The 57,467-nt window shown below is 58.2% G+C and carries 52 protein-coding genes and 1 tRNA gene (1 of these 53 cut by a window edge); 34 read left to right on the forward strand and 19 right to left on the reverse strand.

Annotated features, from left to right (window positions below; translation table 11 throughout):
• Positions 1-356: 356 nt before the first annotated feature.
• The 5 genes from HDF12_RS03215 to HDF12_RS03235 all read left to right on the forward strand — a co-directional run bounded on the left by HDF12_RS03215 (position 357) and on the right by HDF12_RS03235 (position 12,384).
• The gene (locus HDF12_RS03215; protein WP_179581184.1) at positions 357-1,604 is read left to right on the forward strand and encodes an efflux RND transporter periplasmic adaptor subunit; all 1,248 of its coding nucleotides are present in this window, start codon (positions 357-359) and stop codon (positions 1,602-1,604) included.
• On the forward strand, positions 1,601-4,927 hold the full coding sequence (locus HDF12_RS03220) for an efflux RND transporter permease subunit (RefSeq protein ID WP_179581185.1): 3,327 nt from the start codon (positions 1,601-1,603) through the stop codon (positions 4,925-4,927). Before HDF12_RS03215 ends, HDF12_RS03220 begins: the two co-directional genes overlap by 4 nt.
• Positions 4,924-8,055 carry an efflux RND transporter permease subunit gene (locus tag HDF12_RS03225; RefSeq protein WP_179581186.1) on the forward strand — a complete coding sequence of 1,044 codons (3,132 nt, stop codon included), beginning with the start codon at positions 4,924-4,926 and terminating at the stop codon, positions 8,053-8,055. The genes HDF12_RS03220 and HDF12_RS03225 overlap by 4 nt, the downstream gene beginning before the upstream one ends.
• A gap of 18 nt (positions 8,056-8,073) precedes the next feature.
• Entirely contained in the window at positions 8,074-9,588 is a 1,515-nt protein-coding gene (locus HDF12_RS03230) for an efflux transporter outer membrane subunit (RefSeq protein ID WP_179581187.1), read from the forward strand.
• A gap of 165 nt (positions 9,589-9,753) precedes the next feature.
• The gene (locus HDF12_RS03235) at positions 9,754-12,384 is read left to right on the forward strand and encodes a glycoside hydrolase family 2 protein (RefSeq protein ID WP_257025326.1); all 2,631 of its coding nucleotides are present in this window, start codon (positions 9,754-9,756) and stop codon (positions 12,382-12,384) included.
• Positions 12,385-12,415: 31 nt separating this feature from the next.
• On the opposite strand, the gene HDF12_RS03240 is transcribed toward HDF12_RS03235, so the two are convergent.
• Positions 12,416-12,492: transfer RNA gene (locus HDF12_RS03240), tRNA-Val, on the reverse strand.
• Positions 12,493-12,572: 80 nt separating this feature from the next.
• Here HDF12_RS03240 and HDF12_RS03245 point away from each other — a divergent pair.
• From HDF12_RS03245 to hscB, 6 genes are all read left to right on the forward strand, one after another.
• Positions 12,573-13,148, forward strand: coding sequence for a CDP-alcohol phosphatidyltransferase family protein (locus HDF12_RS03245; protein ID WP_179581189.1), 576 nt, complete (start codon positions 12,573-12,575; stop codon positions 13,146-13,148).
• A gap of 378 nt (positions 13,149-13,526) precedes the next feature.
• On the forward strand, positions 13,527-13,994 hold the full coding sequence (locus HDF12_RS03250; protein ID WP_179581190.1) for an RrF2 family transcriptional regulator: 468 nt from the start codon (positions 13,527-13,529) through the stop codon (positions 13,992-13,994).
• Between the two features lie 71 nt (positions 13,995-14,065).
• Positions 14,066-15,346 (forward strand): IscS subfamily cysteine desulfurase, encoded by a 1,281-nt coding sequence (locus HDF12_RS03255; protein WP_306457992.1) that lies wholly within the window; start codon positions 14,066-14,068, stop codon positions 15,344-15,346.
• A gap of 62 nt (positions 15,347-15,408) precedes the next feature.
• A complete protein-coding gene (gene iscU / locus HDF12_RS03260; RefSeq protein WP_179581191.1) occupies positions 15,409-15,825 on the forward strand; it encodes a Fe-S cluster assembly scaffold IscU in 417 nt (138 codons plus the stop codon).
• A 102-nt stretch (positions 15,826-15,927) separates the two neighbouring features.
• Entirely contained in the window at positions 15,928-16,428 is a 501-nt protein-coding gene (locus HDF12_RS03265; protein WP_179581192.1) for a HesB/IscA family protein, read from the forward strand.
• Positions 16,429-17,040 carry a Fe-S protein assembly co-chaperone HscB gene (gene hscB / locus HDF12_RS03270; RefSeq protein WP_179581193.1) on the forward strand — a complete coding sequence of 204 codons (612 nt, stop codon included), beginning with the start codon at positions 16,429-16,431 and terminating at the stop codon, positions 17,038-17,040. It begins immediately after the preceding gene.
• 24 nt (positions 17,041-17,064) lie between these two features.
• Here hscB and HDF12_RS03275 read toward each other — a convergent pair whose 3' ends face one another.
• Positions 17,065-17,238 (reverse strand): hypothetical protein, encoded by a 174-nt coding sequence (locus tag HDF12_RS03275; RefSeq protein ID WP_179581194.1) that lies wholly within the window; start codon positions 17,236-17,238, stop codon positions 17,065-17,067.
• Between the two features lie 755 nt (positions 17,239-17,993).
• On the opposite strand from HDF12_RS03275, the gene HDF12_RS03280 reads away from it, so the two are divergent.
• The gene (locus tag HDF12_RS03280) at positions 17,994-18,605 is read left to right on the forward strand and encodes a cysteine hydrolase family protein (protein WP_179581195.1); all 612 of its coding nucleotides are present in this window, start codon (positions 17,994-17,996) and stop codon (positions 18,603-18,605) included.
• A 633-nt stretch (positions 18,606-19,238) separates the two neighbouring features.
• Here HDF12_RS03280 and HDF12_RS03285 read toward each other — a convergent pair.
• Positions 19,239-20,111: a protein-L-isoaspartate O-methyltransferase family protein gene (locus HDF12_RS03285; RefSeq protein ID WP_179581196.1), complete on the reverse strand. Its 873-nt coding sequence runs from the start codon at positions 20,109-20,111 to the stop codon at positions 19,239-19,241.
• A gap of 212 nt (positions 20,112-20,323) precedes the next feature.
• Between HDF12_RS03285 and HDF12_RS03290 the strand changes: the two genes are divergently transcribed.
• Positions 20,324-20,491: a hypothetical protein gene (locus tag HDF12_RS03290; RefSeq protein ID WP_179581197.1), complete on the forward strand. Its 168-nt coding sequence runs from the start codon at positions 20,324-20,326 to the stop codon at positions 20,489-20,491.
• 11 nt (positions 20,492-20,502) lie between these two features.
• Here HDF12_RS03290 and HDF12_RS03295 read toward each other — a convergent pair whose 3' ends face one another.
• The 3 genes from HDF12_RS03295 to HDF12_RS03305 all read right to left on the reverse strand — a co-directional run bounded on the left by HDF12_RS03295 (position 20,503) and on the right by HDF12_RS03305 (position 23,109).
• The gene (locus HDF12_RS03295; protein ID WP_179581198.1) at positions 20,503-21,036 is read right to left on the reverse strand and encodes a hypothetical protein; all 534 of its coding nucleotides are present in this window, start codon (positions 21,034-21,036) and stop codon (positions 20,503-20,505) included.
• A gap of 957 nt (positions 21,037-21,993) precedes the next feature.
• Entirely contained in the window at positions 21,994-22,491 is a 498-nt protein-coding gene (locus HDF12_RS03300; RefSeq protein ID WP_179581199.1) for a DinB family protein, read from the reverse strand.
• Between the two features lie 162 nt (positions 22,492-22,653).
• Positions 22,654-23,109: a VOC family protein gene (locus HDF12_RS03305; protein WP_179581200.1), complete on the reverse strand. Its 456-nt coding sequence runs from the start codon at positions 23,107-23,109 to the stop codon at positions 22,654-22,656.
• 133 nt (positions 23,110-23,242) lie between these two features.
• Between HDF12_RS03305 and HDF12_RS03310 the strand changes: the two genes are divergently transcribed.
• Positions 23,243-23,764, forward strand: coding sequence for a GNAT family N-acetyltransferase (locus tag HDF12_RS03310; protein WP_179581201.1), 522 nt, complete (start codon positions 23,243-23,245; stop codon positions 23,762-23,764).
• Positions 23,765-23,974: 210 nt separating this feature from the next.
• Here the strand turns inward: HDF12_RS03310 and HDF12_RS03315 are convergent, their stop codons facing one another.
• The gene (locus HDF12_RS03315; RefSeq protein WP_179581202.1) at positions 23,975-24,796 is read right to left on the reverse strand and encodes a helix-turn-helix domain-containing protein; all 822 of its coding nucleotides are present in this window, start codon (positions 24,794-24,796) and stop codon (positions 23,975-23,977) included.
• A 324-nt stretch (positions 24,797-25,120) separates the two neighbouring features.
• Between HDF12_RS03315 and hscA the strand changes: the two genes are divergently transcribed.
• Complete coding sequence (gene hscA, locus HDF12_RS03320) at positions 25,121-27,136, forward strand: Fe-S protein assembly chaperone HscA (protein ID WP_179581203.1); 2,016 nt, start codon at positions 25,121-25,123, stop codon at positions 27,134-27,136.
• 3 nt (positions 27,137-27,139) lie between these two features.
• Complete coding sequence (locus tag HDF12_RS03325; RefSeq protein ID WP_179581204.1) at positions 27,140-27,574, forward strand: 2Fe-2S iron-sulfur cluster-binding protein; 435 nt, start codon at positions 27,140-27,142, stop codon at positions 27,572-27,574.
• A 20-nt stretch (positions 27,575-27,594) separates the two neighbouring features.
• Here the strand turns inward: HDF12_RS03325 and HDF12_RS03330 are convergent, their stop codons facing one another.
• Both HDF12_RS03330 and HDF12_RS03335 read right to left on the reverse strand, forming a co-directional pair.
• Positions 27,595-28,014, reverse strand: a complete 420-nt coding sequence (locus HDF12_RS03330) for a nuclear transport factor 2 family protein (protein ID WP_179581205.1) — start codon at positions 28,012-28,014, stop codon at positions 27,595-27,597.
• Positions 28,015-28,055: 41 nt separating this feature from the next.
• Positions 28,056-29,192 (reverse strand): PGN_0703 family putative restriction endonuclease, encoded by a 1,137-nt coding sequence (locus HDF12_RS03335; protein ID WP_179581206.1) that lies wholly within the window; start codon positions 29,190-29,192, stop codon positions 28,056-28,058.
• A gap of 22 nt (positions 29,193-29,214) precedes the next feature.
• Here HDF12_RS03335 and iscX point away from each other — a divergent pair, with 22 nt between their 5' ends.
• Positions 29,215-29,430 (forward strand): Fe-S cluster assembly protein IscX, encoded by a 216-nt coding sequence (gene iscX, locus HDF12_RS03340; RefSeq protein ID WP_179581207.1) that lies wholly within the window; start codon positions 29,215-29,217, stop codon positions 29,428-29,430.
• A gap of 97 nt (positions 29,431-29,527) precedes the next feature.
• Here the strand turns inward: iscX and murJ are convergent, their stop codons facing one another.
• Complete coding sequence (gene murJ / locus HDF12_RS03345; protein WP_179581208.1) at positions 29,528-31,129, reverse strand: lipid II flippase MurJ; 1,602 nt, start codon at positions 31,127-31,129, stop codon at positions 29,528-29,530.
• A gap of 71 nt (positions 31,130-31,200) precedes the next feature.
• Between murJ and HDF12_RS03350 the strand changes: the two genes are divergently transcribed.
• Both HDF12_RS03350 and HDF12_RS03355 read left to right on the forward strand, forming a co-directional pair.
• A complete protein-coding gene (locus HDF12_RS03350; protein ID WP_179581209.1) occupies positions 31,201-32,121 on the forward strand; it encodes a LysR substrate-binding domain-containing protein in 921 nt (306 codons plus the stop codon).
• Between the two features lie 82 nt (positions 32,122-32,203).
• On the forward strand, positions 32,204-33,139 hold the full coding sequence (locus HDF12_RS03355) for a YeiH family protein (protein ID WP_179581210.1): 936 nt from the start codon (positions 32,204-32,206) through the stop codon (positions 33,137-33,139).
• Between the two features lie 130 nt (positions 33,140-33,269).
• Here the strand turns inward: HDF12_RS03355 and HDF12_RS03360 are convergent, their stop codons facing one another.
• The 3 genes from HDF12_RS03360 to HDF12_RS03370 all read right to left on the reverse strand — a co-directional run bounded on the left by HDF12_RS03360 (position 33,270) and on the right by HDF12_RS03370 (position 35,415).
• Positions 33,270-33,647, reverse strand: a complete 378-nt coding sequence (locus HDF12_RS03360; protein ID WP_179581211.1) for a hypothetical protein — start codon at positions 33,645-33,647, stop codon at positions 33,270-33,272.
• 2 nt (positions 33,648-33,649) lie between these two features.
• Positions 33,650-34,168, reverse strand: coding sequence for a MerR family transcriptional regulator (locus tag HDF12_RS03365; RefSeq protein WP_179581212.1), 519 nt, complete (start codon positions 34,166-34,168; stop codon positions 33,650-33,652).
• 116 nt (positions 34,169-34,284) lie between these two features.
• Positions 34,285-35,415: an NADH:flavin oxidoreductase/NADH oxidase gene (locus tag HDF12_RS03370; RefSeq protein WP_179581213.1), complete on the reverse strand. Its 1,131-nt coding sequence runs from the start codon at positions 35,413-35,415 to the stop codon at positions 34,285-34,287.
• A 288-nt stretch (positions 35,416-35,703) separates the two neighbouring features.
• Between HDF12_RS03370 and HDF12_RS03375 the strand changes: the two genes are divergently transcribed.
• The 7 genes from HDF12_RS03375 to HDF12_RS03405 all read left to right on the forward strand — a co-directional run bounded on the left by HDF12_RS03375 (position 35,704) and on the right by HDF12_RS03405 (position 43,743).
• The gene (locus HDF12_RS03375) at positions 35,704-36,327 is read left to right on the forward strand and encodes a hypothetical protein (protein ID WP_179581214.1); all 624 of its coding nucleotides are present in this window, start codon (positions 35,704-35,706) and stop codon (positions 36,325-36,327) included.
• Positions 36,328-36,406: 79 nt separating this feature from the next.
• Entirely contained in the window at positions 36,407-37,090 is a 684-nt protein-coding gene (locus tag HDF12_RS03380) for a zinc ribbon domain-containing protein (RefSeq protein WP_179581215.1), read from the forward strand.
• 1,120 nt (positions 37,091-38,210) lie between these two features.
• A complete protein-coding gene (locus HDF12_RS22765; protein WP_179581216.1) occupies positions 38,211-39,809 on the forward strand; it encodes an AsmA family protein in 1,599 nt (532 codons plus the stop codon).
• A gap of 134 nt (positions 39,810-39,943) precedes the next feature.
• On the forward strand, positions 39,944-40,519 hold the full coding sequence (gene pyrR / locus HDF12_RS03390) for a bifunctional pyr operon transcriptional regulator/uracil phosphoribosyltransferase PyrR (protein ID WP_257025327.1): 576 nt from the start codon (positions 39,944-39,946) through the stop codon (positions 40,517-40,519).
• Positions 40,520-40,725: 206 nt separating this feature from the next.
• The gene (locus HDF12_RS03395) at positions 40,726-41,742 is read left to right on the forward strand and encodes an aspartate carbamoyltransferase catalytic subunit (RefSeq protein ID WP_179581217.1); all 1,017 of its coding nucleotides are present in this window, start codon (positions 40,726-40,728) and stop codon (positions 41,740-41,742) included.
• Complete coding sequence (locus HDF12_RS03400) at positions 41,739-43,043, forward strand: dihydroorotase (RefSeq protein WP_179581218.1); 1,305 nt, start codon at positions 41,739-41,741, stop codon at positions 43,041-43,043. The genes HDF12_RS03395 and HDF12_RS03400 overlap by 4 nt, the downstream gene beginning before the upstream one ends.
• 7 nt (positions 43,044-43,050) lie before the next feature.
• A complete protein-coding gene (locus tag HDF12_RS03405; RefSeq protein WP_179581219.1) occupies positions 43,051-43,743 on the forward strand; it encodes a hypothetical protein in 693 nt (230 codons plus the stop codon).
• Between the two features lie 64 nt (positions 43,744-43,807).
• On the opposite strand, the gene HDF12_RS03410 is transcribed toward HDF12_RS03405, so the two are convergent.
• Entirely contained in the window at positions 43,808-44,149 is a 342-nt protein-coding gene (locus HDF12_RS03410) for a VOC family protein (RefSeq protein WP_179581220.1), read from the reverse strand.
• Between the two features lie 410 nt (positions 44,150-44,559).
• Here HDF12_RS03410 and HDF12_RS03415 point away from each other — a divergent pair, with 410 nt between their 5' ends.
• Positions 44,560-45,660 carry an alpha/beta hydrolase family protein gene (locus HDF12_RS03415; RefSeq protein WP_179581221.1) on the forward strand — a complete coding sequence of 367 codons (1,101 nt, stop codon included), beginning with the start codon at positions 44,560-44,562 and terminating at the stop codon, positions 45,658-45,660.
• Positions 45,661-46,045: 385 nt separating this feature from the next.
• The gene (locus tag HDF12_RS03420) at positions 46,046-47,044 is read left to right on the forward strand and encodes a hypothetical protein (protein WP_179581222.1); all 999 of its coding nucleotides are present in this window, start codon (positions 46,046-46,048) and stop codon (positions 47,042-47,044) included.
• A gap of 63 nt (positions 47,045-47,107) precedes the next feature.
• On the opposite strand, the gene HDF12_RS03425 is transcribed toward HDF12_RS03420, so the two are convergent.
• Complete coding sequence (locus HDF12_RS03425; RefSeq protein WP_179581223.1) at positions 47,108-48,328, reverse strand: glycine C-acetyltransferase; 1,221 nt, start codon at positions 48,326-48,328, stop codon at positions 47,108-47,110.
• A 131-nt stretch (positions 48,329-48,459) separates the two neighbouring features.
• On the opposite strand from HDF12_RS03425, the gene HDF12_RS03430 reads away from it, so the two are divergent.
• Positions 48,460-49,392: a hypothetical protein gene (locus HDF12_RS03430; RefSeq protein ID WP_179581224.1), complete on the forward strand. Its 933-nt coding sequence runs from the start codon at positions 48,460-48,462 to the stop codon at positions 49,390-49,392.
• A gap of 24 nt (positions 49,393-49,416) precedes the next feature.
• On the opposite strand, the gene miaA is transcribed toward HDF12_RS03430, so the two are convergent.
• Positions 49,417-50,418, reverse strand: a complete 1,002-nt coding sequence (gene miaA, locus HDF12_RS03435; RefSeq protein ID WP_179581225.1) for a tRNA (adenosine(37)-N6)-dimethylallyltransferase MiaA — start codon at positions 50,416-50,418, stop codon at positions 49,417-49,419.
• Positions 50,415-50,648: a hypothetical protein gene (locus HDF12_RS03440; RefSeq protein ID WP_179581226.1), complete on the reverse strand. Its 234-nt coding sequence runs from the start codon at positions 50,646-50,648 to the stop codon at positions 50,415-50,417. Before HDF12_RS03440 ends, miaA begins: the two co-directional genes overlap by 4 nt.
• A 91-nt stretch (positions 50,649-50,739) precedes the next feature.
• Here HDF12_RS03440 and HDF12_RS03445 point away from each other — a divergent pair, with 91 nt between their 5' ends.
• Complete coding sequence (locus tag HDF12_RS03445) at positions 50,740-51,201, forward strand: hypothetical protein (protein WP_246373657.1); 462 nt, start codon at positions 50,740-50,742, stop codon at positions 51,199-51,201.
• 71 nt (positions 51,202-51,272) lie between these two features.
• Here HDF12_RS03445 and HDF12_RS03450 read toward each other — a convergent pair whose 3' ends face one another.
• A complete protein-coding gene (locus HDF12_RS03450) occupies positions 51,273-52,304 on the reverse strand; it encodes a TonB C-terminal domain-containing protein (protein WP_179581227.1) in 1,032 nt (343 codons plus the stop codon).
• A gap of 217 nt (positions 52,305-52,521) precedes the next feature.
• Here HDF12_RS03450 and HDF12_RS03455 point away from each other — a divergent pair, with 217 nt between their 5' ends.
• Both HDF12_RS03455 and HDF12_RS03460 read left to right on the forward strand, forming a co-directional pair.
• On the forward strand, positions 52,522-53,025 hold the full coding sequence (locus HDF12_RS03455) for a MogA/MoaB family molybdenum cofactor biosynthesis protein (protein ID WP_353073904.1): 504 nt from the start codon (positions 52,522-52,524) through the stop codon (positions 53,023-53,025).
• A gap of 15 nt (positions 53,026-53,040) precedes the next feature.
• Positions 53,041-53,688: a VTT domain-containing protein gene (locus HDF12_RS03460; protein ID WP_179581229.1), complete on the forward strand. Its 648-nt coding sequence runs from the start codon at positions 53,041-53,043 to the stop codon at positions 53,686-53,688.
• 14 nt (positions 53,689-53,702) lie between these two features.
• Here HDF12_RS03460 and HDF12_RS03465 read toward each other — a convergent pair whose 3' ends face one another.
• Positions 53,703-54,800 carry a metal-dependent hydrolase gene (locus HDF12_RS03465; RefSeq protein ID WP_179581230.1) on the reverse strand — a complete coding sequence of 366 codons (1,098 nt, stop codon included), beginning with the start codon at positions 54,798-54,800 and terminating at the stop codon, positions 53,703-53,705.
• 264 nt (positions 54,801-55,064) lie between these two features.
• On the opposite strand from HDF12_RS03465, the gene gatB reads away from it, so the two are divergent.
• A complete protein-coding gene (gene gatB, locus HDF12_RS03470; protein ID WP_179581231.1) occupies positions 55,065-56,579 on the forward strand; it encodes an Asp-tRNA(Asn)/Glu-tRNA(Gln) amidotransferase subunit GatB in 1,515 nt (504 codons plus the stop codon).
• Between the two features lie 292 nt (positions 56,580-56,871).
• On the forward strand, positions 56,872-57,467 hold the 5' portion of the coding sequence (locus HDF12_RS03475) for a hypothetical protein (RefSeq protein ID WP_179581232.1). 835 nt of this gene lie beyond the right edge of the window; the window shows 596 of its 1,431 coding nt (coding positions 1-596); the start codon lies at positions 56,872-56,874; the stop codon falls past the right edge of the window.

Raw genomic sequence — 57,467 nt, forward strand, 5'->3', positions numbered from 1 at the left:
GGACGTGCGCCTGAGTGAAAGAGCCTCAAAGCGGTGCCGGGGAATGGTGGTACTGGGAGCGTGGAAGCTCCTGACCGCTACCGGGTGAAGGGTAGTCTGCCGATTCGTAATCATACCATGTAGGGGGCGGTGGACTCAATGGAAGCCTGGCGTAGAGGGGGAGGCTGGGACATCGTCCGGGATTTTGCGGGCATCTCATTGAGGACCAATTGCTTATTACGCTGTTCCTCGTATACAACTTGACGGTTGTATGAGCTGAGTTGAGTCTTTGTACGGGCTCATTCGTCGATAGGGTTAGGGACCTGCAGCACATTTTCTGTCCAACAAAAAATCTCTGATGTGGCAAGGGAGACGTATTGCCAGCCGAATCGCACGAACAGCACCCCATTGTGGGGCCTGACCATCAACTTCCGGCCCCTCCTCCGACCTCGTCCCGAAGTAAGCTGCTTCGGGTTGTTGTGTGGGTCGTTTTGCTACTGATATTTGCTATTGGTTTCTATCTGGTGCTGAGGCATCACGAGGATACGAGCACAGCTGCTCCGAAGCGGGGTGCTGGGGGCGGGGCGGTGGCGCTGACGACGGCTACCGCGCAGAAAGGCAATATCGGCGTGTATCTGGATGCGATCGGGACGGTGACACCGGTTTATACGGCTTCGATTACGAGTCAGGTGACTGGGCCGGTGGTGGCGGTGCGCTTCAAGGAGGGGCAGGTCGTTCGAAAGGGCGATCCGCTGATCGAGATCGATCCGCGACCGTTTGAGGCTACGCTGCTGCAGGCTCAAGGAGTGCTGGAACGCGATCAGGCGCTTTTGGCGCAGGCGACGATGGATCTCAACCGCTATCGTGACGCGTGGTCGAGGAATGCGATTCCGAAGCAGACGCTGGATGATCAGGAAAAGATCGTGCTGCAGGACGCGGGCACGGTGAAGAATGACGAAGGGACGGTGAAGTTCGACCAGATCCAGGTGGGATACTGCCACATCCGCGCACCTATCTCGGGAAGGGTTGGGTTGCGGCTGGTCGATCCGGGGAACGTGGTGCAGGCCTCGGGGACGACGACGCTGGCGGTGATTACGCAGATCCAGCCGATCACGGTGATCTTTACGGTGCCCGAGGATAACCTGGGGCAGATTCAACCGAGACTACGTCAACAGGCGAAGCTGCCTGTCGATGCATATGATCGTGCGGCGTTGAAACAGATCGGCACCGGGACGTTGTTGACGCTGGATAACCAGATCGATACGACGACAGGGACAGTGAAGGCGAGGGCGTCGTTTGCGAACAAGGACTCGTCGCTGTTTCCGAATGAGTTTGTGAATGCGCGGCTGCTGGTGAATACACTGCAGGAAGCGACGCTGATTCCTTCGTCTGCGATTCAGCATAACGGGACGGCGTCGTTTGTTTATGTTCTGCAGAACGATACGGCGCATATGCGGTCGGTGAAGCCGGGGGTGATCGAAGGAAATACCACCCAGGTGACCGGGATCAATCCCGGGGATGTGGTGGCGAATAGCAGCTTCGACAAGTTGCAGGACAATGCGAAGGTTAGTGTGTCGAATAAGCCGATTCCTGCCGCAGCAACGGCTGGGAGTAGCGCTCCTTGAGTCCATCTCGTCCGTTTATTCTGCGACCGGTCGCAACCTCGTTGCTGATGGCCGCGATTCTGCTAGTCGGTATTGTGAGTTACACGCAGCTGCCGGTGTCGGCGCTGCCTGAGGTCGACTATCCGACGATTCAGGTGCTGACGTTCTATCCGGGCGCTAGTCCGCAGGTGATTGCGACGACGGTGACCGCGCCGCTCGAGCGCCAGTTCGGTCAGTTGCAAGGGTTGAGCCAGATGACCTCGAGCAGCTCGGGCGGGACTTCGGTTGTGGTGCTGCAGTTCAATCTCAGTTTGAATATCGATATCGCGGAAGAAGAGGTGCAGTCGGCGATCAATGCATCGCAGAGCTTTCTGCCGGCGAATCTGCCTGCGCCGCCGATCTACAGCAAGACGAATCCCGCGGATGCTCCGGTGCTGACGCTGGCGATTACTTCGAAGACGGTGCCGCTCTCTCAGGTGGAGGACCTGGTCGATACGCGTTTGGCGCCGAAGATCTCGCAGGTGAAAGACGTGGGATTGGTGAGCATCAGCGGCGGACAGAAGCCGGCGGTGCGGATACAGGCGAATCCTACAGCGCTCTCGTCGTATGGCATCAATCTTGAAGATCTGCGTACGGCGGTCACGCAGAGCAGCGTGAACGCCGCGAAGGGAAACTTCGACGGGCCGCGGCAGGACTATCAGATTGATGCGAACGATCAGCTTGTAACCAGCAAAGATTACAGAAGCGTGGTGGTTGCGTATCGCAACGGCGCGCCGGTGATGCTGACCGACGTCGCGCACATTCTTGATGGCGTCGAGAACACGACGCAGGCTGCGTGGATGAATCAGACGCCTGCTGTGATCGTGAATGTGCAACGCCAGCCGGGTGGAAACACGATCAAAGTAGTCGAGAGCATTAAGAAGTTACTGCCTCAGCTTGAGGCCAATCTGCCGAAGGGCATCGAGGTGACGACGCTTACGGACCTGACGACACCGATTCAGGCGTCGGTGAGCGATGTTGAGTTTGAACTGATGCTGACCATCGGGCTGGTGGTGCTGGTCATCTTCCTATTCCTGCGAAACTTGTATGCAACGATCATTCCAAGTGTGGCGGTGCCGCTGTCGCTGATTGGAACCTTTGCGGCGATGTACTCACTCGGCTACAGCCTGGATAACCTGTCGCTGATGGCGCTGACGATCTCGACTGGATTTGTTGTCGATGACGCGATCGTGATGGTGGAGAATATCTCGCGCTATCTGGAAGAGGGCGATACGCCGATGGAGGCGGCGCTGAAAGGCGCAGAGCAGATCGGGTTTACGATTCTTTCGCTGACGGTCTCTTTGATCGCGGTGTTGATTCCGCTCTTGTTCATGGGAGATGTTGTCGGCCGTCTGTTCCGCGAGTTCGCGGTGACGCTGGCGGTTACGATCGTCGTGTCTGCGGTGGTTTCGCTGACGTTGACGCCGATGATGGCTTCGCGCATTTTGAAACACAATCCTGAAGCGCAGCAGGGACGTTTTTATAGAGCTTCAGAACATGTCTTCGAACGGATGATTGCGTTCTACGGGCGGACGTTGAAGGTTGTGCTTCGCTACCAGACGATTACGCTGCTGGTTGCTCTTGCGACACTGATGCTGACCATCTTTCTGTACATCATTATTCCTAAGGGATTTTTTCCTGTGCAGGATACGGGCGTGATTCAGGGAATCACACAGGCCCCGCAGACAATCGGGTCGAAGGCGATGGCGGCCAAGCAACAGGAGGTGGCGAAGGTGATCCTGCAGGATCCCGCCGTCGAGAGCCTGTCCTCTTTTATTGGCGCCGATGGAACGAATATCACTACGAACAGTGGCAGGATGTCGATCAACCTGAAGCCGCTTGAAGATCGTGACCTGAATGCGTCTGATGTGATTCGGCGGCTCCAGTCGAAGTTGAAGGATGTGCAGGATATCCAGATCTACATGCAGCCGGTGCAGAACATTACAGTCGATGATCGGGTGAGCCGCACACAGTACCAGTACACGCTGGAGGATCCGGATCAGAACGAGCTGAACGATTGGACGGCCCGATTTGTAACTCGCCTGAAGCAGCTGCCGGAGCTGGAAGATGTTGCAACGGACCAGCAGCTGGGCGGGTTGGCGGTGTCGCTGGTGATCGATCGGGCGACTGCGTCGCGGCTCGGTGTGGCGCCGACGACGATCGATAACACGCTTTACGATGCATTTGGCCAGCGGCAGATCAATACGATGTACACACAGTTGAATCAGTATCACGTGATTCTCGAGGCGGAGCCTCAGTTTCAGATTGATCCGAACAAGTTGAATCATCTCTATATTCGGTCCGGGTCGGCGTCGGGGACCACCGGCGCCGCGGCAACTTCCTCCTCGGGCAATGGCTCTACCTCGGCGGGATCGAATGCGCTGACTAGCTCGGTGTTGTTTACTGCTTCAGCCAACACGCTGACTCCTCCGATCAATGCACTGACTTCGAGCACTGTGAATTCAACCTCGAGCAAGGGGGCGACTTCGGCGGGGACGACAAGTTCCGCCTTCAATAATGCAGTTCCGTTCAGCGCGTTCTCGCACTTCGAGACGACGACTGAGGCGCTTTCGATTACTCACCAAGGCCAGTTCCCGGCGATTACGGTCTCTTTCAATCTTGCGCCGAATGCGGCGCTGGGAGGCGCGATCTCGGAGATCACGAAGGTGCAGAAGGATATGCACATGCCGGCGAGCCTGCAGGCCGATTTTCAAGGGACCGCGGCATCATTTCGGAACTCGCTCTCGGGAATGCCGCTGCTGATTCTTGCTGCCCTGGTGACGGTGTATATCGTTCTCGGCGTTCTGTACGAGAGCTTCATTCATCCGGTTACGATTCTTTCGACGCTGCCTTCGGCGGGTGTGGGCGCGTTTCTTTCTCTGATTCTTTTCCATCAGGATCTAAGTGTGGTGGCGATCATCGGTCTGGTTCTGCTGATCGGCATCGTTAAGAAGAACGGAATTATGATGGTCGATTTTGCGCTCGATGCAGAGCGCCATCGGGGGCTGAGCTCGACCGATGCGATCTATGAGGCGTGCCTGCTACGCTTCCGTCCGATCATGATGACAACGATGGCCGCGTTGCTGGGTGGTCTGCCGTTGGCGTTTGGCCATGGTATCGGCTCGGAGTTGCGCAGGCCGCTTGGAATCGCCATGGTGGGTGGTCTGCTGGTGAGCCAGGTGCTGACGCTTTATACGACGCCCGTTATCTACATCTTCTTTGACAATCTTTCGCATCGATTTTCGAGAAGGTCGAAGAAGGCGGAGGAGGGTGGAGGAGAATTAGAGCCGGCGGAGCAGCCATGAACATCTCTGCACCTTTTATTCATCGGCCTGTGGCGACGACGCTGCTTACGATCGCGATCGCGATTGCCGGAGCCATTGCGTTTCAGGTGCTTCCGGTGTCTCCGCTTCCACAGGTGGATTTTCCGACGATCTCGGTGGGTGCGAGTCTGCCGGGCGGCAGCGCAGAAATTATGGCGTCGTCGGTGGCGACTCCGCTGGAGCGGCAGTTTGGGCACATTGCCGGCGTGACGGAGATGACGTCGACGAGCAGCCTGGGGTCGACGTCGGTGACGATTCAGTTTGACCTGAGCCGGAATATCGATGGCGCTGCGCGTGACGTTGAGGCCGCGATCAATGCGGCGAGAACCTATCTTCCGGCGAATCTTCCGGGGAATCCGACCTATCGCAAAGTGAATCCGGCCGACGCGCCGATTATGATCATCGGTTTGACGTCGGATAAATATGGACCGGACAAACTCTACGACGAAGCTTCGACAGTGGTGCAGCAAAAGCTTTCGCAGATTCAAGGGGTTGGGCAAGTCAATCCGGGTGGAGGTGCGCTGCCTTCGGTTCGCGTGGAGGTGAATCCGACGAAGCTTGCGAGCTTTGGGATGACGATGGCGAATGTGCAGTCGGTGGTAAGTCTGCAGAATTCGAATTTGGCGAAGGGCCAGATCACGAATGGCGATGTCTCGGCGGACATTATTGCGAACGATCAGATATCGCATGCGGAGGACTATAAGCCGATCATCATTGGTTACAATAACGGGTCGGCAGTGCGGTTGTCGGATGTGGCGGATGTGGTCGATTCGACGCAGAACGTGCGTGCGGCAGGATATCTGAACGGCAAGCGGGCTGTGATGCTGATTATCTTCCGACAGCCCGGAGCCAACATTATTGACACGGTGGATCGTATTCGGACTGAGCTGCCATCGGTGGAGGCTTCGATTCCGAAGGGGATCGATACGACGATTGTGCTGGATCGCACGACGACGATCCGTGCGTCGGTGAGTGATGTTGAGCGCACATTGTTGCTCTCTATCGCGTTGGTGATCGTGGTCGTGTTCCTCTTCCTGCGTAATGGAAGGGCGACGCTGATTCCCGCGGTGGCGGTTCCGGTCTCGTTGATCGGGACATTTGCGGTGATGTACATGTTTGGCTACAGCATCGACAACCTCTCTCTGATGGCGCTGACGATCTCGACCGGGTTTGTGGTGGACGACGCGATCGTCGTGATGGAGAACATCACGCGGCATCTCGAGAATGGAATGGCTCCGTTTGCTGCCGCGCTGAAGGGAGCGCAGGAGATTGGTTTTACGGTTGTGTCGATCAGCATATCGCTGGTTGCGGTTTTTATTCCGCTGCTGTTGATGGGCGGGATTGTGGGAAGACTGTTTCGCGAGTTTGCGGTGACACTATCGACTGCGATCTTTGTGTCGATGCTGATCTCACTGACAACGACGCCGATGATGTGCGCTTATCTGCTGCGGAACGAACATGGGAAGAAGCATGGCCGGGTGTATATGGCGTCGGAGAGGTTTTTCGACTGGGTACTCTCGATCTATCGACGGAGCCTGCATTGGGTTCTGGAAAACCCTGTGCTGACACTGACTGTTTTGCTCCTGACGATCGCTTTGAATGTGGCGCTGGTGATCAAGATTCCGAAGGGATTTTTTCCGCAACAGGATACTGGTTCGCTGGCGGGAGCGATTCGAGGGCCGCAGGATGCTTCGTTCGCTTCGATGAATACTGCGATTCAGGAAGTTGCACATATTGTGAAGGATGACCCGGCGGTACAGAATGTGATCGGCTTTACCGGTGGAGGCGGGGCCACGAATACAGGGAATATGTTCGTGACGTTGAAGCCGCTGAGCGTTCGCAAGATCGGGGCGCCGGAGATTATCAACCGGCTGCGTCCGAAGTTGAATCGTGTGACGGGGGCCTCAGCGTTTCTGCAGGCGTCACAGGATCTTCGTATCGGCGGACGTTCGAGCAACGCGCTGTATCAATACACGATTCAGGCCGATAACGTTACGGATCTTTCGACATGGGGTCCCAAGCTGCTGACGGCGATGATGCACCTTCCTGGTTTTCAGGATGTGAGCTCGGATCAGCAAAATGGCGGACTGGATCAGCTGCTGACCTACGACCGAGTGACCGCGGCAAAGCTGGGGCAGACGGCACAGTCGCTGGATCAGGGGTTGTACAGCGCGTTCGGGCAATCGGAAGTTTCGATTATTTATACGCAGTTGAATCAGTATTACGTTGTGCTGGAGGTTGCGCCGGAGTACTGGCAGACGCCGGAGGGATTGAAGAATATTTATTTTCATCCGGCGGGCACCAGCAGTACGACGGCCAGTGGCAATGTCCCCTTGTTTACGATGGCGACAGCTGCGACCAATACGACTCCATTGTCGCTGAATCACACGGGGCTGTTTCCGTCGGTGACGGTATCGTTCAATTTAGCTCCCGGGATGTCTTTGAGCGATGCGACGCTTGAGATCGCGGAGATGCAACAGCGTCTGGGGACGCCGACCTCGGTGCACGGATTTTTTGCGGGAACTCTGCTGGCATACCAGCAGTCTCTGGGCACCGAGCCTCTGCTGATTTTGACTGCTCTGCTTGCGGTTTATATCGTGCTCGGAGTTTTGTACGAGAGTCTGGTGCATCCGTTGACGATTCTTTCGACGCTGCCTTCGGCGAGTGTTGGAGCGATGCTTGCGCTGTTGCTCTTCAAAGTGGATTTGAATGTCATCTCGATTATTGGAATAGTTTTGCTGATCGGCATCGTGAAGAAGAACGCGATTATGATGATCGATTTTGCTTTACAGGCGGAGCGCGAGGGCGGCATGAACACCGAAGATGCGATCTTTGAGGCGTGCATGCTGCGTTTTCGACCTATTCTGATGACGACGATGGCTGCGTTGTTTGGGGCGTTGCCGCTGGCGTTTGGTACGGGCACTGGGTCGGAGCTTCGCCGGCCGCTGGGCATCACCATTGTCGGTGGCTTGATCGTGAGTCAGATGCTTACGCTTTATACCACCCCTGTCGTCTATCTCATGCTGGATCGCCTGCGGCTGCGCGCGTTGGGTCGTAAGCGCGATACTTTCAACCCCGGGGGCGGCACGCCTGCCGTTGCTGCGGAGTAGATTTGGATGTGTAACTCTATGACGAACCTTCGATTTACCCTCGCGATTTGCCCGGCACTCACGGCGCTTCTGTTGACCGGCTGCATGGTGGGGCCTAAGTACCACACGCCTCCGGCAGTTGCGCAGGCGCCACCTGCGACATACAAGGAGTCGCCGACGCAGTTTCAGGATACCGATGGCTGGAAGGTGGCGCAGCCGCAGGATGCGATGCTGCACGGGAAGTGGTGGGAGATTTACAGCGATCCCGAGTTGAATGCGCTGGAAGAGCGATTGAACATCGACAATCAGAACATCAAGCAGTTTTTTGCGAACTTCATGGAGGCGCGGACTCTTATCGCGCAGGCGCGTTCGCAACTCTATCCGACTGCTTCTGTGGGACCTTCGTATTCCCGTTCCAAGTCTTCCGCGAATCTGGGGCGTTCTTCCCAAGCCAATACGGGCGCAACGAGCTCCATTGGCACCTTGCCGCTTTCGGTTTCGTGGGAGCCCGATCTTTGGGGTAGGGTCCGCAGTACGATTCACGAACAGCAGTACAACGCGCAGTTGAGCGCGGCCGATCTTGAAAACGAGAAGCTGACCGAACAGGCGAGTCTTGCTACATTCTTTTTTGAGATCAGAGGTCAGGATGCTTTGCAGGCTATTCTGAACGACACGGTGGAGGCGGACAAGAAGGCACTGGAGTTGACGCAGGCGCAATACGAGACTGGCGTTGGCGACCGGATTTCAGTGGTGGAGGCGCAGAATACGTTACAGAATGTGCAGGCGCAGGCGATCAACCTCGGTGTGGCGCGCGCTCAATATGAAAATGCGATTGCGCTGCTGGTAGGGGCCAATGCTTCGACGTTTTCGATTCCGGTGAAGGCTGCCAGCGTGGTCCCTCCGCCAATTCCTGTTGGGTTGCCGTCGGCGCTGCTGGAGAGGCGGCCTGATATTGCTGCATCGGAGCGAAACATGGCGGCGGCGAATGCACAGATTGGTATCGCGACTGCTGCGTACTATCCCAATCTGACCCTGAGTGCATCTGGTGGGTTCGAGAGCTCTACCTTCAAACATCTGTTTGACTGGCCGAGCCGAGTTTGGTCGATCGGACCGACGGTGAGTGAGACGGTCTTCGATGCGGGGCTGAGGAGGGCTACGGTGAATCAGTTTAGAGAGGTCTATAACGCCGATGTCGCGAGCTATCGGCAGACCGTTCTTACCGGATTTCAGCAGGTGGAGGACGCGCTTGCCTCCGTGCGTATTCTTTCGCAGCAGCTGATACAGCAGCAGGAAGCGGTGAAGTCGGCGGAGGAGTTTGTGACGCTAGAGACCGCGCGGTACCAGACGGGCATCGATCCGTACGTGAATGTGGTGACGGCGCAGACGACGTTGCTGACGGATCGGCAGTCGGTCGCGACTCTGCGAGTGCAAGAGATGACGGCTTCGGTGCAGTTGATTGAGGCGCTGGGTGGAGGATGGGACCGCTCGCAGTTGCCTACGCCAGCACAGGTTTCCGAGAAGCTGTCGAAGGCAGAGACAACGATTCAACGATGAGGCTAAAGGTGTGACCTTTGCCTGATGATCGTGTAGGGTTTCTATGTCTGGCGCGGTGTCGATTTTCGCGCTGCAAATCTCTGTGGTCTAACGATCAAAGGTGCGGGTTGAATGCAAATGAGAGTTTGGGGATCGGCATTGATGCTGTTATTTGCTGCAGGTTTGATGGGATTGGGTCCTGTGGCTTTGGCAGCTAGTTCGACTCTTCCTCAATCTGTAACGCTCTCAGCTGGCTGGCAGCTGCAGGATGCGGCGAAGGTGACGCAGGCCGGGGATGCGATCGCTTCGACAAACTTTAAACCGCAGAGTTGGTACTCCGCGACGGTACCGGGGACGGTGTTGACGAGCCTGGTGAATGCAGGTGCTTACCCAGAGCCTTTGTATGGGGAGAATAATCGGCCCGACAAGATTCCCGATAGCCTTGCGCGTACGCCGTACTGGTATCGTACGGTCTTCGAGGTGCCGGAGACGTACGCCGGGAAGCATGTGTGGTTGAACCTGGAGGGGATTAATTTCTCCGCCCAGGTGTGGGTCAACGGGACGCAGGTGGGCACGATGAAGGGCGCGTTCAAGCGGGGGATCTTCGATATCTCAGCAGAGGCAAAGCCGGGGAAGAAGGCGGTCCTGGCTGTGCTGGTGTCGCCGCAGCCTCATCCCGGAGATCCGCATGAACACACGATTCGCGATGGCGTCGGCAGGAACGGTGGAATTACCGCGATTGATGGGCCGACTTTTCTGTCGACGATTGGCTGGGACTGGATTCCTGCGATTCGGGATCGTGACACTGGAATCTGGCAGAAGGTTTTTCTCTCGGCGAGTGGGCCTGTGGTGATTAAAGATCCACTGGTCACGACCGATCTTCCTTTGCCCAAGACTGATGCGGCAGATGTCTCGGTGCAGGCGCGGGTGGAGAATGTGACGGATGCACCGCAGAAGGGCGTGTTGAAAGGAACCTTTGGAGATGTCACGTTCGAACAGAGCGTCGAGGTGGCGGCGCATAGTTCGCAGACGGTTACGGTCGATTCGAAGAACACGCCGGCGATGCATGTGGCGAATCCGAAGCTGTGGTGGCCGAATGGCTATGGGCCGCAGAATCTTTACAAGCTGCATTTGAGTTTTGAGGTGGATGGAAAGACGTCGGACGACAAAGATGTGAGCTTTGGTGTTCGCAAGTTTACGTATGCAGTGCCTGACTCGGAGAACCTGACGATCTCGGTGAATGGGGTTCGAGTGTTTATTCGCGGAGGGAACTGGGGATTGGATGAAGCGATGAAGCGCAATCCGCGGGAGCGGCTGGAGGCGCAGATTCGGATGCATCAGATCGCGAACATGAACATGATTCGCAACTGGGTGGGACAGAGTACGAGCGAAGACTTTTATGAGCTGTGCGACAAGTACGGAATCCTGGTGTGGGATGAGTTTTTCCAGCCGAATCCCTCTGATGGGCCTGATCCGGATGACTTCGATACGTACATGGCGAATGTGCGCGACAAGATTCTGCGGTTTCGGAATCATGCTGCGATTGTTTTGTGGTGTGCTCGCAATGAGGGGTATCCGCCGAAGAAGATCGACGATGCGCTGCGCGTTTTGATGACTGAGTTGGAACCGACCCGGCTGTATCAGGCGAACTCGGCAGATGGGCGCGGCGTCAATTCGCATGGGCCATATCACTGGAGGACGCCGCGTGAGTTTTATGTCTATGACGAGGCGTTCAAGACGGAGATTGGAAGTGTCTCGGTGCCGACGCTGGAGTCGATTCACGGCATGATGCCGGAGAAGGATTGGGAGACGATCAACGACGACTGGGCGGAGCATGACTTTGCCAAGGGCGCGGCGGATGGCGACAAGTATCCGGCGATGATTGCGGATCGGTATGGCAAGGTGGCGAACCTCGCGGACTTTGTGCGGAAGTCGCAGCTGGCGAACTACGAGGCGTTTCGCGCGATGTATGAAGGTCGCAATGCAAAGTTATTCCATCCGACGACGGGTGTGATCACGTGGATGAGTAATCCTGCTCAGCCAAGTTTTGTGTGGCAGATCTATCACCACGATCTCGAACCGAATTCGGCTTTGTTCGCGGTGAAGAAGGCTGCCGAGCCGGTTCATATTCAGCTGAATGAATCGAACGGAGAGGTCCAGGTCATCAATAACCTGAATACTACCTTGGAGGGAGCGCATGCTCATCTGGCGATCTACAACCTTAATGGAGCGGTCAAGTATGAACACGATTTCGATGTGACTGCTTCCCCGAGCCTGGCGACTACGCTTGGATCTGTGGCGTGGCCCGCGGATCTTTCGACGGTTCACTTTGTGAAGCTTGAGCTACGTGATGCGGCGGGAAAGCTGGTTTCGGATAACTTCTATTGGCGTGCGCTGCCTGAACATCAGGACGATCTGAAGGCGCTTGATAGTCTTTCTACGATCGCGCTGGATGCGAAGGTGAGCCGTAGCGATGCTGACGGAAGGAGCTTGATCACGGTGACGCTGCATAATCCGGATAAGGAAGTTGCGCTGATGACACATCTTCAGTTGCGGCGGAAGCGTTCCGGCGAGCGAGTGCTGCCGGTGTACTACAGCGATAACTATGTGTCTCTGCTGCCGAATGAGAGCAAGACGATCACAATTGAGGCGGCGACGGCGGATCTGAAGGGCGAGGGCGCGCTGGTGGTTGTGGATGGATGGAATGGCAGGGTCGTTGCCGGGAGTGCGGCGGGAGTGGGGATCGAGACCAATGGCGAAGCTCTGGTGGAGCATTGGCCCGTGACCGGGCTGCCGATGATCTCGGCGACACAATGACCAGGTGCGAGGGGCTGGATTTTGGAAGGGATGGTAGGCACGAGGAGACTCGAACTCCTGACCTCTACCGTGTCAAGGTAGCGCTCTAACCAACTGAGCTACGCGCCTGTGCGTCTTCCCAGTCTAAACGGAGATCTGCGTTGGGGCAACCTTCGCGGGGTTGGGATAGGATGGATTGACCCCGCAACGTGCCCTTCCTGAGCCAATTTCGCGCCGCACCGAACCTGCTTACGCTGATGCGGCTCTTTATTATCCCCTTCCTTTTGATTGAGATTCTGGATGGGCACTACGGCGTCGCGTTTGGGTTGTTCATGCTTGCGGGGATCAGCGATGCGTTGGATGGTTTACTGGCGCGGTGGCTTAGTCAGAAGACTACGCTGGGACAGTATCTCGACCCGATTGCTGATAAGCTCCTGTTGAGTTCGCTCTTTGTGGTGCTGACGCATGTTGGGCTGATTCCGCTGTACGTAACGGTTCTGGTCTTCAGTCGCGATGTGGGAATTCTGTTGATAGCAACGCTGCTGTTTGTGACGGGAACGCTGCGGGACTTCAGGCCCAGCGTATTTGGAAAGCTGAACACGTTTGTGCAGATCGTTGCTTTGATTGCGGTGATATGTCAGAAGCTGTTTGTGTCGCAACAACTTGCGACGCTGCGGGATATTCTGGTGCGCGCGATCGCTGTGCTGGCACCGCTCTCTGCAGCGCAATATGCATGGATTGTGCTTCGCAGAATGAGTTCTCCGCCGGAGCAGACCGTCGTTTAGTCGTCGGAAGGGATCTCGGCTAGGGCGGTCTTTTCTTCGATGGCGATATCGCTGTACTCGGCCGAATCGAAGACTTCTCCGCACTTTTGACACTCAACAAATTCAGCGTCTTCCTCGCGGGCGACTATTTTGACAATGGGATGTTTGCAGATGGCAGTCATTTGGGGAGAAAAAATGTGAATGGTATGGATTTTGCGCGTCCGCAGACCCCTTGTCAACCTGGATTCTGGACTTTGTCTGATGATAAATTTTGGATAGAGTCTGAATATCGAGGGCTCTGCCTCCCTGTTGCACGCACCGAATTTTGGACGTACACTATCTAGGACTGGAATTGTCTGATTTGCGTCAATTTTCAGGGAGCGGGAGCTCAAAGCCGACATGCTGCGTCTGACCAAAAAAGCCGATTATGGTCTGATGGCTCTGAAGTATCTGGCGGAGCAGACAGACGGCAGTGCGCACAGCGCAAAGGATATTGCTGAGGCTTATCACATTCCTCCTCAGCTGTTGGCGAAGATTCTACAGACTTTAGCGAAGGCTGGACTTCTCGTTTCGCACGCAGGAACTAACGGCGGCTATGCACTGTCGCGAAGCGCAATGGAGATCACGGCGTTTGAGGTGATCCGGGCGATCGATGGGCCGCTTTTCATTACAAGTTGCATTACGATTCACGGAACCTGCGACCTGGCAGGGCATTGCACCATCAAAGAACCATTGCGCAAGGTGAACGACAGCATCAAGGATCTGCTGAATGGACTACGTATCTCTGACCTGATCGAAGCCGGGGATGCGGAACAAGTTGGATCGGGCGCCCCGGTGGGCGGGGGTCTGGTAAGCATTGCGGTTTAGCCACGGCTGACTGACGGCGCGCAGAGTTTGAGATTAGTAGAAGAGTTAGAGACACGAGTTTGGGAGATACGATGAGCAACGAGATGAGCAACAACGGCGTAGTGATCAGTGAGTCCTCAGCACCATTGCCGGCCGGCGTTACGCTGCCGATCTACATGGACAACCACGCGACGACACCGATGGACCCGCGGGTTTTGGATGCGATGCTGCCATACTTTGGCAAGGTGTTTGGTAACGCAGCGAGCCGCAACCATGTGTTTGGCTGGGAGGCGGAGCAGGCCGTTGAAAAGGCTCGTGAGCAAATCGCCAAGTTGATTGGCGCGACCGCGAAGGAGATTATCTTCACCAGTGGTGCGACTGAGTCGAACAACCTTGCCCTTAAGGGAATCGCCGAGATGTATCGCGAGCGCGGCAACCACATTGTGACGCAGGTGACCGAGCACAAGGCTGTTCTAGATACGTGCAAGAAGCTCGAGAAGCAGGGCTATCGCGTGACCTACCTGCCGGTGCAGGCGGATGGTCTGATCGATTTGGAGGATCTGAAGCGTGCGATCGACGACAAGACGATCCTGGTTTCGATCATGTACGCGAACAACGAGATTGGCGTGATTCAGCCCATCGCTGAGATCGGCAAGCTGTGCCATGAGAAGGGCGTGATCTTCCACACCGACGCGGTACAGGCTGTGGGCAAGATTCCGGTGGATGTGCAGAAGGACAATATCGATGTGCTCTCGCTTTCGGGACATAAGATCTATGGGCCGAAGGGTGTTGGCGCGCTGTACGTTCGTCGTCGCAATCCTCGAGTGCAAATCTCGGAACAGATCAATGGTGGCGGCCATGAACGGGGAATGCGGTCAGGTACGCTCAATGTGCCGGGTATCGTCGGGCTGGGCGCGGCTTGTGAGATTGCCGGCCAGGAGATGGAGGCCGAGGCGAAGCGCGAGAAGGAACTGCGCGACTACATGAAGGCCAAGTTCGAGAAGGCACTGGACTATGTACACGTGAACGGCAACATGGACCATCATCTGCCGGGGAACCTGAATATGAGCTTTGTCTACGTCGAGGGCGAGAGTCTTTTAATGGGAATCAACGATATTGCAGTTTCTTCGGGCTCGGCCTGCACCTCGGCGACACTTGAGCCATCTTATGTATTGAAGGCTTTGGGTTTGGGCGACGATGTGGCGCACAGTTCGATCCGGTTTGGTTTTGGCCGGTTCAATACGAAGGCTGAAGTCGACTATGTTTCGGACAAGGTGATCAATGTGGTTTCGAAGCTGCGAGAGCTTTCGCCGCTCTATGAGATGGTGAAGGAAGGCATTGACCTAACGAAGATCGAATGGGCTGCGCACTAGTCTGGCGGCATTCACAGTTTAGAGTTTTGGAATTTGGAATAAGTGAGAGACAGGAGAACAAGATGGCATATAGCGATAAGGTAGTAGACCACTACAATCATCCACGAAACGTTGGCACGCTGGACAAGACCGCTGCCGAGGTTGGCACCGGGCTGGTAGGCGCGCCGGAGTGCGGGGACGTGATGCGTCTGCAGATTCGCGTGAATCCCGAGACGAACGTGATCGAAGATGCCAAGTTCAAGACCTTCGGCTGCGGTTCGGCGATTGCTTCTTCCTCGCTCGCGACGGAGTGGGTGAAGGGCAAGACGATCGACGAGGCGCTGGCGATCTCGAACACGGACATTGTGAAGGAGCTTGCGCTTCCTCCGGTGAAGATTCACTGCTCGGTGCTGGCGGAAGACGCGATCCGCGCGGCGATCGGCGACTGGAAGAAGAAGAACAAGGTTGCTGAGACGGCATCGGTTGCTGTCGCTCACTAAACTCTGGGCGGCGGTACAGGATTGAAAGCACGGTAGCGGCGCATTTTTCAGTCGCGTCGCTACCGTGTTCTGTTGGTAGTGAGTAGCAGCAAGGACGGCGATATGGCGATGGTGACACTACAGACCGCGGCGGAGATGGAGGCGGCCCAGCAGGCTGCTGCATCCGGCCAGGCGAAGAATCCGCTGGCGGGGATGAATGTGCTGACGGCGCAGGGGCAGGAGCCGGGCCAGAAGGGCATTCAGATTACTGAAAAGGCGCTGAAGCGGATTCGCGTTGCGATGGGCAAGGAAGGTGTGTCGCCGGAGCAGGGCGGGTTGCGGGTCGGAATTCAGGGTGGCGGCTGCTCGGGCTTGAGCTACAACATTCGCTTCGATACGCAGCCTCGGGAGCGGGATCGTGTGTATTCGTTCGGTGAGGGGCTGGCGACTGCCGGCGATCCTACGGACGGTGCGGCGATACGGATCTTTGTCGATCCGAAGAGCTTTATTTATCTGCACGGGATGGTGCTGGACTTTGAAGAGACACTGATGCGTCAGGGGTTCAACTTCATCAATCCGAATTCGACCAAGAGCTGTGGGTGCGGGTCGAGCTTTACGGCGTAGATGGATTATTTTTCCTTCTTCGACCTTCCGCGGAAGCTGGCGCTGGATGTTGTGGCGTTGGAGAAGCGGTTTTATGTGCTGAGCCGCAAGCTGCACCCGGATCGGTTTGCTTCGAAGCCGGTGGCGGAGCAGGAGGCGGCGCTGGCGCAGAGTTCGCTGCTGAACGATGCTTACCGGACTCTGAAAGACCCGATCTCGCGGACGCAGTATCTGCTGACGCTTGAGGGTGTGGAGTTGGAGGAGCAGTCGAAGGCGGCGACTGATGCGGCGCGGGCATCGGGCGAGCAGAAGAAGCAGATTGTTCCTCCTGAGTTGCTGGAAGAAGTCTTCGAGCTGAACATGCAGTTGCAGGAGATGCGGGCGGCCAACCAGATGGGCGAGGATGAGCCGGAGTTGCGGCGCGATCTGATGACAGCGAAGGACACCTTCGACGCGAAGATGGTGGAGACGCAGGCGGAGTTGGAGGAGCTGTGGTCGGTTTGGGACTTCGGGGTGGACGCCGGGGATGAGGCGGCGAAGACTCGGGCCAAGGATGCGATGGTGGTACTGCTGAACAAGCGGAGCTACTTGCGGAACCTGGTGCGGGATGTCAATGAGGCGCTGGGCCTGTAGCTCTCTGGGAGTCGGGTGCGTGGACTAGTCGGCGATTAGTCCGGAGAACGGCAACTCCTGATTGTGCAAACGTTCTCTGAGGAGTTGGTTCTTCATGAGAAGCTCTCCGATCAGCTGATGCAGACCAAACACTCTGGCCTGGGAACGCATGGCGTCGGTTGTTTCGTCTGGCTCTTCGATGAGGTGACTCGTGTTCATAGTGTTTGCCCTCCTAGGAAGTAATCTAGTTCGGGTCGTTCGATCCGTATAGACCTGTTGGGATGCTAAGAAGGCCCCACTTTTGAGGTGGTGGTACGCGCGCACTCGAAGTTGATGGCTATGTCCGTCGCGGCTTCGCGAAGGGCCCGGCCAAGATGAAGTCGTCGATGGTGGCGAGAGTGGGATCTTTTCGCACTCGGTCAGGTCGGTTTCAGTGAGCGCCTCGAGATACCGATGCCTGTGGAGCACGGGGTTGAGTCCGGGCTGTGATGGGTCTGCATTGTTCACTCCTTTCCCAGGGGGTACCCCCCCCACTAGATCTTGCGTGTAAGTATCTTATTATGAATAACTTGCTGAAAACTGATTTTGGCAAATTATTCATTCCAAAAGGCTTACGGCTAAATACGTCCAGTCATTGGACTTAGCCACGAGGAAGACGAAACGTCGTTCGGTTCGCGGTGTTTTAAGAAGAAAAGCCCCGGCGGGTGGCCGAGGCTTCTCTAATCTTCTGTATTCATTATAGCGGAGTCCACGTAACTAATACGCCACGCGAATGTGCTGGATTGACGGGGGGTTTTCATGTTTCGGGGCTTGACAAGGTTTGGGCTGGGCGATGGAAGGGTGGCGGGGACACTCGACAGGCAAACTTTGTCCAATGCGGCGAGGATCGCCCTCTTACGGTGTGATTGAAGGGAGTAACGTCGCTCTAAACTACAATCTTTGACCGGCGGCCTCTGTGCCGAAGGGAGTCTGATATGGCTGACACATTCACGATTGATCCGGCCCACACGGCCGTCCTGAGCATGGATTGTCAAGCCGGTCTCGTTTCCATCTATACCCGAGAGGGCAAAGACGCTTTTCTGGATCGAGTCGCGAGTGTTCTCAATCATGCACGTGCTGCCGGCATGACCGTAATCCACATCCAGGTGGGTTTTCGACCGGGACTCCCCGAGATCTGTTCGCGGAATGCACTCTTCGGCGCCATTAAATCCTCGGAGCAACATCAGCGGCTATTCCGGGAACCGCTTGGAGCGATCCCGGATACGATCGCGCCGCAAGACGATGAGATTGTTATCACCAAGCACCGAGTCAGCGCCTTTGCCGGCACTGATCTCGCTATGATTCTTCGCGCTAACGAGATCGATACGTTGGTTCTTTACGGCATTGCGACCAGTGGCGTCGTCCTTTCCACTCTTGTCGAGGCTTCCGACGCCGATTACCGTGTTGCGGTTATCGGCGACTGTTGCGCCGACCTGGACTCAGCGCTGCACGATTGCCTCATTCAGCGATTCTTCCCTACACGCGGGGCGGTCTTCTCGTCTGAGAGTTTTATCGCCGCCTCATCGAGGACGGATAAACAATCGTGAAGAGTTCCTTCATCGAGGCTTCGAGGCCAGGTGGGCGGCCTGCAGATTTGATCAGTTGCTGCTTGCTGCGACGAGAGATGTCCCGACCGTTGGGTGCCGACCCCAGGACACGGTCCGACGGTGTTGTTCTATGACTTCTCGCCACTAGCGGCATACCCAATAAACAATTATCCCGCCACCCACTACACTCCCATCTCGCCACGTAAACCGGCGTGATCTGGACTGCCAATCCAGATCGAGTCTCGAAAGTCGGACCTGGTTTTTGGGAACTTGCTCAAAAGCTGACTTTGCAGGCACGACTTGAAGCTATGCGATGGCAGCGTGCGAAAAAGATGACCTGCACCATCAACCGTTCGGGGCGGACGATGGGGGCCTTAGTGGGTAATTCAGCCTTGTATTTAGTGACTGTCACCGTCGTGGTCGGCATCGCCCGCGCTTGCGGATTGGTGACCATTAGCGCTGATCGAAACAGTGTCGGTTGGAGCGGAAGTTGATTGGGCCGGTACAGGAGTGGAAGCCTTCTGCACCTCTGCCTGAGGCAGCACGGGGACAGAGGAACTGATAGCGGCAATACTCATAGTGAAAACACCTCTACAGCCGCTAATCGGCACAAGAAGGTATCCCTTTAGTCGTTCATATGGTCACAGCGCTCAGGCAGAATCCGGGTGCATGCACAATGCAGGTATCGGTTCTGTCATGATGGTCCTTCCGGACAGACTTCAGGCGCAGCATCGCGTGCGATTCAAAGCTATCGTTCAGCATCGATTGCAAAATGGGATCGCGCATGCTTGGACTGGAGTAGATGGTAATGATCGACAGAATCTCAGCGGCAAATTGATTGTGTCGCCGCGTGATTCCGAGAACCATGGCGTCATTCACACTGAGTTGTCTTCCTACGGAAAGGGGTAACACTAAGACCCCGCCTTCGCTCAGACAATCGAGCCAAGCAGGGTGCGGGTGGGTAACTCCCGCGTTGATGAGGATTGCATCACAAGGAACAGGATCGACATCAGCTCCATCCCTGTTCAGCACCTTCACATGGTCGTAATCCATCAAATTTGTGACGGCAATTTCGGCGAGAGTGGAATCGATTTCAGCGGCAACCACTGAGCCTCTGGATCCGACCACTTCGGCCATAATCGCGGTATAGTAACCCGTTCCGCAACCGCAGTGAAAGGCGCGCTTACCCGGGCTCAGTTTGAGCGCGGCTATTAGGCGTGCGATTATGCTGGGCTGGCCATTGTTGAGAAACTTCTTGCTTTCAAGAGCCACAAACACATCATGATAGACGTCGCATACGCTACTCGTGGTGCGATAACTGGAGTGCTTTACAGAGGTACCGGACGAGAACTTCCAAGGCGGCGCTCCAAGGTACCGTTCTCTTGGAACCCGAGCGAATGCAGACACCAAATCAGGCGATTCGAGACCGGCAACTATGCGGAGTTCCTCGGAGTAGAAGCGGCGAAGCTGCTCCAGTGTGAAATGATTGTTTACCTCTTCGGTCATCGTTTCCTTCGAAATCAACTTGCGTCTGTTTCGGATTGAGCCAAGTGAATAGTTCGACTCTACACGCTAAGAGATTTCGTAGAAGGGCCGAAGCAACCTCCACACAAGTATTAGTTCCATTTTGGACCTGGTCGACGATGACCAGAGCGGACTTTCAGCAAAACGGGGTTAGCGGCAACTTCGCTTGATAGTCGGGGTGCTATTTGCGACGCATGGCCACCAAAGGACCGCAGCACACCTACACTGAGACCTGCACCAACTGTGGCGCCGTTATCCCTGTCCGCGACGTCGTCAACATCGACGCCAAGAAGAGCGGCTGTCCGAAGTGTGGCGAGGCCTGCAAAGTGCCGGGGTCTGAGAAGTGGCAGCTTGGAAACTAAAGGCCTCTGCACTATTGTCTGGGATTTCCGCCAGAGAGCAGGATCATCGGAATCTGCGAAGCCAGCTGCAGGTCAATCAACATCACCAGCCGCCGATCCAACTGGAAAAACACCGCGGTTTTCCTTCCTGGTATCACGTTGTTGAAGAGCGAAGTGTATCTCAGCCGTAACTCCGCAACCGATTGATCGACGCCAAGCATCTTGCGTACCAGTCCCATTGCCTGATCGTCGGTCAAGGTAGAGTAGCTGGACGCGAACTCTTTGAGCGCCGCATACTTCGCATCGTTGATCCTCACCAGATCGGCAGTGTACTGGTCATACAGCGGCCAGAATTTCACCGCCTCTTGATCAGTCAGCTGAAGATTTGAAGCGATGATCTGCCTCTTCTGTAACCGAACATCCTTCCTTAATAAATCGATATTCTGATCCGTAGCGCTCTGGGTAGAGTTGTCAGACGGGGTCTGCGCCGAACTTTGACTGCAACAGAGTCCAGTCAAAATCACCATTGCTGCAATGCTGAACGATAGAAGACTTTTCCTTATCACGGATATCTCCTTCCCATCGCTGTCGTTTGGTTGAACCCGCAGGCACCTCAGGGTGCAACCAGAATCTTACGCCTTACGATCGCGAGCCGGGCAAGTCGCTCATCGAACGACGATCCAAAACCTGGCGTCGAAGTTCTCCAAGTTCGAATCTCCCGCGCACGCCCTTCGGCGCGGATGAGATTTTGAACACTCACCCGGCAACCAATCGAGTGGCGGCATAACGTTGAAGTCGGTGGCAGAACCTTTAGTTGCTCGGACTAATTGCTCGGACCAAAGCACAACATTTCTTCGAGGCTGTACTCTTATTCTGGAACTATCGTAGGGGGTGGCGAAATGGCGATGAGACTCTCAACGCAAACTTTCGGATCAATTGCGATTGCGGCCGCACCCGCGGGCTCAACTCCGACTAACACAGCATTTACCCTGACATCCAGCGGAGGACCTTTCTGCATCCTCGGGTTCTACGTCAACGCAGACAAATTGGATGCGTCGGTAGCAGGACTGGTTCAAATTGAGCTGAGTCGGATCAACGGACAAGGAGTTGTGCACCCGGCCGTGGAGATCGCTGAAGGCATATCCGTAAAGCCGCAGGATCTCGTAGTCAGTTATGGATCAGTGATGAGTTCTTCGTACAGCCTCTCATTTCAGGTTACTCAATGGCCTGCGGCTAGCGGCATAGGCTCGTCGTTTAATATAGAGGGAACGATCGTCTTTCTCGCAGACGAAACCGTTACACTCGCGGTCGCTGTATCCGAGCCTTAGACCGAGACCGCGTCAAACAAGACCGCTGAGACGGAGCGTAGAGTCCAGCTAGGCCCCGCAATTCAGGGCGGTCAGTCGGCACATATCACCGATTCACCCACAGGCAACCAATCGAGTGGCGGCATAATGTTGTAGTCGGTGGCCGAACTCGCGGTGGCGAACTCCACCTTGAAAAGTGATGCAGGGGATGCAGGTTTAGTTACCGCGTGCGGTGAGGCGCTCCAGTTGCTGGATGTGGTTGATGTCGTGGCCGGCCATGGTCTCGACGATGGTCCAGAGGGTCATGGTGCCGCGCTCGGGGTGGGTGGCGGTGCGGTGGCGGTCGTCTTCGGAGACGGTGGCGAGAAAGAGGAGGTTCCAGTTGCGCGTGGCCTGGAAGAGGGCGAGTGCGGGTTCGATGTGGTAGACGGCGTAGCGCTGGGACCAGGCGTCCTGGTCGAAGGGCTGGATGATGTGGTGGGGTTGATCGGGTGCGGCGGCGAGGGTCTGACGGAGGCGGAAGGCGAAGACCATCTCGGTGTCGGCGAGGTGGGTGATGATGTTGCAGATGCTCCATTTGCCGGGGGCAGGTGGTGTGTTGACCTGCGCGCCGGTGAGGTGGGCGGTGAGGTTGTGGAGGCGCTCGGCGGTGCTGGTGAGGACAGGGATGGGGTCGCGGCCGTCAAGGTACTTTGCGTAGGGGTTTAATTCCATCTGGAGACGGTATCACGGGTGGGTGGGGTGGAGGCTAGTTGGTTTGGGAGGCTGTCCTGCCGGACGGGCCCGCTGCGCGCGGAGCGGTCACTTCGTGACGTGTGTACCGGTCTGCGCACGACGAAGGTGCTGGGGCCTCTCGTTGGTCGGAGGAGGACCGCTTCAGGAGGATTTGGCGCTTGATTCGGGTTGCCAGGGGTCGTAGGTGCCGATGCCCCACGTGTGGCCTTCGAGGTCGCGGCAGGAGAAGTGGCGGCCACCGTAGTCCATGTCGCGAATGTCGAGGACCATCTCGGCTCCGGCAGCCTTTGCGGTGGAGTAAACAGCGTCGGCGTCGGGGACTACGAGGTAAGCGCCCTGGGTTTCGCGGAAGCCGATCTCATCGGGCTGGACCATGAACTTGCCGGCTTCGCCGCCGTTGTCGACGGAGCCGAGCATGATCATGCCGTTGCCGAAGGTGAGCTGGGCGTGCTGGACGGTTTTGTTGTCGGGGGCTACGAAGACGGCTTGCTTTTTGAAGCCGAAGGCGGCGACGAGCCAGTCGATGGCGGCGAGCGCGTCGCGGTAGCGGAGGCTGGGGATGATGGTGGATCCGGCGGTGTTGATTGGAGTGTTCATGGTTGGAAGGATGCCATGGGAGCGGAGGAGTGGTCTTGGAAAATTCGGCGATGCGGAGAGATTTTTTGTGGTTTGATTTCCTGCTTTCAGGTGAGGCGGGGAACAATCCGATGGGTGGTAGGCTACTGGAGTTATGGCGGAGATTGTGGTGCGAGAGGCGGTTGGGGTTGAAGATATTGCCGCGGTGCGACGGCTGATGCAGGCGTATGGAGAGTATCTGGCGGCGAATCCTGCGGGTGCGGCGAATATCTGTCTTGAGGGGTATGGGCAGGAGTTGGAGGGGCTGCCGGGAGCTTATTTGGTTCTGTTGCTGGCGGTGGTCGATGGGACGGCGGCGGGCTGTGTGGCTCTGCGTCTTTTGCGAGGCGAACAGAGGGGATGTGAGATGAAGCGGCTCTGGGTGGATGGCGCGTTTCGCGGGGACGGGCTGGGACGGCGGCTCGTGAAGGAGGCGATCGCGTGGGCGGAGGGAGCTGGGTTTGGGGCAATGTATTTGGATACGGTTCCGGCTGCGATGCCGGAGGCGAATCGGCTGTATGAGGAGATGGGATTCGTGCGGGTGGAGCGGTATAACGAGAATCCGATTGCGGATGTGGTGTTCTTTCGGCGCGGTTTGAAGGGGAGGAGCTTGGCCCAGGTTGAAAAGGGGTGCTAAAGCTGTTTTGCGTTGGATGGTGGGGAGCGGAGACGAAATACGGGGGTCTCTCCACTGCGCAACGAACGATAAAACTGTTCGTTGCTTCGGTCGAGATGACGAGTCATTGCAAGGGCTGGCGATCTGCTGCAAACTCCTTTTTTTAATTCCTTTTTAGAAAGCTCCGCGTCTTTTGAAACTTCCTCTTACACGGCCTGCAGGTGAACTGCGCTAATCGAGGGGGATGTGGTTGGCCCAGATGCGGTTGGTGGTGGAGTAGTCGGTGGCGCTGAGGCCGGAGAAGGCGCGGAAGTCGTTGGCGAAGTGGGATTGGTCGTAGTAGCCGCAGGTGAGGGCTAGTTCGGCCCAGCGGACGTCGGCGCCGCGATGCATCTGCTGGATGGCTTGCTGGAAGCGCTGGATGCGGCAGTAGAGCTTGGGGGAGATGCCGACTTGTTGATTGAAGCGCTCGGAGAGACGGCGGGGGCTGAGGCCGGTGGTGCGGGTGAGCTCTGCGATGGTGGTGGTGCCGGGGGCGGTGTGGAGGTGGGTGAGGGCGTAGTCGAGGATGGGGTCGCGGCGCTGATGTTTGCTGAGAGAGAGGCGGGTGAGGAGGGCGAATTCGAGGAGTGCGAACTTTTGTTCGGGGGTGGGGGCTTCGCGGAGATCGTTGCGGAGGTTGTGGCAGGCGCGGCCCCAGAGGTCGTCGAGAGCGGTCTCGCAGTTGGTGAAGACGGAGGCGTCTTCGGGGAAGAAAGCGGGAGTACCGCCGGGGTGGAAGACAACGCCGATGAGCTCAGTGAAGTCGATGGCGTCGATCTGCTGGTAGCGAGAGTAGATGCCGAGGAAGATGCCAGCGGGGGAGTGGTCGAGGGGATTGATTGGATTGTTGGCGTCGGTGAGGTAGTCGCGGGCGAGCGAGAGGACGATTTGGGCTCTGCCGGTGGGGAGAACGCGCTCGTGGCGGTGGGTGGCGTGAGGGTCGCGAGCGTACCAGAGGGCTTTGATGAAAGGAGAGAGGGCGGGATGAGGAGTGTGCTCGAGATAGAGCATGGGTCGCCTCGGTTTGCCTGATGGTATCTCAGAGGGGAGACGGTTGTCCTCCGGACGGGCCCACTGCGCGTGGGGCGGTCACTTCGTGACGTGTCTACCGGTCTGGGTGGGTTAGCTGCATAGGGCCTCCCGTTGGTCGGCTGAAATTTTGATTCCGACCAACGGGAGGATCATTTGCCGCCCCAAGGTGAACACCCCACGAAGTGGGCGCTCCGCGCGCAGCGGGCCCGTCCGGCAGGACAACGAGCGCATCTAAAGACCCTAACCGCAATGCGTGTGGCGATGTAGGACAATAGAAGATGGACTAATAGGGGATTTGAAGCGATGGCGGATGAGCGGGTTGTAGGGATTGATTTGGGTACGACGAACTCCCTGGTGGCGTTTATGGAGCGTGGTACGCCGGTGGTGATTCCCGGCGAGGACGGTGAACGCCTGGTGCCGTCGGTGGTGGCGTGGACCGATAGTGGTGTGGTGGTGGGGAATGCGGCGCGGGGGACGCTGATGGCGGACTCGGCGAGCGCGGTGTACTCGGCTAAACGATTGATGGGAAGAGATATCGAGGATGTGCAGGGGGAGTTGAAGCTGTTTCCGTTCAAGCTGGCGGAGGGGTTGCGGCCGGGTGAGGTGTTGAAGGTGAGCGTGGGCGGATTGATGCTGACGCCGCCGGAGATCTCGGCCTATGTGCTGCAGCAGTTAAAGAAGAATGCTGAGAGATTTTTTGGCGGGCCGGTGACGAAGGCAGTGATTACGGTTCCGGCTTACTTCAACGATGCGCAACGGCAGGCCACGAAGGATGCGGGGCGGATTGCGGGGCTTGAGGTGCTGCGGCTGGTGAATGAGCCTACTGCGGCGGCGCTGGCTTATGGATTGGATAAGAACAAAGATGGACTGATTGCGGTGTATGACTTTGGTGGCGGGACGTTCGATGTATCGATTCTGAAGCTGCATGAGGGGATCTTTGAGGTGGTCGCGACGGGTGGGGATACGCACCTGGGTGGCGACGATATCGACAACCTGATGATTGCGATTGCGCTGGATGATATTGCCGGGGATCTGGGTGTGGATGTTCGCGGGAACGGCGAGGTGGTGCAGGCGATTCGTAAGGCTGTGATCGATGCGAAGATTCTGCTGTCGATTGCGGACAACGCGACGTTGAATGTTGAGCTGCCGGATGGGAAGAGGTATCTGCGGCAGATCTCGCGGGAGCAGTTTGAAGGTTTGATTGCCGGCGTGATTGCGCGGACGGCGGGGCCTTGCAAGCAGGCGCTGAAAGATGCGGGATTGAGTGCGGCGCAGATTGATGAGGTTGTACTGGTGGGTGGGTCTACGCGGATTCCTGCGGTGCGGTCGCTGGTGGATGATCTGTTTGAGATGAAGGCGCGGGGGAAGAAGCCGCATACGGAGTTGAATCCGGATGAGGTGGTGGCGCTGGGGGCGGCGGTGCAGGCGCAGATTCTGGCGGGCGGGGCTGTGTCGGGATCGGGGCTTGAGGATCTGTTGCTGCTGGATGTGACGCCGTTGTCGCTTGGGATTGAGGCGCTGGGCGGTGTGGTGGCGAAGATTATTCAACGGAACTCGACGATTCCGGCGAGCGCGACGGAGCACTTTACGACGGGCGTGGATGGGCAGACGAATGTTGCGATCCATGTGGTGCAGGGGGAGCGGGAGTTGGCGAAGGATTGCAGGTCACTGGCGCGGTTTGATCTGAAGGGGATTCCGCCGATGGTGGCGGGGCTGCCGCGTATCGAGGTGAAGTTTCTGATCGATGCGAATGGAATTCTGCATGTGAGTGCGCGCGAGCAGAGGAGTGGAAAAGAGGCTGAGGTTGAGGTGAAGCCAACTTATGGGCTCACCGATGAGCAGGTGGAGACGATGATTCTGGATTCGTTCGATAACGCGGAGACCGATATCCAGGAGCGGCAGACGATCGAGGCGAAGAATGAGGCTGAGACGATTCTGACTGCGGTGAAGAAAGGGAAGGGTCATGCTGCGTGGCAGATGCTGACGAGCGTGGAGATAGAGAAGATTGCAACGGAGGTTTCGTTCCTGGAGGCTGCAGTGCAGGGCGGCGAGTACAAGGTGATTCGCAACGGGATCGAGCGGCTGGATACGGCGACGCGGCGATTTGCGGAGTTGATGATGGATACCGCGGTCTCGGGCGCGATGCAGGGCAAGACGATGGAGGCTGCAGGTGAGAGCATAGGAGAGGGGCCTACGGCTCCGCATCCCTTTGCGAAGGCGCAGGTGAGCAGCTCGCGTATAGACGCTGATGCTGAGGCGAAGAAGATTGAAGAATCAATTCATGATGAGGCTACGGCCGGAGAGTCGACGGAAGACTGAACAATGAGTGAGACGAAGAAGGTTGCTGAAGCTGTGGATCTGTCGAAGCCTGCGGGCGAGGGGATGGTTCGCGTGACATTTTTACCTGAGGGCAGAACGGTGGAGTTCCCGTTCGATACGCTGCCGTATGAAGGACATGGCCTGCCGATGTCGTTTCTGGATGTGGCGGAGAACTATGACATCTTTCTGGATCATGCGTGCGGTGGAGTTTGTGCTTGTACGACGTGCCATCTTCATGTGAAGGAAGGCGCGCAGGGGATTAGCGAGGCGGAGGATCTGGAGCTGGACCGGATGGAGACGGCGGCGGATATTCAGCTGAACTCGCGGCTGGGATGCCAGGCGGTGATTGAAAAGCCGGGAACGTATGTGGTGGAGATTCCGAAGTGGAACAGGAATTATGTGCAGGAAGGTAAGCCTTCGCATGGACCTGGTGCTTAGGATTTCCTGACGGTCTCTCGTTACCGTGGCTTATGGGATCGCGGGTCCAATTGACGGTTGTATTCGGCGCTGTCGAAGCGGCCTTGCGAGGAAGCAATGAGTTCATCGGAGTCGATCTGCCAGGTCTCGGAGCCGCTGATGCGAACCGGCTGCCCGGTGCCTCCGGGGCCTGTGTTGTTTCCTGTGAGAGTCCAGTGGTAGATGACTTGGTCGTCCTGGATGCTTAGGTCGTCCATGACGATGCGCAGATCGGGGAAAGCGACCATGAAGGATTGAGCTACTTCCGCGATTGCGGTTCTTCCGACTGCAGGCGCGCCGTCGTTGATGCGGAGTGAGCCGTTCGCTGCAAAGAAGGCAGCGACGCTTGCGGCATCCTGGCTGCACCAGGCGTCGGTATAACGCGCTGCAAAGTCTCGCAGCTCGGATGGATCGGCTGGCATGGACTCCAATTGTATCGGTGAGGCCGTGAGAGCGATGATGGCTACGCGGGGAGGATTCCGTATTTTGCTTCGAGGAACTGTTGCAGGTCTTCAGGGAGGGAGGATGTCAGTTCCTGCCAGGTTAGGAGCTTCAGGCGCCAGGCGAAGCTGGGGTAGTGGACGGCGGAGAGGATGGAGTACCAGATCGCGATGAGGTCGCGGCGGCGGGCGTCGCAGAGGACGCAGAAGGAAGCGTCGGAGGCGAAGGCGGCGAGGACGTTGCGAATGAGCTGGTAGCCCTGAATGACGGTGCGGGAACGCGCAGAGACTGTGGGTGGGAGTAGGTTGGGCGACGGCTCTTCGAGGTCGGAGAAATCCTCTGCCGACGGTTGCGTTGGTGTCGTCATAATTTTGCTGGGCAGGCGCTCGACGGCGAAGATGGTTTCGAGATCACGGTAGCGCTCGATGAGGCGTGGGCTTGCGGTCTGGAAGTTGGATTCGGTGAGCTTGGCTTCGATGAAGAGAGCGCCTAGCTGGAGGTCGATCTCGGTGCGGTCTTTGAGATGATGCTCTTCTTCGATTTGCGATGAGGGCGCGGAGAGACTGATGTCGCTGAAGAGTGCGGATGAAATTGCTTGTTGTTTAGTGGGGCGCGTTGTTTTGTTTCTGCGAGCCGGAAATCTCTTCAGCGGAACGCCGGGGTGAACGCCGAAGTTGGGTTGAGTGTCTGAGGGGACGCCCAGAAGATTCGCGACGGCGGGGTTGAGGTGGCAGTTGGAGAAGACGGCGGGGTGGCAGAAGATGTTCATCAGGAGAGCGTCGGAGCTGTTGGCGCAGTCGAGCTCCATCCATTGCCAGTCGGCTGTTGCGCGAACGCGGCGGTGGGCGGTGTGGGCTTTGGTGAGGCGACGGGACCAGGCGGGGTTGGCACAGATGGCAGCGTAGCTGGCGGGATGGAAGTTGCCGTGGCGGGACTGCTTGGCTTGCTCTTCATGGCCGAAGAGGATGCTGGGTTCGGTGCCGGTGGTCTGGTCGTGCGGGAGGCCGCTGTTGATGGCGAGGTGTTGGGCGCGGGCGTTCAGGTCGCGGCGTAGGAGCGAGGCGGACCACGGTGTTGGAGGGGTTTGGCGGTTGTGCGTCATAAAACTGTCGCAGGTTTTCTTGTAGTCTTTGGTGTGGCGGCGATTTTTGCTGCTCAAAGCTATTTTATCGGGGGATGTTATGGCGGTTGAGTTTGATTGGACGGACGCGGAAGAGATTGGGATTCAGTTGCAGGAGAAGTATCCGGAGATTGAGCCGTATTCGGTGCGATTCACGGATCTGCATAAATATGTGACGGGGCTTCCGGGATTTGTGGGTGATCCGGCTAAGTCGAATGAAGGGATTCTGGAGGCGATCCAGGCGGCTTGGAATGAAGAGTATGAGGATGCGAAGTAAGCTTAGATCCCTTTGTTCCGCCGTGTGGTGGCGCCTTTGTGACTTGAATACCGCAAGAGTAGTTTGAGGGCCGGCTGACCCGTGGTCACAGCTTCTTTTATTTGCGCCGGAGGATTTGGTTCGGGAGAGTTGAACCGACTGCCGTTAGCGTGAGGTAGGCGGTAATACCCCATGCGATAGAGGCGGTTGCAATGGTGAGAATGTCTTTTGGATGGGTGGAGACAGGCGGCAGGAAGTGTGCCGCAGCGGTGGTGGCGGCAAAGGCTAACAGCGCGGCGAGGAAGGCTCGGCCTAGCTCGGCGAATTCGAGGTGGTGTAGGTCTACCAGCCTTTTGCGGTGGAGCAGGTACGCGAGCGAAGCTGTCTGAGCGAGGATGCCGATGTCGGATGCGATTGCCAGACCTTCGAGGTTGAAGGTATGGAAGAGGGTGGCGTAGATGGGGATGGAGATCAAGGTGATGAGGGTGCCAGTGATCGCTGGGGTGCGGGTGTTGCTGGCGGCGTAGAAAGCCCGTGCATATATGCCTTGCACGGCCCAGATCGCGAGTGTGATGGCGAGGACTCTGAAGAGATGGGTAGTGGCTGCCGCATCGGTGCGGTTGAACTTGCCACCGCGGAAGAGGTCCATCAACCAGGGTGCGAGGGCGATCATCCACGCGGAGACGATCATGCCGACGGAGAAGAGACGAGAGACGGAGCGGGAGACAGAGTGGGAGAAGTCGGCGATGCGTTTTTGCTGGAAGAGCGAAGCGAAGAAAGGGAGCGAAGCCGCTCCGGCGGCGGGGCCGATGACATTGAAGGGGGCATTGAAAAGGTCTTTGGCGTTACCGATGAGGGTGATGCCACCGTCGCGGAGTGAGGCGTAGTAGTTGAGGAAGATCCCGTCGAACATGACGAGGGAGACACCGATCATGAGCGGAAGTGAGAGCTTGAGCCACTCGAGAAACGCGGGATCGCGGAAGCCAATGATGGGTCGATAGCGGAGACCTGTGCGAAAGGCTCCAAGGGAGTTGAGGACGGCGGAGCCGACGAAAGTGCCGGCAAAGACACCGATGGCGAGCGAGGTGACGCCTAACTGCCGGTGAAGGAAGACAGCGCCAAGGATGATTCCGGCGTTATAAACGATTGGGGTGAAGGCCTGGTACAGGAAGATTTTGCGGACTTGCAGGCGCGAACTCATGACACTGCCAATGAAGAAGAACAATTGCGCTGGAATGATGATGCGCGTCATGGTGGTGCAGAGGGCGACTTTTGCAGGGTCGCCGCGAAAACCTTTATTAGCGAGCAGAACATACTGAGGCGCAAAGATTTCGGCCAGCAGAACGCCGAGACCGAGGACAAGGAGCATGGTCGTAAGGATGACGGAGAGCGCGCGGTCGCCCCCTTCTTCGTCGCCGGATTCGCGATAGCGGTTGAGGAGGGTGATGAGAGAGATGGAGGCTGCGCCACCGATGAGGAAATAGGCGAGTAGATCGGGGAGCTTAAAGGCTGCGCGGTAGGCGTCCTGCGCGACTCCGGCGCCGAAGAGGGAGTTGATGTATTTGATGCGGACGAGGGCAAGGACACCGGAGAGCACCGTGGAAAGCATGAGCAGGAGGGTAGCGGAAAAGGCGCTGTGTGTTGCGGAGGGGCGAAGGAAGGCGAATAGGTTGCGGCGGGGCGTTGTGTCGGACGAGATGGATTCTTTGTTTGCGTGCACGGGTTGAATTGATTTTATCGGGTGGGCTTATGCTGATGGGTGGCGGGGCTGGTTCGCGGCGAGGAGAGGGTTTGGAGAACTTTCGGTTGCGGGTGTTTCGGGCGGTCGCGGAGGAGATGAGCTTTCGTAAGGCGGCGGAGGTGCTGCATCTGAGCCAGCCGGCTGTAAGTCAGCATGTGCATGCGCTCGAGGAGGAGGCCGGCGTGCAGTTGTTCGACCGGGCGAGAGGCGCGGGGCATGGGAGCCAGATCTCATTGACCGAAGCAGGGCGGGTGTTGCTTGGATATGCGAATGCCGCGGCGGAGATGATGGTGGAGGCGCAACGGACGTTGGCGGCGCTGAATGATGAGGCGGATGGTCCGTTGCGGCTTGGAGCATCGACGACGGTGGCGCAGTATTTGTTGCCGCGGATTCTTGGGGCGTTTTTGAAGCAGTATCCGCAGGTGAAGCTTTCGCTGGTGAGTGGAAATACTGAGCAGATTGTGGAGGCGGTGGCGGAGAAGAAGGTTGCGCTGGGAATTATTGAGGGGCCGGCGATGCGGCGGGACGTGAAGACGGAGCGAATGGCGCAGGATGAGATGGTGCTGATTGTGAGTCCAAATCACCCGTGGGCGCTGAGGAAGGGAAGGGCGATTGAGGGGGCGGAACTGGCGAAGGCGCCGCTGCTGCTTCGGGAGCGGGGTTCGGGTTCGCGGCGGGTGGTGGAGCGGGCGTTGAAGAAGATGGGGCTGCCGCTGCGGTCGTTGCAGGTGGCGGTGGAGCTGGATTCGACGGAGTCGATTCTCTCCGGGGTGGAGGCGGAGCTGGGAGTGGGCTTTGTGTCGCTGTGGGCGCTGGGAAAGGCTTTGCGGCTAGGCACGGTGAGGGTGGTTGCGGTGAAAGGGCTGGAGATGCGGCGGGATTTCAGCTTCGTTCGGCTTGCAGGTGCTGAGATAACGGGTGCTGCGGCAGCGTTTCAGCGATTTGCGATGGGAAGGGTCGACCCAAAATAGCTGATGTGGCTGATAAGTAATACTTATCGTTGATTGGAAAGTACGTCTCGACCGGTGGTTGGGAGACGCGCATGCTTTAAGCATGTGGAAGAAGAATCTTTTTTATATCGGAATTATTGTTTCGGCGAGCGGGTTGATCGGGCCTCCGCTCGCGTTGGCCGCGGGGCTCGCGTTTGGCCTGAGTACGGTGCATACGTTTCATGGAGAGGGACGGAACCTGTCGAAGTTTCTATTGCAGGCTGCGGTGGTCTGCCTGGGATTCGGGATGAACCTGAAGGAGGTCGTGCACGCGGGTGCGTCGGGGTTCATGTATACGGCGATCAGCATCACGTTTGCTCTGGTGCTGGGCGTTGCGCTGGGTAAGCTGCTGCAGGTGGGAAAGACGCAATCGCTGCTGATCAGCTTTGGGACGGCGATATGCGGAGGGAGCGCGATTGCAGCCATGGGGCCGGTGCTGAATGCGAATGAAGAGGAGATGGCGGTTTCGTTGGGCACGGTGTTTGTGCTGAACTCGGTAGCGCTGCTGGTGTTTCCGTTGATTGGGCACTTGATGAACTTCTCGCAGACGCAGTTTGGATTGTGGTCGGCACTGGCGATTCATGACACGAGTTCGGTGGTGGGGGCTGGCGCGAAGTATGGGCCGACGGCGCTGGCTGTAGGAACGACGGTGAAGCTGGCGCGGGCACTGTGGATTGTGCCGCTGGCGATTGCTACGGCGATGCTGAAGAAGAGCAAGGCGAAGGTGCCGTGGCCCTGGTTCATTCTGTACTTCTGCTTTGCGGCGGTGGCGGCGAGTTATCTGCCACGGTATATGCCGCAGGCTGTGCCACTGTTTGCGGCACTCAATCGGCTGGGGCGCGCGGCTTTGACTGTGGTGTTGTTTTTGATTGGGACGGGCATCACGCGGGAGACGCTGAAGGAGGTGGGTGTCAGGCCGATGGTGCAGGGTATCGCGCTTTGGATTGTGGTGGCGAGCCTGTCGCTGTGGGCGATCCATGTGGGGTGGATCTCGCTGTGAGGAGCTGGAGCAAATTACGAGTTGATGGAGAGGATACCGAGCGAAGGGCAAAAAGCAGATTCCTCCGCTTCGCTGCGGAATGACAACAAAATGAGCGGTAGAACACCTCTATAACAACAGGAAATTTGCTTTAGCGGTCGGTGTGTGTGGAGGCGGTGACCTTTGGTTGTTCGCCGCTTCTGTCTTTGAAGGGATCTTTCCACTGGACGGGGAGGCTGTTTCGACTGCCTCTCTTTTTTATTTTGATGCTGGAGGAGATGGAGAGCCCAGCGACTGTGAAGCTCACCAGCTGTCGCTGGCTGCAGCGGAGACAGCGTACGGGATATCTCATGAAGAGTATCTCGGTGAGGTCTTGGGAGCGAAGAGTGGATCGGCGGAAGCTCTGGCCGGAGCAGTACTGGCAACGGATGGGAGCGCCGCTGCGAGACTCAGTTCCGAGGTAGGGGGCGCGAGTCTGGGAGGAGTGTCTGCGCCGGGAACTCTGCTTTTGATCGTCCTTAAATCTCATCTTCAACTCTTGTCCTCTTCGGGAAGGAGAGGAAGGTTGAAGAGTTTTTCCGGAGTTCGGCGGGGAGCGGTGGATGTGCGCGGGGCGCGGATGGGGTGCACTGTGGGGCGGGCGGGTGATTTGGAGAGCAGGGTGTGGAGTTCGCGGAGGTCTTTATGCAGTTTGCGGAGCTGGCGGGAGTCGATGCTGGTGGGGGCGCCTTCGATGGTAAGGGCCAGCTGCGGTTCGCTGTGCCTGAGTTCGCTTTTGAAGACCTGCCGAGCGCCGGGGATGGTGTAGCCCTCGTTGTAGAGGAGACTCTTGATGCGCAGGGCCATTTCGACGTCGCGACGTCGATAGAGGCGCTGGCCGGTGCCGCCTTTGTGCGGCTTGAGTTGAGGGAACTCGCTCTCCCAGAAGCGAAGGACGTAGGCGGGGACGTCGCAGAGTTTGGCAACCTCACCGATGCGAAAGTAGAGCTTGTCCGGGATGTCGGACCCGGAGGGTGGGGTGGTTTTGCGGATTGGCTGGTGCTGCGCCATGCCAGAAGCTCCGGAACCGCCTGCCCGGCGGGAGTGGCCTATCGTTCGGCTGCTGCCAGTATAGGCCACTCGGTCGGCATGGTTTGTAATTTTTCCCTGGTCAGGGCGGTTGAACTTCAGGCACCTGGGGTGGAGACGGGCTGGCGAGGTTCGGTCTTTCCGCGAGCACTGCGGAGGTACTGGACGGGCCAGGTGGTGGACTGGTGGAGGACCGCCGCGGCGTGCAGTGGCCAGTAGGGGTTGCGGAGCAGCTCACGCGCCAGCAGGATGAGGTCAGCCTGTCCGGTGCGGATGATCTGGTCGGCCTGGGCCGGCTCGGTGATCATGCCGACGGCAGCGGTGGGGATTTCGGCCTCGCGGCGGATGGTGTCTGAGTGATGGACCTGGTAGCCGGAGCCTACTGGAATCTGCTGGGCGGGGTGGTTGCCACCAGTGGAGACGTCTACGAGATCGACGTTTACCTGCTTGAGGAGTTTGGAGAATGCGACGGATTGGGGGAGGTCCCAGCTTGCGCCGAGAGACTCGGGTGCCCAGTCGGTGGCTGAGATTCTGACGAAGAGAGGCAGATGCTGGGGCCATGCGGCGCGGACGGCTTTTACTACTTCGAGGGGAAAGCGGGCGCGGTTTTCGAAGCTGCCGCCGTACTGATCGGTGCGCTGGTTGGAGAGCGGGGAGAGGAACTCGTGGAGGAGGTAGCCATGGGCTGCGTGGATCTCGACGAGGTCGAAGCCGGCGGTGAGGGCGCGATGGGTGGCTGCTACGAAGTCGGCGACGATTTTGTCCATGCCGGCGCGGTCGAGAGCGGTGGGGACTGGGTATGCTTCGTCGAAGCGGATGGCGGAGGGGGCCACGGGCTGCCAGCCGCCTTCGGAGGCGGGCATGGTGCGGACTGGTTCCCAGGGGACGGACATGCTGGCTTTGCGCCCGGCGTGCGCTAGTTGAGTACCGGCGTAGGCGCCGTGCTGGTGGAGGAAGGCGGTGATGCGTTTGAGCTCGGGGATGTGCTCGTCTTTCCAGATGCCGAGGTCGCCTGGGGTGATGCGGGCTTCGGGGCTTACGGCGTTGGCTTCGGTGATGATGAGTCCGGCGCCGCCAATGGCGCGGCTTCCGAGGTGGACGAGGTGCCAATCGTTGGCAAAACCGTCGACCGAGGAGTATTCGCACATGGGGGAGACGGCGATGCGGTTGGGAAGAGTGAGGCTGCGGAGCTTGAGAGGAGCGAAGAGGTGGTCGGTCGGCTGGGTCACACCCCATTGGATGTGGCGGGTTGGATTTGGATGTGAGGGAGTGTTCCGGTGGCACGGATTAAATTTCCTGGTGGTTTGTGGGCGGGGTCTTCGGCGGAAGTCGCGGATTTTTTGTGGTTTATTCGTGGTGGAGATGTGGTGAAATGCGTGGTGGATGAGGAGAGAAGACAGCGGTCATTTCATGGCTGAAAAGTACGCCATGAATTCCGGATTTTTTTGAGCAGACCGGGAGACGGAACCTGAGGCGGCAAGAGAGCGTATTGTTTTCTGACTGAATGGAGGCTCCAGATGCGGGTGAACCAAGGTACGGCGGCGATGCTGGCAGCGACGATGGCAGCGTCGACGATGCTGATGAGCGGCTGCCGGATTGAGAATGACAAACATGGCGATGCCGATAATGTGAAGATCGCGACGCCGTTTGGCGGAATGTCGGTGAAGACGAACGAAGCGGCGGGCGTGGATGCGATTGGGCTGCCGGTGTATCCGGGCGCGGTGATGGTGAAGAAGAAGGATAAGAACGACGGGGCGGCCGATATCAATTTGAGCTTCGGCAGTTTTTCGCTGAAGGTGAAGGCGGCCAGTTACACGACGCCCGATAGTCCTGATCAGGTGGCGGCGTTTTATCGCAAGGCGCTGGGGCGATATGGCGATGTGATTCAGTGCCAGAACGACAAGCCGGTGAGTTCGCAGACGCGGACGGCGGAGGGGTTGACCTGCGCAGACGATCAGAAGAATCACGTCAAGGTGGACAACGACCTGTCGGGGAAGATGGAGCTGAAGGCTGGATCGAAGCAGCATCAGCATATCGTTGGGATCGATCCTGACGGCAGTGGAACGAAGATCGGGATGGTGGCGCTGGATCTGCCGGGACATATCTCGGTTGGGGATGACAACGACTCGAGCAAACAGTAAAGCGGTTGGATGAGGATCGTGTGGTGCGCGGAGCGTCTGCGCTTGCCGCGCCGTTTGGGGTGGGGTAGCTTCATAAGATATGCATGAGTACTGTCATCGTTGCGGAGGCGAGCTTTCTGCCAGTGTTGGCGAGTCGCCGTTCTGCCCCCATTGCGGTTCGCCGCAGATCTATCTGCAGGACTATGAGGAGCAGAACAGCGGTGAAGGCGATACGACGGGTGCCACGCCGCCTCCCAGGCCGCAGCAGGTGGAGTGGAAGACGGCGATTCGTTGTGCGTTGCTGGTGGCGGGTGTGGCGGCTGTGCTGAGCCTGGTGTCGGCGAAGGTGCAGCTGGTGTCGCCGTTGACGTGGCTGTGGACGATCAGCGGGTCGATGATTACGCTGGCGCTGTATCAGAAGAGGAGGCCGCTGGCGTGGATGGATGCCGGAATTGGGGCGCGGATTGGTGTGGTGGTGGGGCTGGCTCTGGTCTCGTGTCTTGCGGTGGCGATGGCTGGTGCGGGGTTGGTGGCGAGGTTTGGGCTGCATAACATGGCGGGGTTCGATGCGGATCTGACGCAGGCGCTGCATGCCCAGATCGAGAAGGCTGCTGCGACGACGCTAGAGCCGCCGGACGTTTTGCGGTTTCTGTATTCGCCCGAGGTGAGGGCGGGGATTATGCTGGCGGGGTTTGCGATGGTGTCGGGGGTGTTGCTGGTGCTGTCGACGGTGGGTGGGGCGCTGGGTGGCTTTATGCGGATGCGGCGGAAGGTTTCGGCTTAGGTCCAACGCGAATCTTATTGTGCTTGGCCTATTGGCATTAGGGCCAGAAGGTTTGAGCTTATCCGAACAGCCATCGTGAACCAAATCAGAGTTATTTATCTCTCATTAGAGTTATTTATCTTTTTTATAGACGCTTATGAGATGAGATCTGAGCACGTCGAGCTTATCTCTAACTATAGGATTGCTACTGCGCAATTTCGCTGATTCCAAAAGAAGAAGGGTTACATCTGGATTACGATTTCTGGGGTTCACGATAAGTTGAGGGTATGTGAAGGCGGTTTCGAGAATTGAGCAAATGCGCTCGATCTGTTGATCACTGACCGTCGCCTGACCGATTATGTGGGTTAAGGCAACCGCGACTCCATCTCCTTCACGGTATAGAGTCTTCTCGGTGGTCGAGACGATCAGGGTGTTTTTCAGATTGTATGCTTGCGCGACTACTCCATCAACGTCAGGTTCAGGGAACGCTGATTGTGCACGTGCAACATTCAAAAAAGCGAAGGTACAAATCAGTACTATCAGACTCAAATATGGTCGTCGCAAGTAGACTTCCTCATCGTGACGCAGTTACATCGTTTGAGTTCGTTATGCTGCCATGATCGAGACCAGTAGAACCGGCTGTGAAACTGTTCTGCCTGACTTTGTAGGTTTGGGAGTTGATATAGATAATTTGCAGTATGTTCGCATTTGCGAACGTTGCAGCAGAGGATATACCAAATGGAACATCGTGAGAAGGCCGCTGCGACGACGCCGGAGCCGGCGGAGGTGTTGCGGTTTTGTATTCGCCTGAGGTGAGAGCGGGATTATGCTGGCGGCTTTTGCGATGTTATCAGGAGTGTTGCTGGTGCTGTCGACGGTGGGTGGGGCGTTGGGTGGGTTCATGCGGATGCGGCGGAAGGTTTCGGCGTAAGAGCAGTGCGTGACTGTTCTTCAAGGCAGTCTTGCCAGGGGAACGATCGCGGCGGGAACCTTTTTCGATCGCTAACAGACCAGAACGAGCGAAACTGCATCTACCTACAGGAGAGCGAGAGGCGGCGATTTAGGGCTCTCCTCTGTTAGGCTTAGCCGCTCTATGGGTATCCGTGCGCTTCTAACTATCTGAGAGCTGGGGGACTATTTCGTGGCGATCTCTCCAGCAGTGATTCCTGAAAGATCTTCTTCAGCCTCTCCGCGCAAGCCGGGCCTGAAGTGGGTGCTCATTATGGTGGGCCTGGCAGTCGGTTTCGCGGCGTGGCGCGTTATCGATGTGTACTGGCCGTATCGGTACCGCAATGTGGAGCCGCTGCTGCAGAAGGTCTTCGCCAGCCGGATCAAGATCGATCACTATCATCGGATCTACTTTCCTCATCCTGGTTTCGTGGCGACTGGTTTGACGCTGCGCCGCAACTCGGCCCCAGACCTTCCGCCTATCGGCTCGGCCCGGGACCTGCTGGTTCAGGGGAGCTGGCTGGATCTGATGTTGTTCCGGGACCGGGTGCGACTGGTCGATGTCGAGGGACTGCAGGTGGTGATACCGCCGGTGGGCAGCCGGGCCAACCATGAGGACTTTCCGCCTGGAAGCAGCGTTGACTTCGCGGGCCCGACAACGGTGGTGGAAGAGTTGAATGTGCATGATGCGAAGCTCGACATACTTCGAGTGGACGGGGGCCGGTACTCGTTTCCGATTCAGCAACTGGTGATCCGCAATCTGCGTAGAGGCAGCTCGATCTCTTATCTCGTGGACATGCAGAATGCGATGCCGGGCGGACATATTGTGGCGAACGGGAGCTTCGGCCCGCTCTATCCGGATAATCTCGGCGCGACACCGGTGTCGGGTGAGTTTACATTTGCTCCGGTGAACCTGGGGGACATTCACGGGATAAGCGGGACACTTGCGGGCAGGGGGCACTTTAAGGGGGTATTGACGGCGATTGAAGCGGATGCGGACTCGGTGACGCCGGATTTTGCGGTGGGTAGTGGGAAGCCGACGCGGCTGGAGGCGTTGGGACACCTCATTGTCAACGGTCTGAACGGGAATATTGTGCTTCATTCGGTCGACGCGCATGTTGGCGCTACTACCGTTCATGCGAGTGGACAGATTGTGGATGCGCCGAAGGTGACCGACCTGGACCTGACGGTGACCAAGGGCCTGGTGGAGGATATTCTGCGGCCGTTCTTCAAGGAGAAGGTTCCGGTGACGGGGAGCGTGTGGCTGCACAGCCATGCGTCGATTGCGGCGGCAAAGGAAGGGCTGAAGTTTCTTCAGCGTCTGCAGATGGACGGAGTCTTCGAGATACCAAACGAGCGGCTTACGAATAAGAGCACGGAGGAGTCGCTTTCAGCCTTCAGCGATCGGGCGCAGGGAAAGAAGGAGACGGTGGGCGGAACGTCCGGGGCATATCCGGCCTCCGGGGAGGTGGAGGAGGTGCTCTCGTCGCTGAAGGGGCCGGCGAGGATACGGAACGGTGTGGTTTCGACCGATGGGCTCGACTTTCAGGTTCCCGGAGCTGAGGTGAAGATGAAAGGCACCTTCAGCCTTTACGACAAGAGTGTCCATATGGTGGGCGATCTTCATATGCAGACGGATCTGTCGCATGTGACGACAGGCTTCAAGTCGATACTGCTGAAGCCGTTCGCTCCGTTTTTCAAGAAGCAGAATGCGGGTGCGGTGATTCCTATTGCGATTACGGGTTCTCCGAAGCAGTACAAGGTGACGCAGGATTTGTTGCATAACAAGTAGGGGGAGGACGCTGTCTCGCACTCGATAGGCTCCTGGCAGATTCGGTCTGCGCAATGTGTGCGGAATGGTGATGCATCGGATATGTTTTCCCACTGCATTGGGCCAGGGCGGCTGATATCATCAAGCGCAATCGTATGAGTGAAGATACTGAAGTTCGGAAGCCGAAGTTTCGGGAGAAGGGCAGGCTGATGTCGGCCTCAGAGATCGAGCGCACGCTGGTGCGGCTGGCGCATGAGATCGTGGAAAAACATGGCGGCAGTAAGAATGTCGGCCTGGTGGGGATTAAGCGCAGGGGCGTTCCGCTGGCGCAGAGGCTGGGCGTGCTGATCGAGAAGATCGAGAAGCATCCTGTGGATGTGGGGGTGCTGGATATCAGCTTTTATCGCGACGACCTTTCGACCGATGGGCCGAGGCCGAAGGTGACGCCGGGGGCGATCGGGTTCGATGTGACGGGGCGCGACATTATTTTGATGGATGATGTGCTGTACACCGGACGGACGATTCGGGCGGCGCTGGATGCGCTGTTTGATTATGGGCGTCCGAAGAGTGTGCGGCTGCTGGTGCTGATCGACCGCGGGCATCGTGAGCTGCCGATTGAGGCGACGTATGTGGGGCGGCTGATTCCGACGTCGAAGCGGGAGATTATCGAGGTGAAGCTGAACGAGGTCGATGGACAGGAGCAGGTGCTGCTGGTTGAGCTGGTGGATTGAGCTTGTCCTACCGGACGGGCCTCCTGCGCGGAGGGCGGTCACTTCGTGACTTGTGTACCCCTTCGGATGGCCCTCCCGTTGGTCGGGATGAGATTTGATCTCGAGCGACACGAGGAACTGAGAAGATTCTCCTGCCCAGACCGCTCTCCGCGCAGGAGGCCCGTCGGGCAGGACAGAGATTCGCTCCAGGCCCTAAGATGAATTTGATGACGATATTAGAGACGGACACGGTTGCGGCGGGGTCGTTGCTGACGGTTGCGAACCTGGCGGTGGAGGAGGTCGCGGCGATTCTGGCGGCGACGGACCGGCTGGAACGGATGGCTGCGCCCGAGAGAGCGAAGATACTCGCAGGGCGGCGGATCGCGCTGCTGTTTTATGAGTCGAGCACGCGGACGAGGACGTCGTTTGAGCTGGCGGCGAAGTCGCTGGGGGCGATGACGACGCTGGTGAGCGACAAGTCTTCGTCGATTGAGAAGGGCGAGAGCCTGAAGGATACGGGGCTGACGCTGCGAGCGCTGGGAGCGGAGTGTATTGTGCTGCGGCATGCGAACTCGGGGGCGCCGTATCTGCTGGCGAAGTCGACGGGGTTGCCGGTGTTGAATGCGGGTGATGGGATGCATGAGCATCCGTCGCAGGCGCTGCTGGATCTGCGGACGATGCTGACGCGATTGCCGGGGATGAGTGGTCGGCTGATCAATGGGAAGACGCTTGGGGGCGTTACGGTGGTGATTACGGGAGATATTTTGCATAGCCGGGTGGCGCGATCAAATGCAATGCTGCTGCCGAGGCTGGGTGCGAGGGTGGTGCTGTGCGGGCCGAAGGAGTTGTTGCCGGAGGATGCGCTGGGGTTGGGCGGTGCGGATAGCAGCGGAGCGGTGGAGATTGAGCGGGACTTTGACAAGGCTTTGAAGCAGACTGCTTCCAACGGCACGATGGTGGTGATGATGCTGAGGATTCAGCGGGAGCGGCTGGCGGGGCTGGAACTGGATCTGGGGGATTATATTTCGCGGTATCAACTGGATGAGGAGCGGCTGATGGCGCGGGCGCCGGAGGCTTTGGTGATGCATCCGGGGCCGATGATTCGAGGGCTCGAGATCTCGGGCGAGGTGGCGGATGGGCCGAACTCGGCGATTGAAGACCAGGTGCGGAATGGGCTTGCGGTCAGGATGGCGCTGCTGGTGAGGGCGCTTGGTGCAGGCGGATTTGAAAGTGTAACGGTATGAGTGACATATTAATTTTGAATGGACGACTGGTCGATCCGGCCAGCGGGGTGGATGCAGAGCGGGATCTGCTGCTGCGGCATGGGCGGGTGGCTGCGGTGGAGATGCCGGGGGAACTGCGCGCGGTCAAAGGTAAAGAGACGATTGATGCGAAGGGGATGATCGTCGCGCCAGGGCTGGTGGATGTGCATGTGCATCTCAGGGAGCCGGGGCAGACTTATAAGGAGTCGATCAAGACTGGCACGGCTGCGGCCGCGGCTGGTGGGTTTACCAGTGTGGTCGCGATGCCGAACACGTTGCCGGTGAATGACACGGTGGAGAAGCTGGAGTGGATGCTGGATGCGGCGCGTGGCGCGGTGGTGAAGCTGTTTGCGATGCCGGCGGCTACGTTTGGGAGTCTGGGTGAGGAGATTACGGACTTTCACGAGCTTGCGCGTGTCGGGGCGGTGGGGTTCACCGATGATGGCAAACCGGTGTTGGTTGATCGCGTGATGCGCGGGGCTCTGGTGGCGGCGGCGGGGATTGGTGTGCCGGTGTCGCAGCATGCGGAGGACACGCGGCTGACGGGTGGATGCAGCATGAATGCAGGGCCGGTGGCGTTTCGGCTCGGGTTGCGCGGGATGACGGTGGAGGCGGAGTCGAAGATTGTGGAGCGGGATATCCGGTTGCTGCGGGATATTGAGCAGCATGATGGGCTGCGGCCACATCTGCATGTGCAGCATGTGTCGACGGCGAAGGCGATGGAGGCGATTCGGCAGGCCAAGCGGGCGGGGCTGCATGTGACGTGCGAGGTGGCGCCGCATCACTTCACGCTGACCGATGAGGCGGTAGGTGACTACGATACCAATGCGAAGATGAATCCGCCGCTGCGCAATGATGCGGACCGGTTAGCGATGATCGCCGGACTGATGGATGGCACGGTGGACTGTATTGCGACCGATCATGCACCGCATGCGCGGTTTGAGAAGGAGCAGGAGTTTGAGCGGGCTCCGAATGGGATTACGGGGCTTGAGACTGCGCTGGGGTTGGCGTTGCGGGTGCTGCATAAGGGTAACGGAATGTCGATCTCGCGTGTGATCGAGTTGATGAGTGCGCAGCCGGTTGGGATTGTTTCGCTTGAAGGGCGTGGGACGTTGAGTGTGGGCAGTTTTGCGGATGTGGTGGTGTTCGATCCTGCGGTGGAGTGGAGTTTTGATGCGGCGAAGAGTCTGTCGAAGTCGCGGAATACTCCTTTTGGCGGGGCGCTCATGACAGGAAGAGTGATGGCTACAATTTGCGAAGGCGCGGTTGTTTATAAAGAATAGGGGATAGATGCTTCGTCTCAAGCAGAGTTCGATGGTATTTCTGTTCGTTGCAGTGCTGCTAGCTAACTCCCACGCGCGGTCCTATAGTCAAGCTATCCACACAGACTTCCCAAGATTTACGGTGTTCCGAGGTGCTGCAGATTCGGATGGCTTGCCAACTTCAGGAGCGAAGCTTTGCCTTCTAAAGCCGGCAGGAGTTTGTTTCGAAATGCCTTCACATCGCGCTTCCGACTCTGTGGAGTATGAATTTGGTCTCGATCCCCGCTCGGAAAGCCTACCGTTAGCGGGCGGAGGATCGCTTGTTTTCTTTTCGTCGCAATTTTCCGGTGGTGGCAGCGGTACGTTAGATAGCCTTGCAATTTTGCGGTATCAAGCCGATGGCAAGATTATCAACCTGATGCCATTCGTTGGAGTGACGAATCAAAGCGATCGAGCTGTATGGCAGATTGCTTCGGTGTCGAACTTTCCTATTCTGGTGACTGCTGATTTTTACTGGATGGATGGAGAGACGCACTTCTCAGAGCATCTGTATACGGTGAACGCTTATGAGTTCGATACTGAAAGCGATCGATATGTCAAAGTCATTTCGTATCGAACTTTCAAGAAGTATCCAGGACTTGATGAAGTTGAGCGAATACATATCTTGACTTCAGAACGAGCGCAGATTTTACGGCGGCTTGAACCGCACTCAGCAAATTAATATGTTGGTGTGCGCGGCCTTCACTGCGAATGCGATGGAGGCCGCGTGACTCCCTTAGAGGGATCTATTCGCGTTGCATGATGGCTAGTTCGTTGCCTGCGGGGTCGGTGAAGTGGAAGCGGCGGCCGCCGGGGAAGCTGAAGGTGGGGAGCGTGATCTTGCCGCCTGCCTTCAGAATGCTCTGCTCGGTCTCTTCCAGATTTTGCGATTCGATCACAGGTAGCGGGGTTCTGGTGCGTTCGGCCGGGTCTGCGTTGAAGCCGCCTTCGGTGCCGCTCTCTGAGAACGCGGTGTAGGTGGGGCCATAGTCCTGGAAGGACCAGCCGAAGAGGTTGGCGTAGAAGTTCCTGCTTACTGCTAGATCCTGAGCTGGCAGTTCGAGGTAGACGATTTTTAGATTGGGCATGGTTGTCCTCACGAGAGTATGGGTCGCTGACTCCTCCGTCCACGCCGCCGCGAAGTGGTTAGCGGTGCAGGTAGAGACCGGCGGTCCGGCCTCGCGAGGGACAGTTTCAACATAAAACCAGACGGGATCGACGTCAACGGAGTGGGTGGGTCGGGGTCGGGTGACGGAAGCAGATTCCTCCGCTGCGCTGCGGAATGACAACCATGGGGCGGTTGCTTCGTGCTACGGAATGACAACTATGGGGCGGTTGCTTCGTGCTACGGAATGACAACGATGGAGCGTTGCGTAATGGCGACGGGCTTGGAGCCGTGACAACAAGGTGGCTTACCAGGACAACGGGGCGGGAGAGATGGGCATGGAAGTGTGTGGAACCTAGGGAGGTCTGTTTCGTATAGTGACGCATGAGAATTTTGCGACGAAGTGCGGCGCTGATCTTGGTATTGATGGCGATGGCGAGTGTACGGACAGGTTTCGCCGCGACTACGTATGAAGTGGGAGAGAGTTCTCGGGTGTTCAAGCCGGGGCATGTGCGGAACTGGCGCGGCGCGAAGACTGAGGCGCTTTTGACAACGATCTGGTATCCGGCGAATGCCGATGGGACGTTGTATGAGGAGCCGCAAGTGATTGGGCCACTGGATGGGCCGCTGTTTCTGGCGGGTGGAGCGGTGTTAAATGCTCCGATTGCGAATTCGCAGGTGAAGTTTCCAGTGGTGATGCTGTCGCATGGCACGGGTGGGTCGGCGATGCAGTTGGCGTGGCTGGGCACGGTGCTGGCGCGGCATGGGTTCATTGCGGTGGGGGTGAATCATCCGGGAAATAACGCGCTGGAGTCTTATACGGCAGAGGGGTTTGTGCTGTGGTGGGAGCGGGCGACGGATATCAGTGATGCGTTGGATGCGCTGTTGCTGGATCCGACGTTTGGGCCGCATGTCGATGAAGCACGGATTGGTGCGGCGGGGTTTTCCATTGGCGGCTATACGGTGCTGGAGCTGGCGGGTGCGCGCACGGATCAGGAGCGATTTCTCAAAGCGTGTGAGACAGACCCAACGCTGCACAAGTGCGTGGTGCCGGAGATGAAGGGCATGGGCGACCCGGAGCAGATGCTGAAGAAGGTGAGAGCGAGCAGTGGTGAGTCGATGGCGCGCGGAGGTGCGAGCTACCGTGATCCGCGGGTTCGGGCTGTGTTTGCGATAGCGCCGGGGGTGGGACAGGCGTTCGACGCGGATGGTTTTCGGGAGGTGACGATTCCGGTGGCGATGGTCGTGGGAGCGGCCGATCAGATTGCTCCAGTGGCGACGAACGCGGGGAGATTGCTGGCGTTGATGCCGAACGCGCACCTGACGGTGTTGCCTGATGGCGTGGCGCACTACACGTTTTTAGATACATGCACGGATGCGGGAAAGGCGAAGCTCGGTGTGTATTGCGGAGACGCCGCGGGAGTTGACCGCGAGAAGGTGCATGGGACCGTGTCGGAGATCGCGGTGAAGTTTTTTGATAAGAATCTGAGGTGACAGGAGTCGCAGGCGCGTGCCTGGCTGTTCCAATACGCTTTGAAGTTTTGTTTGTTTGCCAGCTGATCATCCCGGGATGGTTGAGACGTTAAGGCGGGGCGCAAGATGCCTGATTCGAGCAGGCGAAGAGCTTTCACCCTGCGGGCACAATTTCTTTCATCGCCTGTAGGCGGGAGGATTTATAGCTCGTCTATACACCTGACGCTAGTCCCTAAGTAGTTGAGTGCAGGAGTGAGTGCCAGCTTTGATTCCTGTCTAGAGCTCTTTTCGCTGAGCAGGTTAGCGCTGACAATCAGCGAGAGGATGCCATGAATATCAAACAGAAGCACGGTCGCGCAGGTTCTAATGCGCGGATTGCTGCAATACCGTCAGGTAGACTCTTAAAGTGATTGTTTTTTCCCGCCGTATTCTGCCTTTCGTTCTTAATGTGACATTCCTAGTCATCGCAGCTCCAGCGCTGTTCTCGCAGAGTGCCGTTCCGACTGAGGCGACGCTGCCTGATGCGCCGGTGCCGCAAGCGCCGGTTGAGATCGCAGACAACGCGGCCGGATATAGTTCTTCCACTCTGGATGAGAAGCAGACTGCGCAAGCTCAGGCGACGCCGGTGCAGTCGACTTCGTCTGGGCAGGAGGATACGACGAAGAAGCCAATGACGGATGAGCAGAAGAAGAGCGCCTCGGAGGAGGAACTTCAGAAGGAACTTCACCAGCGAATCGGTGTCGTCGTGCCGAACTTCAACGCTGTGCTCGATGGCAACAACCTTCCTCTGACTCCGGGACAGAAGATGCGGGCATCGTTCCGGAGTGCGATCGATCCGTACCAGGTTGGGCTGGCGTTGTTTACGTCGGCGATCGGACAGGCGCAGAACTCGCACTCCAGCACCGATCCGATTCCTGGCACCAATCCAGTGCAGTATATGAAAGAAGGCTATCAGCAGGGTTGGGATGCTTATGGCAAGCGTTTCGGCGCGGCGTTCACCGACCAGTTCAACGGAACTATTCTTGGCAACGGAGTTTTTCCTGTGCTGCTGCACCAGGACGCACGCTACTTTCGGATGGGAACGGGACCGGTCAAGAATCGGTTCTGGTATGCGGTGAGTACGACGATTCGCTGCAAGGGCGATAACGGAAAGTGGCAGCCGAACTTCTCGAATCTGCTGGGGAACATGGCGGCGGGCGGTATCTCAAATCTCTACTACCCGAAGGACGATCGGGGATTCGGGTTGACGATCGAGCAGGGTTTCCTGGTGACTGCCGAGGGCACCTTCGGCGCTCTTCTGATTGAGTTTGCCCCGGACGTCATCAGGCATTTTCAGAAGAATCGTCTTCCTCCGGATGTTGTTGTGACTCAACCCTCCGCGCCGACGAGCGAGACGGCTCACTAAAAACGCTCGCGTGCCGCGGGTCTTCGCCGGGGATTGAGCGCGAAGAGGTTTCGTCCGGCGTCTTCAGGCTTGAAGGATGCCCGTCTTCTTTGCGACTGAGGTGAATGTTTCGAGGGCCTGATCGATCTGTTCGCGTGTGTGCTCGCTGGTCATGATGGTGCGGATGCGGGCCTTTCCTTCGGGGACGGTGGGGAAGGCTATGCCGGTGGCCATGACTCCGGCGTCGAAGAGGGCGCGGGAGAAGTCCATCGTGCGGCGACCGTCGCCGATGATGATAGGAGTGATGGGAGTTTCGCTCTTCGGGGTGGTGTTGCCGCCGACGTCGAAGCCGGCGCTGGTGAGTTGCTGCTTGAAGTAGGCGGTGTTGGCCCAGAGGCGGGCTATGCGTTCCGGCTCATTCTCCAATATGTCAAATGCGGCGATGCAGGTGGCGGCGACCGAGGGTGGGTGCGAGGTGGAGAAGAGGAAGGGGCGGGCGCGGTGGTAGAGGTAGTCGATGAGGTCGCGGCTGCCGCAGACGTAGCCACCGAGGGCACCGATGGCTTTTGACAGGGTGCCGACCTGGACGTCGACTTTGTCGGTGGCGTGAAAGTGATCGACGGAGCCGCGGCCATTGCGTCCGAGAACGCCTGAGGCGTGGGCGTCGTCGACCATCATGATGGCGCCATACTTTTCGCAGAGGCCGGCGAGCTTGTCGACGGGGCCGATGTCGCCGTCCATGGAGAAGACGCCGTCGGTGATGAGGAGCTTGCGGCCGGGCTCGTTCTGGACCTCCTGAAGGAGCTGCTCGGCGTGGGCGATGTCTTTGTGGCGGAAGACTTTGATCTTTGCTCGAGAGAGGCGCGCGCCGTCGATGATGCTGGCGTGGTTGAGTTCGTCGGAGAGGATGAAGTCTTCTTTGCCGAGGATGCTGGAGACGGTGCCGGCGTTGGCGGCGAAGCCTGACTGGAAGACGACGCAGGCTTCGACTCCTTTGAAGTCGGCGATCTTTTCTTCGAGCTCCATGTGGATGTGCATGGTGCCAGCGATGGTACGGACGGCACCGGAGCCTACGCCGTATTTTTTTGTGGCGGCGATGGCGGCTTCTTCGAGCTTTGGATGGTTGCAGAGGCCGAGGTAGTTGTTGGAGGCGAGGTTGATGACACGCTTCCCGTCGTAGGTGCAGACCGGGGCCTGCTGGTCGTCGAGTACGCGCAGCTTGAAGAAGGTGCCGCGCTCGCGGAGGTCGTCGAGTTGGGCGGTGAGATGGGCGAGCTGGGGGCGTTTGGCGGCTGCGGTGGTCATGAAATTATCTTAAACCTTTTGTCGCCGGGTGGTCTTTGGTGGGGAATGAGCATCTTACGAAGTTAGCGGATCTGCAGCCGGTACCTTTTGTCGCTGAAGCTCACTTCCGAACCAAGAACGAGGATGGCACGATGAACCTTCAATATTCGAGCAAGACCGTTGGCACGATGATGCTGGCGCTGGTGATACTGGCTGGGTGTAAGTCGAAGCAGGACGCCGCGATTGATCAGGCCAAGAAGCAGGCCGCGGCTACAGGCCAGGCACAGCAGGTGGTTTCCACCGATAGCAATGGAAATGTGACGACCACTACGGTGCAGCCGCCGGCCCCTGGGCAGACGACTCAGGCTACGACGACTACGACCACCCCGGTTCCACAGGCACCGGTAGCGGCGAATACTCCTGCTTCTGCGCCCGGTGCGCCCGAGGCGGGTGCACCACCTGCTGATCAAACGGCTACAGGGCAGCCGGTTGCGCCGGGTCAGGTGGACTCGTCAGGACAGCCGGTGACGGCGCCTGCGCCGGGGGGCGCGCCGATTGTGCGGCCGGCGGACGTGAATATCGCCGCAGGGACGAACCTGACGATTCGGATCAATCAGCACATCAGTGTGAAGACCAGCCATGCTGGAGACCGGTTTACCGGAGAGGTGGAAGAGCCGGTGGTTGGGCGGGGTGACCGCGTTGTGATTCCGCGAGGTACGCCGGTGAGCGGTGTGGTGGTCGCTTCCCATCGCCGGGGGCACTTCAAAGGGTCTTCCATTCTGGAGTTGAGGTTGACCTATCTCACGCTGAACGGATCTCGATATGCGCTGGATACTTCTGATTTGACCCGGACGAAGAAGGGCAAGGGCAAGCGGTCGGCGGCGATTATTGGAGGCGGAGCGGGAGCGGGCATGCTCGTGGGCGGCCTTGCGACAGGTGGCGTTGGGCTGCTGGTTGGCGGCCTTGTCGGTGGTGGCGGCGGAACGCTCATCAGCGGGTTGACCGGGAATCGGGATATTGAGATTCCCGCTGAGTCGATTGTGCGGTTCAAGCTGGCAGATAACTTGGTGATTCAGCCTTCCTGATAGGAAGGATTCTTAGGAGAAAGCTCATCCTTGCGGGTGAGCTTTTTCTTGTTCGCGAAGATGTTTTGAGACGAGGTCGCGGGCTTGGTCTGCAATGTCGGGGTCGCCGCCGCTGCCTGGGAGCCAATGCATGTCGGGTTCGCGGCGGAACCAGGTGAGCTGGCGTTTGGCGTAGTTGCGATGACCTTGCTGGGCCTGGGAGACGGCTTGCTCGCGGGTGAGTTGGTTGCGGAGGACGGCAGAGGCTTCGGCGTATCCGAGTGAGGTGAGAGGGCGGCAGGCTTCGCCGTAGCGAGCGATGAGACGACGGGTCTCTTCGATTAGGCCGCCGTCGGGCCGTTCGCCGGAAAACATAGCGGCGGCGCGCTGATTGATGCGTTCGTAGAGGAGGGGGCGGGCGGGATTGAGGCCGAGGCGCAGAATGCTGTAGCCGATGAGGGCATCGCGGCCCTGTTGCCACTGTTCGGTCATAGGAGTGCGTTTGCTGGCGTTGTGGCTGTGGCCGGTCGCGAGAGAGACTTCGATGGCGCGTACGACTTTGGCGATGTCGTTGGCATGAATGGCCGCTGCTGCGGTCGGGTCGAGGCGGGTGAGGAGGCGGTGGAGATATGCCGGGCCGCGGGTGGAGGCGATGTTGCGGAGGCGTTCGCGCTGGCCGGGCTTTTGTGGGGGTGCGGGAAAGAGGCCGTCAGTGAGGGCCCGGAGATAGAGGCCGGTGCCCCCGGCGACGATGGGGAGATGACCGCGTTCGGTGATGCCGACGAGCGCCTCGCGGGCCTGACGGCTGTAGTCTCCGGCGGTGGAGGGTTCGTCTGGCCAGGCGATGTCGATCATGTGGTGGGGGACGAGGGCGCGCTCTTCGTGGGTGGGCTTGGCGGTGCCGATCTCCATCTCGCGGTAGACGGCTACCGAGTCGCAGCTGATGATCTCGCCGTTGAACTGTTGGGCGAGATGAATGGCGAGGGAGGTCTTGCCGCTGGCGGTCGGGCCGACGAGAACGATGAGCGGGTGGTCGGGTGGGTTCACCACAGGCGCCACCAGCCGGGGTGAAAGAGCGGGTGGACGCCGGCGCGGAGGACGCTGAAGAGGAGGATAAGGGCGGCCAGCGTGAGGAGGCCGCGAATCTGGCGGCGGCGTTCGTGTTGGAGTGGAGTTGCGATCGTGGTGGCCGTCTTTTTTGATGATAGATGATGGCGGATTGTGTTTGGAGTGAGCCGCTTGAGGAGAGCGGATCGCGCCTTGGCGCGATGGCCCATTCATGCGATGAGACCGCATCAATGGGGCAGGCGGCGCCGGCGTTGCGGGCTGCAGTTGCTCAAACGGCAGCTTGAGTGTGATCCTTGAGAGATGATGCGGAAGAAGATAGTCGGTGCGATTATTGGGTCAGTGCTGGCCTGTTCGATTTTTGCGGTGGCACAGGAAAAAGGGTACTGGCGTGCGGAGAGTTCTACGGCACAGTCGATTACGGGCGATATCGGATTCGCCGGCGAGAAGATGTCGATCAACTTTACTGGCTTTGTGATTGCGCAGATACGTTCGCTGGAGCCGGGCGAGGTGAGCGCTGTGTTCGACGCAGATAGCAGGGCGGGCGGGAGTGGCAATCTCTACAGGCTGAACATCCCGGCTGCGAAGAAGTTTCTGCATAAGAACACTTTGTGCGGCACTGAGGATGTGCAGTGGATGGCGACTTATGTTGCTGGGCGTTCCTTGAAGGTCGCATTTTTCTCGGGACCAAAGATGCCCGTTTTCACGTTGACTGAGATCGCAAATTCAACGGATCTATGCGGCACGTTTTCTTACACTCGCTGAACCAGTGGCAAGCAAATTAACTGGATAGAGTTTTTTGGGTGAGCTGGTGCGCTCTCCTGTAACAGATGTGGTTACGGGAGGGGTTTGTTGGTGAGGAAGTCGATGCGGAGTTCGAGTTTGGGGCCGTGGAAGCTGGCCGGGAGTGGGGGGAACTGGCCCTCTCCGGTGATGGCGCCCCAACAGGCTCTGTCGATGGACTGATCCTGGCTGCTGCCGTCGAGGTTCATGGCGGCGATGCGGCCGTCGGGCAGGATGGTGAAGCGGATGAGGGTTTCGCCCTGTTTGTTGAGGGGCGGGCGGGCCTCTTCGGGGATGAGGGGATACCAGTTGCGCTTGATGTCTTGAAGGATGCGGCGGATGTAGGGGCCGAAGTCGACGCCCTGGGTGTCGGAGAGAATTTCGGCACCGGTGCCCATACCGCCGCGTCCGCCGGATTGACCGCCAGAGTCACCGGCACTGCCATGGTCGCGAGCTGCACCCTGGGCGGCCTGGCGGATCGCGTCGCCAGCGGTCTGATTAGGATTGCCGAAGTTTGGCCGGGTTGGGACTGGTTTTGGTGCTTCTACGAGAGCCTGCTGGGCCGGCTGCTGGGTAGGCTGAGGTTGTGGGGCGGGGGGAAGCGGAGTCGTCTGTTGTGGGGGCGCCGGTTGAGTTACGGGAGGTGTGGGTTTTGGTGGCGCGGGAGCGGCTGGGGTAGGCGGGGCGGCCTTACGCATTGCCTGCAGCTGCTTCAACATCTTCTCGTCTACGACTGGTTGCGGTGGGCGCGCCTTGGGGGTTTTGGGTGCGATTTTGGAGAGATTAGTCGGGTCTTCGAGGCGGGTTAGCTGCTGGTCGCGCTCTTTGAGCACCTGTACGGGGCTGATGAGGCGGGGCTGATGGAAGAGGACGCGGGGGCCGTAGAAGAGGAACCAGCCGATGGCCAGGTAGATGATGATGGAGATGTAGATGGACTCGCGGAAACGGGCCTTGGAGCGTTCGTCGTCGAGGGAGTCGAGCAGGTGAATGAGTTCGTGCTCCTCGAGTTCGCCGTAGCGGCCGGTGCGCACCTTGGGGGTCTGGTTGGGCGGTGCGGATTTGGGCGGGGTCTCGAGTGAAGGCATGGGCTCTGTGGTCTGACGGCTTCGGGGGGCGAAAGTTTCGTGCGGGATGGATTGTGACACTCCCGGCATGGTGCACCGGGTTGCATAGTCCTCTCTATTTTCTCATCTTTGATGCTTGGATTGGGAAAAGAAGCGTTTGCGGGAACTTTCGGCCAGACAGGTGAAACCGTAGACTGGGAGGGTGACTCTAAGATTTGCGCCCGATGTTCGTGCCGTAGTGCTGACGATCAGCGACCGCTGTTCCCGTGGGGAACAGATGGATCTATCGGGACCTGCGGTGTGCGAGCTGCTCGAAGATGCGGGGGTTGGGCAGGTGTTGAGTGAGATGCTGCCCGATGAGGTCGATCAGATCGCTGAGGCGTTGAGACGTAACGCGAAAGTTGTAGACCTGATTGTGACGACCGGAGGGACGGGGCTGGCGAAACGCGATGTGACGCCGGAGGCTACGAGGATGGTCTGTGAGCGGCTGGTCGATGGGTTATCGGAGCGCATGAGAGCCGACGGGCTGCTGCAGACGCCGCTGGCAGCGCTGAGCCGTGCGGTATGCGGGACGTTGGGAGATGCGCTGATTGTGAATCTGCCGGGGAGTCCTTCGGGCGCGAGGAGTTCGCTCGCGTCGATTCTGGAGGTGCTGCCGCATGCGCTGGACTTGCTGGCGGGGCGGACGGCTCATCATGCGTTCACGGAGAGCGATCAGCATGGAAGGACTGACGGCAATTAGAATGAGAAGAACCCCGTGAAGATCTCTCCCGTTGCACTTCTGCATAAATTGAATGTCGTGATGCTTGCAGCGCTGAAGCCGCTTGGTGTGTGGGGTATCGGCGCGCTGGCGGTGATCGATTCGGCGGCGATTCCGGTGCCGATCGATGCGCTGCTGATCGACTATGTGGTGCACGATAAGTCCCGGTTTCTGCTTTATTGTTTTATGGCGGCGGTTGGCTCTGCCGTAGGAAGCCTGTTGCCGTATTACCTGGGACGCGCGGGCGGGGAGCTGTTTCTGCTCAAACGCATCAACCGGCAACGATATGAGCAGATGCGGGACCGGTTTGAAAAACAGGAGTTTCTCGCGATCATGATTCCGGCGATGATGCCTCCGCCGACGCCGGTGAAGCTGTTTGAGTTTGCGGCGGGCGTGTTCGAGATGAAGATGCTTTGGTTCTTCAGCGCGATCTGTCTCGGGAAGTTTATACGGTTTTTGATCTGGGCCATTATCACGATCACGTATGGGCCTGCGATTCTGCATACGATTACGCGGGCGATTCATCAACACCTTGCGTATGTGCTGGGGTTCAGCGGCATTCTGATTGTGCTGCTGCTGGTGTATGTGCTGCGGAAGGTGTTCGACCGGCGGCGGGGGACGACGCTTCCGGTGGAAGAGAATTAGCGCGGTTCAAGTTGCTAATGCTGGATACGGCCGTCCATCTCCATGCGGACGATGCGACGGTCGGCGTTGAGGTAGACGGTGCCTGAGAGTGGGGGCTTTTCGCGGCCGGCCAGGAACGGCGTGTCGTAGAAGAAGCGCAGATCGCGGAAGGTGACGGCGGTGAGGCCTTCCTCGTTCGTGCCGATGTCGGTGACTACGGGATACTGCGACCAGTCGAGGTAGGCTTCGCCGAGCCAGCTGCGCTTGGCTACGAGGGTGGCGATTGTGGTGGGGGGCTTATAGATGATGTCGGCCTGAGTGCTGGTGGCAACGACGCTGTTGAGAGTGTCGACTGTGGCGAGCTGGTAGAACTGTGGAGTCTCGGCGACGGTCTGCCAATGGAAAGGGTTGACGGGGTAGGGGCTGGCGAAGACCCGGGAGACGCGGGCTCCGTTGTAGTCGGTGGATTGGGCGAGTTGGAGGGCCTCTGCGTGTTCGACGAAGCGCAGGGTCCAGAGGGCGACGATGGCGACGAGGGCGAAGATTGCCCAGCCTCGTCCGCGGAATGCTTGTTTGCGAGCGCCTACTTCGCTGCTGATGAGCCCAAAGAGGGAGGGCGCGATAAGAGCCAGGAGCAGAAGGAGAAAGATGATGGGTTCGAAGATGAAGACGATGGAGCCGGCGTACCAATGGGGGTTGAAGGGAAAGAAGGGGCGGAGGCCGTAGTTGTTCGTCCAGTCGAGCAGGAGGTGACTGAGCAGGGCGATGAGAGAAAAGCCATAAAGGAGGCCCCAACGGATGGGGGCGTGGTGGCGGGGTAGTGGAGTCGTCGTGGGGTCATAAGGCAGGGTGGGGTCGGGTTGTTGCGGGGCTTCGTTGCGTTGGCTTCGCCAGCGGTGAAAGAGCCAGATGGCGCCTACGATCAATGCAGCTTCGAATGGCAGGCCGAGGAGGGTGTGGGTCCAGCCGCGATGATGCTGGAAGGCTGCGATGGGGCCGCGGATGGACCATAGGGTGTCGAGGTCGGGAGCTTCGGCGGCGAGGGTCATTGTGGCGGTGGCGTAGGCGGCTTTGCGGTTAAAGCCGGAGCGGGCGAGGACGGCGCCGGTCATGAGGTGGGTGATGGGTTCCATTTGCTTCCGATAGTAGCTTGTTTCGTGGCGCTGTCCTGCCGGACGGGCCCACTGCGCGTGGGGCGGTCACTTCGTGACTCGTATACCTTGTGTTGTTGAGTGGAAAGCAACGGTCCTCCCGCTGGTCGGAATAAGGATTGTGCCGACCAGCGGGAGGCCGCCATGCCTATCTTCCCGCCAAGACCGGTACACCCGTCACGAAGTGACGCCCCACGCGCAGTGGGCCCGTCCGGCAGGACATGCTTGGTAGAATCGAGATAGACCATGTCTACCTTGACTGCGCTTTCGCCCGACGTTCTTGCCAAGTACCAGCCCGTGATTGGGCTGGAGGTACATGTTCAGCTTTTGACGAATTCGAAGGCGTTTTGCGGGTGCGTGAATAAATACGGTGGCGAGCCGAATACGCATTGCTGCCCGACCTGCCTCGGGTTACCGGGTGCGTTGCCGGTGTTGAATCGCAGGGCCGTGGAGTTTGCTGTGCTGGCGGCGAAGGCGATCAACTGCGAGATTCGCGAGACGAGTATCTTTTCGCGGAAGAACTATTTTTATCCGGATTCGCCAAAGGGATACCAGATCTCCCAGTTCGACAAGCCGATTGCAGAGCATGGATGGATTGAGGTGCCTGCGTTCGATGCGAGTGGTGCGGCTGTGACCAAGCGGATCGGTGTGACGCGGCTACACATGGAAGAGGATGCGGGGAAGAGCATTCACGATGGGTTTGCGGATTCGGTGTCGAAGACCTATATCGACCTGAACCGGTGCGGTACGCCGCTGGTTGAGATTGTGAGTGAGCCTGATTTGCGAACTGCGGATGAGGTGTTTGAGTACTTGACGAAGTTGAAGGAGATTCTGCTCTACACCGGAGTGAGCGATTGCAATATGGAGGAAGGCTCGCTACGGTGTGACGCGAACGTCAGTGTGATGCTGAAGAGGGATGCGGCGGAGTTCGGGGCTAAAGCATACGGCACGAAGGCTGAGGTGAAGAACGTCAACAGCTTTCGGTACATTCGTGCGGCGGTGGAGTACGAGATCGAACGGCAGATTGGCGTGATTGAAGACGGCGGCCGGGTGGTGCAGGAGTCGCGGCTTTGGAATAGCGCGGAGGGACGGACTTACTCGATGCGGAGTAAGGAGCAGGCGCATGATTACCGGTACTTTCCGGAACCGGATCTGCCGCCGCTGGTGGTTGGGGCGGAGTGGCAGGCGGAGATTCTGAAGATGATGCCTGAGCTGCCCGAGGCTCGTCGAGAGCGCATGATTCGCGAGTATGAGATCTCCGCGCAGGACGCGGCTACGTTGGCAGCGACGCGTGAGTTTGCAGATAAGTTTGAAGACGCGGCGAAGAAGGCCAAGAGTCCTCGTCGAGTGGCGGCGTTGCTTACGAGCGAGTTGACGATGCGGTTGCGTGCTGCGGGGCTGGAGTTGGAGCAGTCGCCGGTGTCGATGGCTGGTGTGGTGATGGCGGCTGACCTGGCGGAGTCGGGGGAGTTGTCGAGCAAGATGCTGAAGCAGTTGCTGGATAGTGCGTTTGAGAAGAACGAGGATTTTCCTGTGGTGTACGAGCGTGAGAAGCCAAAGCAGATCTCGGATACGGGCGCGATTGAGGCGATGATCGATGAGGTGATCGCTGCGAATGGGAAGCAGGTGGAACAGTATCGCGGGGGGAAGAAGACCGTGGCTGCGTTCTTCGTCGGTCAGGTGATGAGGCTGTCGAAGGGACAGGCGAATCCTGCGCTTCTGAGTGAATTGGTGGTGAAGAAGCTGAATGCATTGGGATAGACCCGGGAGTGGAATGATCATTCTGTGTCGCCACCGATCGAACTATGCAGGTTGAAGTTTTGTATCGAGATGTGGGCGGCCGGGCGATTCACGCCGCGATTCCGTAGCACCGGTTTGACCTGGTAGTTTGTGTTGAATTAAGTTCTTGCGCACGCGCGGCGTAGGGTTTAATGGGCGGATGCATGTGCGTGGCCCTTTGTCCAATGATGCCTGTCGTGGGGTGTGTGTGAGCATTCCGCTTGCTCTGTTTGGTTGCCGGAGCGATGCTCCGTACGTTGTGCCGGAGGAGCCGATGCCGGCGAACACCGTGATGCTGTCGCAGATGATGCGGGAGCTTTCCGCTACGCCGGGATTTACGGACGCGATGCTCGCGCAGCTGGATAAGAACGGGAAGAATGGCCCGGCGCTGATGACGCCAGCGCTGGTGAAGCGGCTGCGTGAGTTGATTCTCGGGAAGGACTGGCAGGGACTGGATCGGTTCCCTGGTTGGACGATGCGGTCGATCAACCCTACGGTAAGAGTTGCGGGTCGCGTGGTTGCCAAGGATCAGAGTGTGACCGATCTTGCGGCTCGGCACCCTGGAACGCCTGTGGGTTCGAAATCGACGAAGAGTGCTGTGACTACGGATCAGGCTAAAGACTATGTCGATCTTGGTGACTATTCGCTGGAGAAGGCTGAGATAGTGAGTCTGGATGCTCCGTCGAAGCTGCCGGGGTTCACGACGGATGGTCTGGTGAGCGAGCTTGGTGCTGGCGTGGTTCGGGGAGATGGGGAGAATGCGACGCTTGCGCCGATGCATGCTGAGAGTCAGCGTTTGGCGGATTTATTGAACCGGCTGAGTTTGAATGGGCTGGATGATTCTGTTCCTGTTACGGTTACAGTTGAGGG

Source organism: Tunturiibacter gelidiferens (assembly GCF_013410115.1).
Taxonomy (GTDB): domain Bacteria; phylum Acidobacteriota; class Terriglobia; order Terriglobales; family Acidobacteriaceae; genus Edaphobacter; species Edaphobacter gelidiferens.

Coding starts and splice junctions, on each gene's coding strand:
- HDF12_RS03225 (WP_179581186.1), top strand. CDS start 4,924: ATGAACATCTCTGCACCTTTTATTCATCGGCCTGTGGCGACGACGCTG.
- HDF12_RS03230 (WP_179581187.1), top strand. CDS start 8,074: ATGACGAACCTTCGATTTACCCTCGCGATTTGCCCGGCACTCACGGCG.
- HDF12_RS03235 (WP_257025326.1), top strand. CDS start 9,754: ATGGGATTGGGTCCTGTGGCTTTGGCAGCTAGTTCGACTCTTCCTCAA.
- HDF12_RS03250 (WP_179581190.1), top strand. CDS start 13,527: ATGCTGCGTCTGACCAAAAAAGCCGATTATGGTCTGATGGCTCTGAAG.
- HDF12_RS03255 (WP_306457992.1), top strand. CDS start 14,066: ATGAGCAACGAGATGAGCAACAACGGCGTAGTGATCAGTGAGTCCTCA.
- iscU (WP_179581191.1), top strand. CDS start 15,409: ATGGCATATAGCGATAAGGTAGTAGACCACTACAATCATCCACGAAAC.
- HDF12_RS03265 (WP_179581192.1), top strand. CDS start 15,928: ATGGCGATGGTGACACTACAGACCGCGGCGGAGATGGAGGCGGCCCAG.
- hscB (WP_179581193.1), top strand. CDS start 16,429: ATGGATTATTTTTCCTTCTTCGACCTTCCGCGGAAGCTGGCGCTGGAT.
- HDF12_RS03275 (WP_179581194.1), bottom strand. CDS start 17,238: ATGAACACGAGTCACCTCATCGAAGAGCCAGACGAAACAACCGACGCC.
- HDF12_RS03280 (WP_179581195.1), top strand. CDS start 17,994: ATGGCTGACACATTCACGATTGATCCGGCCCACACGGCCGTCCTGAGC.
- HDF12_RS03285 (WP_179581196.1), bottom strand. CDS start 20,111: ATGACCGAAGAGGTAAACAATCATTTCACACTGGAGCAGCTTCGCCGC.
- HDF12_RS03290 (WP_179581197.1), top strand. CDS start 20,324: ATGGCCACCAAAGGACCGCAGCACACCTACACTGAGACCTGCACCAAC.
- HDF12_RS03300 (WP_179581199.1), bottom strand. CDS start 22,491: ATGGAATTAAACCCCTACGCAAAGTACCTTGACGGCCGCGACCCCATC.
- HDF12_RS03305 (WP_179581200.1), bottom strand. CDS start 23,109: ATGAACACTCCAATCAACACCGCCGGATCCACCATCATCCCCAGCCTC.
- HDF12_RS03310 (WP_179581201.1), top strand. CDS start 23,243: ATGGCGGAGATTGTGGTGCGAGAGGCGGTTGGGGTTGAAGATATTGCC.
- HDF12_RS03315 (WP_179581202.1), bottom strand. CDS start 24,796: ATGCTCTATCTCGAGCACACTCCTCATCCCGCCCTCTCTCCTTTCATC.
- hscA (WP_179581203.1), top strand. CDS start 25,121: ATGGCGGATGAGCGGGTTGTAGGGATTGATTTGGGTACGACGAACTCC.
- HDF12_RS03325 (WP_179581204.1), top strand. CDS start 27,140: ATGAGTGAGACGAAGAAGGTTGCTGAAGCTGTGGATCTGTCGAAGCCT.
- HDF12_RS03330 (WP_179581205.1), bottom strand. CDS start 28,014: ATGCCAGCCGATCCATCCGAGCTGCGAGACTTTGCAGCGCGTTATACC.
- iscX (WP_179581207.1), top strand. CDS start 29,215: ATGGCGGTTGAGTTTGATTGGACGGACGCGGAAGAGATTGGGATTCAG.
- HDF12_RS03355 (WP_179581210.1), top strand. CDS start 32,204: ATGTGGAAGAAGAATCTTTTTTATATCGGAATTATTGTTTCGGCGAGC.
- HDF12_RS03360 (WP_179581211.1), bottom strand. CDS start 33,647: ATGAGATTTAAGGACGATCAAAAGCAGAGTTCCCGGCGCAGACACTCC.
- HDF12_RS03365 (WP_179581212.1), bottom strand. CDS start 34,168: ATGGCGCAGCACCAGCCAATCCGCAAAACCACCCCACCCTCCGGGTCC.
- HDF12_RS03375 (WP_179581214.1), top strand. CDS start 35,704: ATGCGGGTGAACCAAGGTACGGCGGCGATGCTGGCAGCGACGATGGCA.
- HDF12_RS03380 (WP_179581215.1), top strand. CDS start 36,407: ATGCATGAGTACTGTCATCGTTGCGGAGGCGAGCTTTCTGCCAGTGTT.
- pyrR (WP_257025327.1), top strand. CDS start 39,944: ATGAGTGAAGATACTGAAGTTCGGAAGCCGAAGTTTCGGGAGAAGGGC.
- HDF12_RS03395 (WP_179581217.1), top strand. CDS start 40,726: ATGACGATATTAGAGACGGACACGGTTGCGGCGGGGTCGTTGCTGACG.
- HDF12_RS03400 (WP_179581218.1), top strand. CDS start 41,739: ATGAGTGACATATTAATTTTGAATGGACGACTGGTCGATCCGGCCAGC.
- HDF12_RS03405 (WP_179581219.1), top strand. CDS start 43,051: ATGCTTCGTCTCAAGCAGAGTTCGATGGTATTTCTGTTCGTTGCAGTG.
- HDF12_RS03410 (WP_179581220.1), bottom strand. CDS start 44,149: ATGCCCAATCTAAAAATCGTCTACCTCGAACTGCCAGCTCAGGATCTA.
- HDF12_RS03425 (WP_179581223.1), bottom strand. CDS start 48,328: ATGACCACCGCAGCCGCCAAACGCCCCCAGCTCGCCCATCTCACCGCC.
- HDF12_RS03430 (WP_179581224.1), top strand. CDS start 48,460: ATGAACCTTCAATATTCGAGCAAGACCGTTGGCACGATGATGCTGGCG.
- HDF12_RS03440 (WP_179581226.1), bottom strand. CDS start 50,648: ATGGGCCATCGCGCCAAGGCGCGATCCGCTCTCCTCAAGCGGCTCACT.
- HDF12_RS03445 (WP_246373657.1), top strand. CDS start 50,740: ATGATGCGGAAGAAGATAGTCGGTGCGATTATTGGGTCAGTGCTGGCC.
- HDF12_RS03450 (WP_179581227.1), bottom strand. CDS start 52,304: ATGCCTTCACTCGAGACCCCGCCCAAATCCGCACCGCCCAACCAGACC.
- HDF12_RS03465 (WP_179581230.1), bottom strand. CDS start 54,800: ATGGAACCCATCACCCACCTCATGACCGGCGCCGTCCTCGCCCGCTCC.
- gatB (WP_179581231.1), top strand. CDS start 55,065: ATGTCTACCTTGACTGCGCTTTCGCCCGACGTTCTTGCCAAGTACCAG.